Annotated in this window: 42 protein-coding genes (1 of these 42 cut by a window edge); 24 read left to right on the top strand and 18 right to left on the bottom strand. The window is 53.8% G+C overall.

The window, feature by feature from the left end; genetic code table 11:
* A protein-coding gene (fumA, locus tag IV04_RS16850) for a class I fumarate hydratase FumA (protein WP_037401809.1) crosses the window boundary here: on the top strand, positions 1 to 1,157 show its 3' portion. 490 nt of this gene lie to the left of the window's left edge; only the last 1,157 of its 1,647 coding nucleotides appear in the window; its start codon lies off the left edge, out of view; the stop codon is at positions 1,155 to 1,157.
* 74 nt (positions 1,158 to 1,231) lie between these two features.
* Here the strand turns inward: fumA and IV04_RS16855 are convergent, their stop codons facing one another.
* Entirely contained in the window at positions 1,232 to 2,197 is a 966-nt protein-coding gene (locus tag IV04_RS16855; RefSeq protein WP_037401811.1) for an XdhC family protein, read from the bottom strand.
* 376 nt (positions 2,198 to 2,573) lie between these two features.
* Between IV04_RS16855 and IV04_RS16860 the strand changes: the two genes are divergently transcribed.
* The 3 genes from IV04_RS16860 to IV04_RS16870 are packed head-to-tail and all read left to right on the top strand — an operon-like array spanning position 2,574 to position 7,152.
* Complete coding sequence (locus IV04_RS16860; RefSeq protein WP_037401813.1) at positions 2,574 to 5,363, top strand: xanthine dehydrogenase family protein molybdopterin-binding subunit; 2,790 nt, start codon at positions 2,574 to 2,576, stop codon at positions 5,361 to 5,363.
* Positions 5,360 to 5,911 carry a (2Fe-2S)-binding protein gene (locus IV04_RS16865; protein ID WP_037401815.1) on the top strand — a complete coding sequence of 184 codons (552 nt, stop codon included), beginning with the start codon at positions 5,360 to 5,362 and terminating at the stop codon, positions 5,909 to 5,911. Before IV04_RS16860 ends, IV04_RS16865 begins: the two co-directional genes overlap by 4 nt.
* Positions 5,911 to 7,152: a cytochrome c gene (locus IV04_RS16870; RefSeq protein ID WP_037401817.1), complete on the top strand. Its 1,242-nt coding sequence runs from the start codon at positions 5,911 to 5,913 to the stop codon at positions 7,150 to 7,152. The genes IV04_RS16865 and IV04_RS16870 overlap by 1 nt, the downstream gene beginning before the upstream one ends.
* Positions 7,153 to 7,226: 74 nt before the next feature.
* On the opposite strand, the gene IV04_RS16875 is transcribed toward IV04_RS16870, so the two are convergent.
* Positions 7,227 to 8,603, bottom strand: coding sequence for an amino acid permease (locus tag IV04_RS16875; RefSeq protein WP_037401819.1), 1,377 nt, complete (start codon positions 8,601 to 8,603; stop codon positions 7,227 to 7,229).
* 577 nt (positions 8,604 to 9,180) lie between these two features.
* Here IV04_RS16875 and pdhR point away from each other — a divergent pair.
* The 4 genes from pdhR (at position 9,181) to lpdA (ending at position 16,496) form a co-directional block, all read left to right on the top strand.
* The gene (gene pdhR, locus IV04_RS16880) at positions 9,181 to 9,945 is read left to right on the top strand and encodes a pyruvate dehydrogenase complex transcriptional repressor PdhR (protein ID WP_037401821.1); all 765 of its coding nucleotides are present in this window, start codon (positions 9,181 to 9,183) and stop codon (positions 9,943 to 9,945) included.
* 226 nt (positions 9,946 to 10,171) lie between these two features.
* Complete coding sequence (gene aceE, locus IV04_RS16885) at positions 10,172 to 12,835, top strand: pyruvate dehydrogenase (acetyl-transferring), homodimeric type (protein WP_037401823.1); 2,664 nt, start codon at positions 10,172 to 10,174, stop codon at positions 12,833 to 12,835.
* 12 nt (positions 12,836 to 12,847) lie between these two features.
* Positions 12,848 to 14,713, top strand: coding sequence for a pyruvate dehydrogenase complex dihydrolipoyllysine-residue acetyltransferase (gene aceF / locus IV04_RS16890; protein ID WP_037401825.1), 1,866 nt, complete (start codon positions 12,848 to 12,850; stop codon positions 14,711 to 14,713).
* A 358-nt stretch (positions 14,714 to 15,071) separates the two neighbouring features.
* Positions 15,072 to 16,496: a dihydrolipoyl dehydrogenase gene (lpdA, locus tag IV04_RS16895; RefSeq protein WP_037401827.1), complete on the top strand. Its 1,425-nt coding sequence runs from the start codon at positions 15,072 to 15,074 to the stop codon at positions 16,494 to 16,496.
* 100 nt (positions 16,497 to 16,596) lie between these two features.
* On the opposite strand, the gene hofC is transcribed toward lpdA, so the two are convergent.
* From hofC to nadC, 4 genes are all read right to left on the bottom strand, one after another.
* A complete protein-coding gene (gene hofC, locus IV04_RS16900) occupies positions 16,597 to 17,796 on the bottom strand; it encodes a protein transport protein HofC (RefSeq protein ID WP_037401829.1) in 1,200 nt (399 codons plus the stop codon).
* Positions 17,793 to 19,229: a type II secretion system protein GspE gene (gene gspE / locus IV04_RS16905; RefSeq protein ID WP_037401945.1), complete on the bottom strand. Its 1,437-nt coding sequence runs from the start codon at positions 19,227 to 19,229 to the stop codon at positions 17,793 to 17,795. Before gspE ends, hofC begins: the two co-directional genes overlap by 4 nt.
* Positions 19,230 to 19,240: 11 nt before the next feature.
* Entirely contained in the window at positions 19,241 to 19,678 is a 438-nt protein-coding gene (gene ppdD / locus IV04_RS16910; protein WP_037401831.1) for a prepilin peptidase-dependent pilin, read from the bottom strand.
* A 202-nt stretch (positions 19,679 to 19,880) separates the two neighbouring features.
* Positions 19,881 to 20,771 (bottom strand): carboxylating nicotinate-nucleotide diphosphorylase, encoded by an 891-nt coding sequence (nadC, locus tag IV04_RS16915; protein WP_037401834.1) that lies wholly within the window; start codon positions 20,769 to 20,771, stop codon positions 19,881 to 19,883.
* Positions 20,772 to 20,963: 192 nt separating this feature from the next.
* On the opposite strand from nadC, the gene ampE reads away from it, so the two are divergent.
* Positions 20,964 to 21,818: a beta-lactamase regulator AmpE gene (gene ampE / locus IV04_RS16920; RefSeq protein ID WP_037401837.1), complete on the top strand. Its 855-nt coding sequence runs from the start codon at positions 20,964 to 20,966 to the stop codon at positions 21,816 to 21,818.
* A 30-nt stretch (positions 21,819 to 21,848) separates the two neighbouring features.
* Here the strand turns inward: ampE and hemL are convergent, their stop codons facing one another.
* Positions 21,849 to 23,138: a glutamate-1-semialdehyde 2,1-aminomutase gene (hemL, locus tag IV04_RS16925; RefSeq protein WP_037401841.1), complete on the bottom strand. Its 1,290-nt coding sequence runs from the start codon at positions 23,136 to 23,138 to the stop codon at positions 21,849 to 21,851.
* A 276-nt stretch (positions 23,139 to 23,414) separates the two neighbouring features.
* Between hemL and erpA the strand changes: the two genes are divergently transcribed.
* Positions 23,415 to 23,759, top strand: coding sequence for an iron-sulfur cluster insertion protein ErpA (gene erpA, locus IV04_RS16930; RefSeq protein WP_037401844.1), 345 nt, complete (start codon positions 23,415 to 23,417; stop codon positions 23,757 to 23,759).
* Between the two features lie 55 nt (positions 23,760 to 23,814).
* Here erpA and IV04_RS16935 read toward each other — a convergent pair whose 3' ends face one another.
* The 3 genes from IV04_RS16935 to mtnN are packed head-to-tail and all read right to left on the bottom strand — an operon-like array spanning position 23,815 to position 25,926.
* Complete coding sequence (locus IV04_RS16935; protein ID WP_037401848.1) at positions 23,815 to 24,429, bottom strand: TRIC cation channel family protein; 615 nt, start codon at positions 24,427 to 24,429, stop codon at positions 23,815 to 23,817.
* The gene (gene btuF, locus IV04_RS16940; RefSeq protein ID WP_037401948.1) at positions 24,429 to 25,214 is read right to left on the bottom strand and encodes a vitamin B12 ABC transporter substrate-binding protein BtuF; all 786 of its coding nucleotides are present in this window, start codon (positions 25,212 to 25,214) and stop codon (positions 24,429 to 24,431) included. Before btuF ends, IV04_RS16935 begins: the two co-directional genes overlap by 1 nt.
* 10 nt (positions 25,215 to 25,224) lie before the next feature.
* Positions 25,225 to 25,926, bottom strand: coding sequence for a 5'-methylthioadenosine/S-adenosylhomocysteine nucleosidase (gene mtnN, locus IV04_RS16945; protein WP_037401952.1), 702 nt, complete (start codon positions 25,924 to 25,926; stop codon positions 25,225 to 25,227).
* 125 nt (positions 25,927 to 26,051) lie between these two features.
* Between mtnN and dgt the strand changes: the two genes are divergently transcribed.
* The 3 genes from dgt (at position 26,052) to IV04_RS16960 (ending at position 30,533) form a co-directional block, all read left to right on the top strand.
* Positions 26,052 to 27,569 carry a dGTPase gene (dgt, locus tag IV04_RS16950; RefSeq protein WP_037401851.1) on the top strand — a complete coding sequence of 506 codons (1,518 nt, stop codon included), beginning with the start codon at positions 26,052 to 26,054 and terminating at the stop codon, positions 27,567 to 27,569.
* A 192-nt stretch (positions 27,570 to 27,761) separates the two neighbouring features.
* The gene (gene degP / locus IV04_RS16955; protein ID WP_037401854.1) at positions 27,762 to 29,201 is read left to right on the top strand and encodes a serine endoprotease DegP; all 1,440 of its coding nucleotides are present in this window, start codon (positions 27,762 to 27,764) and stop codon (positions 29,199 to 29,201) included.
* Positions 29,202 to 29,378: 177 nt separating this feature from the next.
* The gene (locus IV04_RS16960) at positions 29,379 to 30,533 is read left to right on the top strand and encodes a CdaR family transcriptional regulator (protein ID WP_037401857.1); all 1,155 of its coding nucleotides are present in this window, start codon (positions 29,379 to 29,381) and stop codon (positions 30,531 to 30,533) included.
* Positions 30,534 to 30,575: 42 nt separating this feature from the next.
* Here IV04_RS16960 and garD read toward each other — a convergent pair whose 3' ends face one another.
* A complete protein-coding gene (garD, locus tag IV04_RS16965) occupies positions 30,576 to 32,141 on the bottom strand; it encodes a galactarate dehydratase (protein ID WP_037401860.1) in 1,566 nt (521 codons plus the stop codon).
* A gap of 473 nt (positions 32,142 to 32,614) precedes the next feature.
* On the opposite strand from garD, the gene IV04_RS16970 reads away from it, so the two are divergent.
* The 5 genes from IV04_RS16970 to IV04_RS16990 all read left to right on the top strand — a co-directional run bounded on the left by IV04_RS16970 (position 32,615) and on the right by IV04_RS16990 (position 38,214).
* Positions 32,615 to 33,970: an MFS transporter gene (locus IV04_RS16970; protein ID WP_037401861.1), complete on the top strand. Its 1,356-nt coding sequence runs from the start codon at positions 32,615 to 32,617 to the stop codon at positions 33,968 to 33,970.
* Positions 33,967 to 35,298 (top strand): glucarate dehydratase, encoded by a 1,332-nt coding sequence (gene gudD, locus IV04_RS16975; RefSeq protein WP_037401863.1) that lies wholly within the window; start codon positions 33,967 to 33,969, stop codon positions 35,296 to 35,298. The genes IV04_RS16970 and gudD overlap by 4 nt, the downstream gene beginning before the upstream one ends.
* 25 nt (positions 35,299 to 35,323) lie before the next feature.
* On the top strand, positions 35,324 to 36,097 hold the full coding sequence (gene garL, locus IV04_RS16980; RefSeq protein WP_037401865.1) for a 2-dehydro-3-deoxyglucarate aldolase: 774 nt from the start codon (positions 35,324 to 35,326) through the stop codon (positions 36,095 to 36,097).
* 5 nt (positions 36,098 to 36,102) lie between these two features.
* Positions 36,103 to 36,993 carry a 2-hydroxy-3-oxopropionate reductase gene (gene garR / locus IV04_RS16985; protein ID WP_152562905.1) on the top strand — a complete coding sequence of 297 codons (891 nt, stop codon included), beginning with the start codon at positions 36,103 to 36,105 and terminating at the stop codon, positions 36,991 to 36,993.
* Positions 36,994 to 37,077: 84 nt separating this feature from the next.
* Positions 37,078 to 38,214 carry a glycerate kinase gene (locus IV04_RS16990; protein ID WP_037401871.1) on the top strand — a complete coding sequence of 379 codons (1,137 nt, stop codon included), beginning with the start codon at positions 37,078 to 37,080 and terminating at the stop codon, positions 38,212 to 38,214.
* 37 nt (positions 38,215 to 38,251) lie between these two features.
* Here IV04_RS16990 and barA read toward each other — a convergent pair whose 3' ends face one another.
* The gene (gene barA / locus IV04_RS16995; RefSeq protein WP_037401874.1) at positions 38,252 to 40,984 is read right to left on the bottom strand and encodes a two-component sensor histidine kinase BarA; all 2,733 of its coding nucleotides are present in this window, start codon (positions 40,982 to 40,984) and stop codon (positions 38,252 to 38,254) included.
* Positions 40,985 to 41,048: 64 nt separating this feature from the next.
* On the opposite strand from barA, the gene rlmD reads away from it, so the two are divergent.
* The 5 genes from rlmD to eno all read left to right on the top strand — a co-directional run bounded on the left by rlmD (position 41,049) and on the right by eno (position 48,868).
* Positions 41,049 to 42,392: a 23S rRNA (uracil(1939)-C(5))-methyltransferase RlmD gene (gene rlmD / locus IV04_RS17000; RefSeq protein WP_037401877.1), complete on the top strand. Its 1,344-nt coding sequence runs from the start codon at positions 41,049 to 41,051 to the stop codon at positions 42,390 to 42,392.
* 9 nt (positions 42,393 to 42,401) lie between these two features.
* Positions 42,402 to 44,636 (top strand): GTP diphosphokinase, encoded by a 2,235-nt coding sequence (gene relA, locus IV04_RS17005; protein WP_037401880.1) that lies wholly within the window; start codon positions 42,402 to 42,404, stop codon positions 44,634 to 44,636.
* A gap of 55 nt (positions 44,637 to 44,691) precedes the next feature.
* Complete coding sequence (gene mazG, locus IV04_RS17010; protein WP_037401883.1) at positions 44,692 to 45,486, top strand: nucleoside triphosphate pyrophosphohydrolase; 795 nt, start codon at positions 44,692 to 44,694, stop codon at positions 45,484 to 45,486.
* Between the two features lie 363 nt (positions 45,487 to 45,849).
* Positions 45,850 to 47,487: a glutamine hydrolyzing CTP synthase gene (pyrG, locus tag IV04_RS17015; RefSeq protein WP_037401886.1), complete on the top strand. Its 1,638-nt coding sequence runs from the start codon at positions 45,850 to 45,852 to the stop codon at positions 47,485 to 47,487.
* An 85-nt stretch (positions 47,488 to 47,572) separates the two neighbouring features.
* A complete protein-coding gene (gene eno, locus IV04_RS17020; protein ID WP_037401888.1) occupies positions 47,573 to 48,868 on the top strand; it encodes a phosphopyruvate hydratase in 1,296 nt (431 codons plus the stop codon).
* Positions 48,869 to 48,973: 105 nt separating this feature from the next.
* On the opposite strand, the gene IV04_RS17025 is transcribed toward eno, so the two are convergent.
* The 5 genes from IV04_RS17025 to IV04_RS17045 all read right to left on the bottom strand — a co-directional run bounded on the left by IV04_RS17025 (position 48,974) and on the right by IV04_RS17045 (position 56,246).
* On the bottom strand, positions 48,974 to 49,555 hold the full coding sequence (locus tag IV04_RS17025; RefSeq protein WP_037401891.1) for a response regulator transcription factor: 582 nt from the start codon (positions 49,553 to 49,555) through the stop codon (positions 48,974 to 48,976).
* 390 nt (positions 49,556 to 49,945) lie between these two features.
* Positions 49,946 to 51,334, bottom strand: a complete 1,389-nt coding sequence (locus tag IV04_RS17030; protein ID WP_037401894.1) for an amino acid permease — start codon at positions 51,332 to 51,334, stop codon at positions 49,946 to 49,948.
* Positions 51,335 to 51,501: 167 nt separating this feature from the next.
* Positions 51,502 to 53,037, bottom strand: coding sequence for a histidine ammonia-lyase (gene hutH, locus IV04_RS17035; protein ID WP_037401895.1), 1,536 nt, complete (start codon positions 53,035 to 53,037; stop codon positions 51,502 to 51,504).
* Positions 53,034 to 54,725, bottom strand: a complete 1,692-nt coding sequence (hutU, locus tag IV04_RS17040; RefSeq protein WP_037401898.1) for a urocanate hydratase — start codon at positions 54,723 to 54,725, stop codon at positions 53,034 to 53,036. Before hutU ends, hutH begins: the two co-directional genes overlap by 4 nt.
* A gap of 432 nt (positions 54,726 to 55,157) precedes the next feature.
* A complete protein-coding gene (locus IV04_RS17045; protein WP_152562906.1) occupies positions 55,158 to 56,246 on the bottom strand; it encodes an acyltransferase in 1,089 nt (362 codons plus the stop codon).
* 183 nt (positions 56,247 to 56,429) lie between these two features.
* Here IV04_RS17045 and queE point away from each other — a divergent pair, with 183 nt between their 5' ends.
* Positions 56,430 to 57,101 carry a 7-carboxy-7-deazaguanine synthase QueE gene (gene queE, locus IV04_RS17050; RefSeq protein WP_037401900.1) on the top strand — a complete coding sequence of 224 codons (672 nt, stop codon included), beginning with the start codon at positions 56,430 to 56,432 and terminating at the stop codon, positions 57,099 to 57,101.
* A 31-nt stretch (positions 57,102 to 57,132) separates the two neighbouring features.
* Here queE and queD read toward each other — a convergent pair whose 3' ends face one another.
* Complete coding sequence (gene queD / locus IV04_RS17055) at positions 57,133 to 57,492, bottom strand: 6-carboxytetrahydropterin synthase QueD (protein ID WP_037401903.1); 360 nt, start codon at positions 57,490 to 57,492, stop codon at positions 57,133 to 57,135.
* Between the last annotated feature and the right edge of the window lie 179 nt (positions 57,493 to 57,671).

Here is a 57,671-nt window from a genome sequence, read left to right on the forward strand (position 1 = left end):
TGCCTGCGCAAATCGATCTCTATAGCGTGGATGGCGAAGAGTATAAATTCCTGTGCATCGCCAAAGGCGGTGGTTCGGCGAACAAAACCTACCTGTATCAGGAAACTAAGGCGCTGCTGTCACCGGGTAAGCTGAAAGATTATCTGGTAGATAAAATGCGCACGCTCGGCACTGCCGCGTGCCCGCCATATCATGTGGCTTTTGTGATCGGCGGTACTTCGGCAGAAGCGACGCTGAAAACCGTGAAACTGGCCTCGACCAAGTACTACGATGGCCTGCCAACCGAAGGCAACGAACACGGTCAAGCGTTCCGCGATGTAGCGTTGGAACAGGAATTGCTGAAAGAAGCGCAAAACCTCGGTTTGGGCGCTCAGTTTGGCGGTAAATACTTCGCGCACGACGTGCGTGTGGTACGTTTGCCGCGCCACGGGGCGTCCTGCCCGGTGGGTATGGGGGTATCCTGTTCGGCTGACCGCAATATCAAAGGCAAAATCAACCGTAAAGGCATTTGGCTGGAGAAGCTGGAGCATAACCCAGGCAAATTTATTCCGCAGGAACTGCGTCAGGCTGGTGAAGGTGAAGCGATCAAGGTCGATCTTAACCGCCCGATGGCTGAAATCCTCAAGCAACTGTCGCAGTATCCGGTTTCTACTCGCCTTTCCCTGAGCGGCACCATTATTGTTGGGCGCGATATTGCGCACGCCAAGCTGAAAGAGCGTCTGGATCGTGGTGAAGGTTTGCCACAATACGTGAAAGATCACCCGATCTACTACGCAGGCCCGGCAAAAACCCCAGAAGGCTATGCTTCCGGTTCATTGGGGCCAACGACCGCCGGGCGTATGGATTCGTACGTTGATCTGCTGCAGTCGCACGGTGGCAGCATGATCATGCTGGCGAAAGGCAACCGCAGCCAGCAGGTGACCGATGCCTGCCATAAACACGGTGGGTTCTATCTTGGCAGTATCGGTGGCCCAGCGGCTGTGTTGGCGCAGCAGAGCATCAAGAGCCTGGAATGCGTGGAATATCCTGAACTGGGGATGGAAGCGATCTGGAAAATTGAAGTGGAAGACTTCCCGGCATTCATCCTGGTGGATGATAAGGGCAATGATTTCTTCCAGAAAATTCAGGAATCACAGTGCGCGCGCTGCGTGAAGTAACCCGATAGATAGCCGCCCGGTAGCGGGCGGCTAATGGCTAGCCACTGATCAGCTCCCACCTAAACCTCATTCCATCAGCGCATCTGATTCTTCTGTTGCACAATATCGGCCATCACGGCCAGCGCGATCTCTGCCGGAGTTTTGCTGCCGAGTGGCAGGCCGATGGGGGCGTGGATGCGCTCTAGCTCTTGAGGGCTGAATTCTGCGATCTGCTGTAGCCGCTGGCGGCGGCGTTCGCTGTTACGCATGGATCCCATGGCACCAATGTAAAACGCCGGGGTATAGATCGCCTCCATCAACGTTAAATCATCCATGCGTGGATCGTGCGTCAGCGCCACAATCGCAGTGTTGGCATGGCAGCCCCCTTCTTCAATAAATTTTGCCGGAAATTGCCGCAGCAAAGTGATGTGGGGTTTGAGTTGGCTGGCGAAGTTATCCAGCGCTTCCGGGCGGTTTTCACAAACCAGTACTTCAAAGCCTAACGCACTGGCGAAATCGGCACAAAACAGCGCCACGCTGGAAAGCCCGGCAATCAGCAACCTTGGTGCTGCGGCGATATGTAATGTGATCGTCTGCTGATCGCGTACCACTTGAGTTGTGCTGGCAAAGTGGGTGGTTTCCAGGCTGTGACAGGCATTGGGTAGGGTCAGGCGCTTGACCAGGGCATGGTGGCCAGCTAACGCCTGGGCGATAGTGCGCATGTAAGCAATGCTGGTGTCACCAGCGGGCAGGTGCTCGATCAACACATCCAGAACGCCGCCACAAGGGAGGGCAACGCTGGGGGTTAATCCTCCCGCACCGTAGCGTACCACTTGGCTGGCAGCTTGATACTCGCCAGCTGCCAAGCGGCGTAGAAAGTCTTCCTCCACACAACCACCGGACAGTGAACCACAATAATACCCGTCGGCGCTCGCCACCATCAGCGCTCCAGGTGAGCGTGGGGAGGAACCGTAGGTATTGAGCACGGTACACAACCACACCGGTTGCTGTTCTAGCCAGTTGATTGCCTGGCTGACTACAGTGATATCAAGGTGTTGCATTAGTGAGTTTACTCGTTGCCTGCCAAGGATGATGGCAGAAGTTTATCTTGCCGCGCCATACGGCACTGGGTCAGTTCCCCGCTTGGCTCAGGCACTCAAACCGTCATGATACCGGTTGCCATCCCACTGGCGCTTGTTTGCGCAAATGATGAACCTTGCGGAGAATTCAAGTGTTTTTTATCTGTAATTTTTTTGAAGCCGGAATGTTAATTCTTACATAATTTCGCTGATAGGCATATGCTTATAGCTCCTCCGGCAAGGTTACTGACGTTTGCGCAACAAATCCGCTAAAAACGAATTATCCCTATTTGCTCTGCGATGGCGCTCTTGGTCATTGAGGCAAATGGTGGATACATAAAGATGCAAAGGACATTTTATGAGCACTTTTAACCCATCACGACGCCGCTTTATCAAAGGCACCGTGATTGCGGGGGTATCGGTTTACCTCGCTCCCCTCTACAGCCGCGCTTATGCCGCGCTGTTTGAGCAGAAGATCCTGCAATCACCAAACTGGGACGCGCAGGCCAGGCGTATCCGTTACCGTATTGATGGCCGTTCCAAAGTGATGGGGCAGAAAGTATTTGCCCGCGATATCCGTGCTGTCGACATGCCGCACTGGCCGCAAAAACAGGCGCACGCCTTTATTATCCGGGTAACCAAGGCCGATCGCCTGTTTACCGGCATTGATCTTTCTCTGCTAGGCGACGATCTGCAGCCGGATCGCTTAGTGACTGCGGAAGCTCTGGCACGTGATGGCCTGGCGTTTCCCGCGTTTTATGGTGACGACATGCTGTTGCCTACGGGGAAAACGCCTGCTTATCTCGGCCAGGCGGTGGCGATCCTGATTTATCATGATTTTGCCCGTTTCCGCTTTGCCAAAGATAAGCTGAAATTCCGCGCTGAAGTGGTTCAGTATGGCAGCGAAACCGGCCCTCTACAGCGCGATCCTTGGGGCAGTTTCCGCTTTGTACGCGTGGGGGGCGAGCAATCTTCCGACGACGATCGTTTCTCCAGTATGAAGGACAGCCCGATTTTCCCGCTGGCGATGAGGAGACACTTGCCGGTCTGGCCAGAAGGGCGCGAAGGCGGCAAGCTGGATCAGGAAGGTATGTATTACGCCGGTATGATTGAGGAACAATTACAGACTCCACCGGCTAACTGGTTGGTTATGTCGCGCCACTATACCACGCAATCTGCCGATACTTCTGCATTGGAGCCTGATAACGCCAACGGCTGGTTTGATAGCACCACTCAAACGTTGCATCTGGTGATCCCAACCCAGTCGCCGCAAGAGGTGGCTGAACAGATGCCACAGATGTTGGCTAAACACCATTTACCCGTCAAACAGTTGATCCTGCACCCTTGTTATACCGTCGGTTATGGTTCAAAAGACCACTATAACTTCCCGTATTACGGTGCCGTTGCCGCGTTATATGGCAATGGGTTACCGGTACGGTTAGCCAATGATCGCTATGAACAGTTCCAGACGTCGATCAAACGTCATGCTTTCGATATGAACTACCGGATTGCGGTAGACAAGCAGACAGGCGTGTTGCAAGCGTTCCAAGGGGCGATGACGGCGGATGGCGGTGGGCGCAGCAACTTTACCCCTTCGGTGGTGATGGTGGCGGCCACGGCGGCACAGTCGATTTACTATTTCCCGAAAAGCGATCTTTCTGCGGTGGGATTGGCCTCGCGCGCTATTGATGCCGGTTCCGCCCGTGGTTATGGCACCCTGCAAAGTATGGCTGCCACCGAAATGATGATTGACGAACTGGCTGAAGAACTGAAGCTTGATCCGATCGAGTTCCGTTTGCGCAACGTACTCAAGTCCGGCATGAAAAATACGCAAGGTGCGATCCCTGCAGGGGCGATTTGCGCCGACGAAGTGTTGGAGAAGGCCGCGCAGCATGAAATGTGGCGCAATCGTGCCGAGCGCAAGGCGGAATTTGAGCGGCAAAACCCAGGTAAACGCTATGGGGTAGGCTTCGGTTGCGTACAAAAAGACTTTGGCACCGGGGCTGAAACCTCGTTTGCGCGGGTAGAGCTGAGTGAAGATGGGCGAATTACTCTTTACCACAGTGGAGCGGAAATGGGCACGGGGATGTCGACCTCTCAGTCCGTGCTGTGCGCACAATGGCTGGGTAAACCAGCGGATGAGGCTCATTTCTCGGTGACCGATTGGTCGCTGTTACCGATGGTGACCAGCGGTGACCCTTACCTGATGTCGCAGGAAGAGCAGGACAAACTGCAAACCAACCCGAATTGGACTCCAAGCTACTGTTCACCTTCCAGCGCCAGTAACTCTGCCTACTATTTCTCTCACAGCACGCGTGAAGCTGCGCGAGTGCTGTTTGAGCAAGGCTTGTGGCCTGCCGCGTTGGCGATCTGGCAATCCGGTATTGGTGGCGGCCAGGCGGCTCCGTTGGTGGTGCGCAAAGAAGAGGCTCGCTGGGTGGAAGGGGGCTTAACGGCGGCAGGGATGCAGATTTTGCCGCTGGAGTTGTTAGCGAAGAAAGCCTACCAGATGGGCACTCTGACTGGGGCGATTGTGCATGTGTTCAACCGCTGGCAGTGGGCTGAAGCTGAATTCATGCTGAATAATCAAAGCGAGCGTTTGCCGATCGACGGGCTAGCGGTGCGCAATGGCAGCGGCGAGTTTAAAAATCTGGCGCGTGATCAGGTGTTTTATCCGCCCACCCAGCGTAATAACGCTGCTGTGACCTATTACAGTGCCGTTGGTACTTTGGCAGAGATCGCGGTGGATCTCGCTACCGGCAAGGTCGAATTGTTGAATCACCATTCGATTATGGAGTGCGGCAATCTGATTGTGCCTGAGCTGGTTTCGGGTCAGTTGCAGGGCGGGTTGGCGATGGGGATCGGCCATGCGTTGCATGAGTATCACCCATTATATGAAGACGGGCCGGGTAACGGCACCTGGAACTTTAACCGTTACCATTTACCGCGCGCCAGCGATGTGGCGGTCTGGAAGCAGACCGGTGACATCCTGCCAGCGTTGTCGGAAACCGATCCCCCGAAAGGGATGGCGGAAGTGGTGATGATTCCGGTGGTGGCAGCATTGGTGAACGCCATTGCCCATGCGACTGGGCATCGTTTCCGTGATTTGCCTGTCCGCGCTGAGAATATTCTTGAGGTATTAGCATGAGCATTAAAACCCAACCCATTACTCTAACCGTCAACGGTAAACAGGTCGGCCCCATCGAAGTGCCGGAAGGGCTGATGATGATCGACTTTTTACATGAATATCTCGATCTCACCGGTTGCCGTCTCGGTTGCGGGCAGGGGATCTGCCATGCCTGCGTGGCAATTCTCGATCATCCGAGCGGCACCAGCGAAGAAGTTCGCACCTGTATTACCGGTGCGCACTTTTTCAACGGCAAACAGGTACGAACCATCGAAGGCCATGCAGCTGTGGACACTCAGGGGGAAGTGGTAGAACTTTCACCGATTCAACAGGCGTTTCTTGAGCATTACAGCTTTCAGTGTGGTTATTGCACGCCGGGGTTTGTCAATGCAGCGACCATTTTTGTTGAGCGACTGAAACGTGAGCCGATCCGGCATGAGCAATTGGAAGAGGCGATTGCGCAAGCTCTGGAGAATCATATTTGCCGCTGTACCGGCTATGTGCGTTATTACGAAGCGGTGCGTGATGTGGTGTTGAAAACGCCTGGTTTGCTTAAGGAGACGGCGTGATGAAAAAACGTCTTGCACTGTGGATGGTGCTGATTGTGGTGATTGTGATCGCCGTTTTGTGGTGGCGGGAAAACCGTCGCTATGACGGCCCAATCCAGCAAGTGACTGCCAGCAGCGAGCAGATTGCTCACGGGCGTTACCTGACGCAGGCCGCTGATTGTGCGGCTTGCCACACCGCCTCCGGTGGTGCTCCGCTGGCAGGCGGCTATCCGATGGAAACGCCATTTGGCACCATTTATGGCAGTAACCTGACGCCTTCGGCAGACCACGGTATTGGCCGCTGGACTAAAGATGATTTCTTCCTGGCACTGACCCAAGGGGTGGCTCCTGGGGGGCGTCATTTGTACCCGGCGATGCCTTATACCTCCTACAAAGGGATGTCGCGCGAAGATGCGGATGCGATTTATGCCTACCTGATGTCGCGCCCTGCGGTCGATGTTGCGATACCGAAAAACGACATGCCATTCCCGTTCAACCAGCGTATGGCCATGATTGGCTGGAATTTACTGTTCCGTGACAGCGATCCATTACCTGCCAGTTCACAGGGATCTTCTGCCGAGTGGCTGCGTGGCCGTTATCTGGCCGATGTGCTTGGCCACTGTGGCGAATGCCATACGCCGCGCGGCAGGTTCGGGCAGATGGAGTTGAGTAAGCCGATGCAGGGGGGCGAACTGGGGCGGTTTATGGCACCGGATCTTACGCCCGAAGTGCTGGCACAACGTGGTTGGACGCCAGACGATCTGAGCCGTTTCCTCAGCACCGGCATAGCACCACAAGGCTCTGCCTTTAGCGAAATGCACACGGTCGTTGCGCTCAGTACCCGCCATTTGACGCCAGAAGATCATCGGGCATTGGCAACTTATCTGATGGGCGATAAACCCCCGCAGGCGGTTACGGCTAAAATAGGGCAGGGTAACGAAGCCGGGCGTATCACTTATCTTGACCAGTGTTCGGGGTGCCATGAGCGTGATGGTGCGGGTATACCGCACGTGGCAGTGGCAATGCGGGATAACGCTACGCTGCGCCAACCGGATGGCAAAAATCTGATCGTTTCGGTGCTGGATGGCCTACCCGCGCAGCAGTTCCCTGGCAACGAAAGCATGCAGAGCATGCCGGGTTTTGCCGATCGACTGAATGACGCGCAAATTGCGGAGCTGGTCAACTATCTGCGGGTGACCTGGGGAGGATTACCGGGGGACATCACCGCTGAGCAGGTGAAGGCACTGCGTAAAGCTGAGTAGTGGCGCTGCCATTGAGGTTGATGTTTTAACTCGAGAGAGGCCCGCAGATGCGGGCCTGTTAAATAATATTGATATCAGCGGGTTGTTGAGCCAGCAGGCCCTTGGCTGCGCTGCTTGATAAAGTAGCCGATACCAAGAATGACCAGCCAGACCGGGATCAGTAAAACGGAGATCTTGATGCCCGGTGTCAGATACATGATCACCAGAATCCCCGCCAGAAACGCCAGGCACAGATAGTTACTGAACGGATACCAGAAGGCTTTGAACTTCGGCTGAACTCCTTCACGGTTTTTGGCCGCGCGGAATTTCAGGTGGGCCAGGCTGATCATCGCCCAGTTGATCACCAGAGCAGACACCACCAGCGCCATCAGCAGTTCAAAGGCACGGCCAGGGATCAGGTAGTTAATCAACACGCACAGCGCGGTGGCCAGCGAGGAAAGGCCAATGGCGATAATAGGCACGCCACGGCGATCCACTTTCAGCAAGGCTTTCGGGCCATTGCCCTGCTTTGCCAGGCCGTACAGCATGCGGCTGTTGCAGTAGACGCAACTGTTGTATACCGACAGTGCCGCTGTCAGCACCACAATGTTCAACACGGTAGCGACCAGATTGCTGTTCAGCGCGTGGAAGATCATCACAAACGGGCTGCCGCCTTCAACCACTTTACCCCATGGATACAGTGACAGCAGAATCGTCAGGGAACCGATATAGAACAGCAGGATACGGTAGATCACCTGATTGGTGGCTTTGGGGATGCTTTTCTCTGGGTTATCGGCTTCGGCAGCAGTGATGCCCACCAGTTCTAACCCACCGAAGGAGAACATGATCACCGCCATTGCCATCAGCAGCCCCATGGTGCCGTTCGGGAAGAACCCACCTTGTGCCCACAGGTTGGTGATGGTCGCTTCCGGGCCGCCCATGCCGCTGAACAACAGATAGGCACCAAACACAATCATGCCGATAATCGCCACCACTTTGATAATGGCGAACCAGAACTCCAGTTCACCGTACACTTTTACGTTGGACAGATTAATGGCATTAATGGCGAGGAAGAACACGGCGGCGGAGACCCAGGTTGGGATTTCTGGCCACCAGTATTGCACGTAAATACCAACGGCAGTCAGTTCAGCCATGGCCACCAGCACATACAGCACCCAGTAGTTCCAGCCTGACGCGAAGCCCGCAAAATGCCCCCAGTACTTATAGGCAAAGTGGCTGAAGGAACCCGCAACCGGTTCTTCTACCACCATTTCCCCTAGCTGACGCATGATCAGGAAAGCAATAAAACCGCCAATAGCATAGCCAAGTATGACCGATGGACCGGCCATCTGTATTGTTTGAGCGATACCGAGGAATAATCCGGTACCGATAGCGCCACCTAAGGCAATCAACTGAATATGGCGGTTTTTCAAACCGCGTTTCAGCTGATCGCCATGTTGTTGACCATCCATCAATAAACCCTCTGTGGTTGCATAACCCTCACCGCTGTAAAGCAACGATTACGGTTTTTGTTAATTTTTGTTTACGGTGATATAGATGTTAATTCTATGCGGCCGCTACACTTTGGCAAAGAATAGTGATAAGTGCGGCGATTTGCACCTCTTTGTTGCGTGAGTGCTTAATATTGCAGCAGTTTAGGCAACAAAATGCGGACTGTGTGATAAGTGAAGGGTTTATGTGCACGAAATAAGCAATAAATCACATAACGCGCAAGAATAGGCTGTATCCCCTGTTTCTTTCGACGAAATAACGCGCAGCACGTCACAAAACCTGATGATCCCCCCGTCTAGAGAGCTAACCAAAGGTTTCGTAAACGTTAAATCCACCATCTACCTCGTAAATGGTATTACCAAGATTGAGTTATCAGCTTGCAACAGCCTGGCGTTTGAGTTGTTAAAATGTGCGAGAACCGTGATTTCAATCAATGCCTATATGGACAGCTGGTGAATACTTTGTTACTTTACCGTCACGTTTTTGCAATTGGTATTACCAATTGACTCCGCGCCATTCGCAGAGAAGAAATCACTCATGGCCTACAGCAAAATCCGCCAACCCAAGTTATCAGACGTCATCGAGCAGCAGCTTGAATATCTGATTCTCGAGGGCACGCTGCGTCCAGGCGAAAAACTGCCCCCGGAGCGCGAACTGGCGAAACAATTTGATGTTTCCCGCCCTTCTCTGAGAGAGGCAATTCAGCGCCTTGAAGCCAAAGGCTTGCTTCTGCGTCGCCAGGGCGGTGGCACTTTTGTACAAACTAACCTCTGGCAAAGCTTCAGCGATCCGCTGGCTGAACTGTTGGCTGACCATCCCGAATCACAATTCGATCTGCTCGAAACCCGTCATGCTCTTGAAGGTATCGCGGCTTATTATGCAGCGTTGCGTGGCACCGACGAAGATCTGGCGCGCATCCGCGACTGCCACCATGTGATTCAGCAGGCGCAAGACAGTGGCGATCTCGATGCCGAAGCCGATGCGGTCATGCAGTATCAAATCGCCGTGACCGAAGCGGCACATAATGTTGTGTTACTGCACCTGTTGCGCTGCATGGGGCCTATGCTGGAACAGAACGTCCGTCAGAACTTTGAATTGCTCTACTCGCGCCGAGAAATGTTGGCAAAAGTGAGTAGCCACCGCGCCGGGATTTTTGAGGCGATTGTGGCACGCGAGCCGGAAAAGGCCCGTGAAGCCTCGCATCGCCATTTGGCGTTTATCGAGGAAATTTTGCTGGATCTCAGCAGAGAACATACCCGGCGCGACAGATCGCTTCGGCGACTCCAGCAACGCAAGGATTAAGAGCGGTTCTCCTCAGGGCAACACCAGCCTGTGGGGATAAAGCTCGGGGTGCTTATTTGGGCACTTGAAGCGGCAACTATACCCGATGGATGGCAAGTTACGGCCAGCAACGCTGTAGCTTGAAAGACGGAGGGAATAAACTGATGAGCCTGTCTTCGTGTGTTCTGTTGCAGAACGCAGGAAGACAGGCTCCAAACAAACCATTAGACAGATAAGGAATACCACCATGTCAGAACGTTTAAACAATGACGTGGATCCGATCGAAACCCGCGACTGGCTGCAGGCGATCGAATCGGTCATCCGTGAAGAGGGTGTTGAGCGAGCTCAGTTTCTGATAGATCAGGTATTGGGTGAAGCCCGCAAAGGCGGTGTTAAGGTTGCAGCAGGCTCGGCAGCCAACCACTATATCAACACCATCGCGGTAGAAGACGAACCTGAATATCCGGGTAACCTGGATCTGGAACGCCGCATTCGCTCAGCGATCCGCTGGAATGCCGTGATGACCGTTCTGCGTGCATCCAAAAAAGATCTGGAACTGGGTGGCCATATGGCTTCGTTCCAGTCTTCCGCGACCTTCTATGAAGTCTGCTTTAACCACTTTTTCCGTGCGCGCAACGAGAAAGACGGCGGCGATCTGGTGTACTTCCAGGGCCACATCTCTCCGGGCGTTTATGCACGTGCCTTCCTTGAAGGCCGCCTGACCGAAGAACAAATGAATAACTTCCGCCAGGAGATTCACGGCAAAGGCCTGTCTTCTTATCCGCATCCAAAATTGATGCCGGAATTCTGGCAGTTCCCGACCGTTTCTATGGGTCTGGGCCCAATCAGCGCCATTTATCAGGCTAAGTTCCTGAAATACCTGGAGCATCGTGGCCTGAAAGACACCTCTGGCCAGACCGTTTATGCCTTCCTGGGTGACGGCGAGATGGACGAGCCGGAATCCAAAGGGGCGATCACCATCGCGACCCGCGAGAAGTTGGATAACCTGGTATTCGTCATCAACTGTAACCTGCAACGCCTGGACGGCCCGGTTACCGGTAATGGCAAGATCATCAACGAGCTGGAAGGCATCTTCGCCGGTGCTGGCTGGCAGGTACTGAAAGTGATCTGGGGTGGCCGTTGGGACGAACTGCTGCGTAAAGACACCAGCGGTAAACTGGTGCAGTTGATGGGCGAAACGCTGGACGGCGATTATCAGACCTTCAAATCCAAAGATGGCGCTTACGTGCGTGAGCACTTCTTTGGCCGCTACCCGGAAACCGCCGCGTTGGTGAAAGATATGACCGACGACGAGATCTGGGCACTGAACCGTGGTGGTCACGATCCGAAGAAAGTCTATGCTGCACTGAAAAAAGCACAGGAAACCAAAGGTAAAGCGACCGTTATCCTGGCCCATACCATCAAAGGTTACGGCATGGGTGACACTGCGGAAGGTAAAAACATCGCTCACCAGGTGAAGAAAATGAACATGGAAGGGGTTCACCACTTCCGCGATCGTTTCAATGTGCCGGTGGCTGATGCAGATATCGAAAAACTGCCGTTTATCACCTTCGACAAAGATTCTGCAGAGTACAAATATCTGCACGAACGCCGTCAGGCGCTGCATGGTTACGTGCCAACCCGCTTGCCTGCGTTTACCCAGAAACTGGAAATGCCTGCGCTGTCAGACTTCAACTCATTGTTGGAAGAGCAGAATAAAGAAATTTCTACCACCATCGCCTTTGTGCGTGCCCTGAACGTGATGCTGAAGAACCCGTCGATCAAAGATCGTCTGGTGCCAATCATTGCTGACGAAGCGCGTACCTTCGGGATGGAAGGTCTGTTCCGCCAGATTGGTATCTACAGCCCGAACGGCCAGCAGTACACCCCGCAAGACCGTGAGCAGGTGGCGTACTATAAAGAAGACGAAAAAGGCCAGATCCTGCAGGAAGGTATCAACGAGCTGGGTGCAGCCTCTTCATGGCTGGCCGCAGCAACCTCCTACAGCACCAACGATCTGCCAATGATCCCGTTCTACATCTACTACTCAATGTTCGGGTTCCAGCGCATCGGCGACCTGTGCTGGTTAGCGGGCGATCAACAGGCGCGCGGCTTCCTGATCGGCGGTACTTCAGGCCGTACGACCCTGAACGGCGAAGGTTTGCAGCACGAAGATGGCCACAGCCACATTCAATCGCTGACCATTCCTAACTGCATCTCCTACGATCCGGCTTACGCGTATGAAGTGGCAGTGATCATGCATGACGGCCTGGTGCGCATGTACGGTGACGCGCAGGAAAACGTCTACTACTACCTGACCACGCTGAACGAAAACTACCATATGCCAGCGATGCCACAGGGCGCAGAAGAAGGTATCCGTAAGGGTATCTACAAGCTGGAAACGCTGGCAGGCAGCAAAGGCAAGGTTCAGTTGCTGGGTTCTGGCTCGATCCTGCGTCACGTGCGTGAAGCGGCACAAATCCTGGCGAAAGACTACGGCGTGGGTTCTGACACCTACAGCGTGACCTCCTTCACTGAGCTGGCGCGTGATGGCCAGGATTGTGAGCGTTGGAACATGCTGCACCCAACCGAAACTCCGCGTGTGCCTTATATCGCTCAGGTGATGAACGACGCGCCAGCCGTGGCGTCTACCGACTACATGAAGCTGTTCGCAGAACAGGTTCGTACTTACGTTCCAGCAAGTGATTATCGCGTACTGGGTACAGACGGTTTCGGTCGTTCTGACAGCCGCGAAAACCTGCGTCACCACTTCGAAGTTGATGCTTCTTACGTGGTGGTTGCTGCACTGGGTGAGCTGGCTAAACGCGGCGAGATTGAAGCTTCTGTGGTCGCTGATGCGATTAAGAAATTCGATATCAACCCAGAAAAAGTCAACCCACGTCTGGCATAAGAGGTAAATAGAATGTCTATCGAAATCAAAGTGCCGGACATCGGTGCAGACGAAGTTGAAATCACCGAAATTCTGGTGAAGGTCGGCGATAAAGTGGCCGTTGAGCAGTCGCTGATTACCGTTGAAGGCGACAAAGCCTCGATGGAAGTGCCCTCGCCGCAGGCCGGCGTGGTGAAAGAGATCAAGGTTGCCGTGGGCGATAAAACTGAGACTGGCAAACTGCTGATGATTTTTGAGGCAGAAGGTGCAGCTGCATCTGTGGCCAAGGCTGAAGAAAAACCAGCAGCGGCTCCGGTAGCCGCTGCCGCCAGCGCAGCTAAAGATGTTGAAGTCCCGGACATCGGCGCAGACGAAGTGGAAGTCACCGAGATCCTGGTGAAAGTCGGCGATACCGTAGCGGCTGAACAGTCGCTGATCACCGTTGAAGGCGATAAAGCCTCGATGGAAGTACCGGCACCGTTCGCTGGCACCGTGAAAGAGATCAAAATCAACACTGGCGCTAAAGTGAAAACTGGTTCGTTGATCATGGTGTTTGAAGTAGCAGGTTCAGCTCCGGTGGCTGCGGCAGCACCAGCAGCGCCTGTAGCCGCTCCGGCCACCAGCGCAGTGAAAAACGTTGAAGTGCCCGATATCGGTGGCGACGAAGTCGAAGTGACCGAAGTGATGGTGAAAGTGGGCGATAAAGTGGCCGCTGAGCAGTCACTGATCACCGTTGAAGGCGATAAGGCTTCGATGGAAGTGCCAGCTCCGTTTGCCGGCACTGTCAAAGAAATCAAAATCAGCACCGGCGCTAAAGTGAAAACCGGCTCGCTGATTATGGTGTTCGAAGTGGAAGGGGCTGTACCAGCCGCTGCTCCTGCACAAAAAGCAGAAGTGGCACCGGCTCCGGTCAAGCAGGAAGCACCAGCCGCTGCTCCGGTTGCCGCTGCAGGCAAAGGCGAGTTTGCCGAAAACGATGCTTACGTGCATGCAACACCGGTCATTCGCCGTCTGGCGCGTGAGTTCGGCGTAAACCTGGCGAAAGTGAAAGGCACCGGGCGTAAAGGCCGTATTCTGCGCGAAGACGTTCAGGCTTATGTGAAAGACGCGGTGAAACGTGCTGAAGCCGCTCCAGCGGCAAGCGGTGGCGGCCTGCCAGGTATGCTGCCGTGGCCGAAGGTGGACTTCAGCAAATTTGGTGAGATCGAAGAGGTTGAAATGGGCCGCATCCAGAAAATCTCTGGTGCCAACCTGAGCCGTAACTGGGTGATGATCCCGCACGTGACTCACTTCGACAAAACGGATATCACCGATCTGGAAGCGTTCCGTAAGCAGCAGAACGAAGAAGCCGCCAAGCGTAAGCTGGATGTGAAATTCACCCCGGTGGTGTTTATCATGAAAGCCGTTGCAGCCGCTCTGGAACAGATGCCGCGTTTCAACAGCTCGCTGTCTGAAGATGGCCAGAAGCTGACGCTGAAAAAATACATCAACATCGGCGTGGCGGTTGATACGCCAAATGGCCTGGTGGTTCCGGTGTTCAAAGATGTGAACAAGAAAAGCATCACGGAACTGTCCCGCGAACTGATGACGATCTCCAAAAAAGCGCGTGATGGTAAGCTGACCGCAGGCGAAATGCAGGGCGGTTGCTTCACCATCTCCAGCCTGGGCGGTATCGGAACGACTCACTTTGCGCCGATCGTTAACGCACCGGAAGTGGCTATCTTGGGTGTTTCCAAGTCTGCTATCGAGCCGGTCTGGAATGGTAAAGAGTTCACGCCGCGTCTGATGATGCCGATGTCGCTCTCCTTCGACCACCGTGTGATTGATGGTGCTGATGGTGCGCGCTTCATCACCATTATCAACAATATGCTGGCCGACATTCGCCGTCTGGTAATGTAATGAAAAAGGGGCACAGCATACTGTGCCCTTATTATTTAGCAGCAGTTTTGTCGGGTTGTTGCATGACTCGACAGAATTGTTGAGACATGCGGCACCTGAACACGCTTTGCAGACTATTAACAATTCTGTAAACTGCACGCGGTGTAAGCGTCCCGGTGGATGAAGGGCGTTATGAGATCGATTAATAGTATACCCAATGGATTTCAAGTTGCAGCTAGGCGGCAAATTCGTGAATCCCCAGGAGCTTACATAAGTAAGTGACTGGGGTAGCGAATGAAGCCAACAACGCTGTAGCTTGAAAGACGCAGGGTATAAAAAATGACGTCTGACCCGCCGGACAAACAATTAAGAGGTCATGATGAGTACTGAAATTAAAACTCAGGTCGTGGTACTTGGGGCGGGCCCGGCAGGTTATTCTGCTGCCTTTCGTTGCGCTGACTTAGGTCTTGAAACTGTTCTGGTAGAGCGTTATTCCACGTTGGGTGGGGTTTGCCTGAATGTGGGTTGTATCCCTTCCAAAGCACTGCTGCACGTTGCCAAAGTGATCGAAGAAGCCAAAGCGCTGGCTGAACACGGCATCGTTTTCGGTGCGCCGAAAACTGACATCGACAAAGTGCGGGTCTGGAAAGAGAAAGTCATCAATCAGTTGACCGGTGGTCTGGCTGGGATGGCTAAAGGCCGTAAAGTGAAGGTGGTCAATGGCCAAGGTAAATTCACTGGCGCTAATACTCTGGTTGTTGAAGGCGAAAATGGTACCACCACCATTAACTTCGACAACGCCATCATTGCTGCGGGTTCTCGCCCGATCCAATTGCCATTTATTCCTCATGAAGATCCACGTGTGTGGGATTCTACTGATGCACTGGCGCTGAAAACCGTTCCAGAGCGTATGCTGGTGATGGGCGGCGGTATCATCGGCCTGGAAATGGGCACCGTATACCATGCGCTGGGTTCGAAGATCGACGTAGTTGAAATGTTCGATCAGGTGATCCCAGCCGCTGACAAAGACGTGGTCAAAGTCTTTACCAAGCGCATCAGCAAGCAGTTTAACCTGATGCTGGAAACCAAAGTGACGGCGGTAGAGGCCAAAGCAGACGGTATCTATGTCACGATGGAAGGCAAAAAAGCGCCTGCAGAACCACAGCGTTACGACGCGGTGCTGGTAGCGATTGGCCGTGTGCCAAACGGTAAGCTGCTGGATGCGGGCAAAGCCGGTGTGGAAGTGGACGAGCGTGGTTTTATCCATGTCGACAAACAACTGCGCACCAACGTGCCGCATATCTTCGCTATCGGTGACATCGTCGGTCAGCCAATGCTGGCGCACAAAGGCGTGCATGAAGGCCACGTTGCCGCTGAAGTTATCGCTGGCATGAAGCACTACTTCGACCCGAAAGTGATCCCATCGATCGCTTATACCGAACCAGAAGTAGCATGGGTTGGCCTGACCGAGAAAGAAGCGAAAGAGAAAGGCATCAGCTACGAAACTTCCACCTTCCCGTGGGCGGCTTCTGGCCGTGCGATCGCTTCTGATTGTGCAGACGGTATGACCAAACTGATCTTCGACAAAGAAACTCACCGTATCATCGGTGGTGCGATTGTCGGCACCAACGGTGGTGAACTGCTGGGTGAAATCGGTCTGGCTATTGAGATGGGTTGCGATGCAGAAGATATCGCGTTGACTATCCACGCTCACCCAACCTTGCACGAATCTGTCGGCTTGGCCGCAGAGATTTACGAAGGTAGCATCACCGATCTGCCAAACCCGAAAGCCAAGAAGAAGTAATTCTTCCGACTTGCAAGAATAGATAAGCGGCTCCTGTTGAGGGGCCGTTTTTTATTATCCGCTCTTACCCCTCTCCAAGAGAAGGATTTCTCCTTCGGTATTACCCCAGTACGTTTCCCAGTTGAAAGATAGGCAAGTACATGGCGATGACCAAGGCACCGACAATGCCTCCAACCACCATCATCAACATAGGCTCCAGCGTTTGCGCTAATGTATCGGCGAGTTCATGCGTCTGTTGTTCATGCCAATGTGCCAGTTTCCCTAACAGGATATCGAGGGTGCCGGATTCCTCTCCAACCCGGACTAGCTGTTGGCACAAAGAGGGAAATAACCTTTGCTGGGCTAAGGCCGTGTGGAAAGGATGCCCTTGCGTCAGTTGTTGCTGAATCGCCTCCAGCGCTTGGCGATAAAACAAATTGCCCACCGACAGCGTGGCGGCATGCAACCCCTCAACCAGCGTTAGCCCTGCCTGCTGGGTCATGGTCAGAATGTGGAATATCTGGCTGAGAGAGTTACCTTTAATCAATGAAGAAATCAGTGGGATGCGTAATAGAGCCGCCTGTTCACGCTGTTGCCAATCTGCCAGCGGATGCAACCAGCGCAGATAAAACCCTATCAGCCCCGCCATAGTCACCAGCAGATAAGGCCCGGCCCCGATCAGGAGCGTAGAGAGATCCAGTAACCCTTGAGTAAACCAGGGAAGTGGTGCATTGAATGATTGATACACTTTGGCAAATTCCGGCAGCACCATCACTAACATCAGGATACTGACCAGTATGGCGACGGCGCAGATAAACAACGGGTAGCGCAGGGCTTTTGCCACTTTTTTCTGCAATTTCTGCTGGGCTTCCTGCTGTTGTGCCAACTGTAGACAGCAACGGTCAAGATTACCGGTCAGTTCACCGATGGCGATCAACTGGCGATAGATCAAGGGGAACACGGCCTGCTGCTCGCTGATGACTTCGGAAAAAGGTTGCCCCAGCGCCACTTTGTTGCTGATTTCCTGCAGCAGACAGCGCCAGGCTGCCGACTGATGCTCTTTGGCTAACAGCTGTAGGCTGTTTACCAGCGGTAGCCCGGCTTGCAATAAGGTAGCTAGCTGGCGGGTAAATTGAACCATCGGTTCGCCGCGCCAGAGGCGTTGGGCGATGCGTTGCCCACCGCTGATGTGATAAGGCTGTAGCCCCAGCTCAAGTAATTGCTGATAGACCTGGTTTTTATCATCAACCATTAACTCCCCCTGGCGGATCCCGCCATGGGAGTCGATAGCCTGCCATAAATACAGGCGGCGCGTTTTCATGTTGTCACCTCGCTAGCGGCTGCGACGCCAACGACACGGTATACCTCTTCCAAAGAGGTGATGCCCTGGGTTGCCAACGTTAAGCCAGCTTGCAGCAGCGTCACTTGCCCCTGCTGTTGCGCGATGTCTGCCAGTTGCGTTGCTGAGGCGTTCTGCAATAGCGCGTTTTGCACTTCAGGCGTGATGCTCATCAGTTCGTAAAGGCCAATGCGCCCGTAATAGCCACCGAAGCAATGTTCGCACCCGCTTGCACTCCACGGGATCAATGGTTCAGGCCATAGGCTTGCCGGGAAACGCACGGATTCATCCTGCGGGTAACGGCAGTGTGAGCATAAACGCCGTACCAAACGTTGGGCGATGATTAGCTTCAGGCAGGCGGCGAGCAGATAACCAGGAATACCCATTTGTGTCAGGCGCGTCAGGGTTTCGCTGGTTGAGTTGGTATGCAAAGTAGAAAGCACTAAATGCCCGGTTTGCGCGGCTTTGACCGCGATCTCGGCAGTTTCTCTATCGCGGATCTCGCCGATCATGATGACATCGGGATCCTGGCGCAACAGTGCCCGCAGCACGCGGGCAAAATCGAGATCGGTTTTGCTGTTGATCTGGGTCTGATTAATGCCAAATACCGGGATCTCGATGGGATCTTCCACGCTGCACAGGTTGCTTTGTACATCGTTCAACTGACGCAGGCCGCTGTAAAGCGTGACGGTTTTGCCGCTGCCTGTGGGGCCGGTGACCAGAATCATGCCTTGCGGACTGGCAAGAGCGTTAGCATATAGCCCGAGCGCTGCGGTGGCCATGCCGAGCTGTTCGAGAAGCAGTTCCTGACGATCGGTTTGCAGGATCCTCAGTACCACTTTTTCTCCGTGCAGCGTCGGGAGAGTCGAAATGCGCATAGAGAAACTGGCATGATCCAATTGTACGCTCAGTTGGCCATCCTGCGGCAGGCGGCGCTCTGCAATATCTAGCTGACCCATGATTTTCAGCCTGGCGATAATACGCGCGGCTAATGGGAAAGGGGGCGAGGTGATGGCTTGCAAGACACCATCAATTCTTACCCGCACGCGAAACTTTTGCTGGTAAGGTTCAAAATGCACGTCAGAAGCTCGCCGTTGGATAGCATGGCGCAAGGTTTGATTAATAAATTGCACCACTGGCGTATCACTGTCGTCGTTAAGCGAAGGGGCACTCTCTTCTAAAGCCGTTGGTGCAGGGGGGATATCGGGCGATTGCCACTGATTCTGCGCCTGTTCCAGGCGGGCGAGCGGCCACTGTTCAACCACAATACTTTTGCCTGCGGCAAAACGCAGTGCCTGCACCAGAGCGGGTGGGATCTCGCCGTGCAGGGCAATCGTCAGTTGCAGTGGGGTTTCGTTGAGCGCGACTGCCTGATAGCGTCGGCACAGGGTGTGGATTTCATCGCTGATGCTCATGGTGGCCACCCTCACTCAGCCGCATCGTCAAAACGGAAAACTTCCTGGCAGGTTTCCTGTAGGTTACTGTCGTTGCTGCTGCATTGACGCGTCCAACGGATGAGGCCTGAGGGATCTTGTACCGGAGTCAGCGTGGTTGTCAGCCCTTGCAGGCTCTGTGCCCCAGTCAGGCTGATCGCCCCTTGAGTGACCTCAATTTTACTGACGTAGCGTGAAGCCATTCCGGCAGGGATGCCTTTGCTACCGGCGTTACAACCGGTTGGGCTGCCGTTTTCCAATGAGCAGAGTTCGACCGCCATTTTGTAAGGCGTCATGGCCTGCAACATGTCGGTCATCGCCGCTTTCTGGATATAGCGTTGATAAGCGGGGATGCCGATTGCGCTCAATATGGCGATAATCGCAATAACAATCATTAATTCGACCAAGGTAAAACCGCGTTGTGTTGCCATCTGTTGTTCCCTCCCAATAAGTGTGGGGGCAACGTTAAAGCGCCCTGTGTCTGGTGGCGAGCGGCGAATGCAAATTGTGCGCGGGCTTTTCAGGGCAAAGTGTCAGCGTTGCGGGCGGTTGAAAAATAATGCGTGGTATTTCGCAAATCGTGGAGGAAAAGTGCCTCTCTGCAACGGCAAAGAGGCGCTTCTTAGGCAAGGATTATTTAAAACGCATTGATAAGTCGAGTGCGGTGACGTGCTTGGTCAGCGCTCCCACCGAGATATAGTCCACGCCGGTTGCGGCGAATTCACGCAGCGTTTGGTGGGTGACATTACCAGAAACCTCGAGCTGAGTTTTCCCCTGTGCCAAGGCAACGGCACTGCGCATCATCTCTACGCTGAAATTATCCAGCATCACGATGTCGGCACCGGCATCCAGCGCTTGCTGCAGTTCATCCAGTGATTCCACTTCCACTTCTACCGGCACGTCGGCGTGCAGTTGGAAAGCTTTCTCCACCGCATTTTTAATCGAGCCCGAGGCAATGATATGGTTTTCTTTAATCAGGAAGGCGTCAGAAAGGCCCAGACGATGATTGCTGCCACCGCCGCACAGCACGGCATATTTTAGCGCGGTACGCAGGCCTGGCAGCGTTTTACGTGTATCCAGCAGGCGGGTTTGCGTATCTTTAAGCAGTTCAACGTAATGGCTGACAGCGGTAGCGACACCAGAAAGCGTCTGCACGAAATTGAGCGCGGTACGCTCACCGGTTAGTAAGATCCGTGCCGGGCCGTTCAGGTGGCACAGGGGTTGGTTGGGTGCCAGACGATCGCCATCTTCCACCAGCCATTCAATGTTTACCTGAGCACCCAGTTGCGTAAACACTTCATTCAGCCAGCGACGGCCACAGAAAATGCCTGCTTCGCGGGTGATTATGGTAGCTTCGGCCAGTTTGTCTGCAGGCAGTAACTGCGCCGTAATATCGCGTGCGGCATCCACTTCGCCACCCAGGTCTTCTTTCAGCGCCTGGGCGACGGTGTAAGGAATATCACTTTCAATACGTTCAAGAAGCGCGGTACGGCGGCTGTCGGCACTATAGCGGCGTGTCGGCATAGAAAACTCCGGAATGGACGGTAGGTTTGTAAGCGAGCATGCTACTCTGTTGCGAAAGTAAGTACCACCACAGAGAGCGGGCAGATACCGTTGGTGTCTGGTGAGGACACTGATCTACAAGGTTATCTGATATCTTTGAAGCAGCCAGCGGCGCCAAGCTGGGGAAAGATCAATAAAGGGGAGGAGTAGCTGATGACGCTGTTTACGCTGTTACTGGTTTTAGCGTGGGAACGTCTATTTAAATTGGGTGAACACTGGCAATTGGATCACCGTCTTGAGGTGGTGTTTCAACGCCTGCAGCGGGTTTCGCTGGTGCAGACGCTGGCGATGGTCTTAATCTGGATGGCGGCGATAGCGGGTATTCTATGGCAGCTTAAAGGACTGTTTTTTGGCGTGGTAGTGTTACTGCTGTGGATCCTGATTGGCTTGTTGTGCGTGGGGGCCGGGATCATGCGTAAGCATTACCGGGCCTATTTGGAAGCGGCACGTCAGGGGGATGAACATGCCAGCACCCAGATGGCGGAAGAACTGGCCTTGATCCATGGTCTCCCGGCGGAGGGCACGAAAGAAGAACGCTTGCGTGCGCTGCAGAATGCGTTGCTGTGGATTAACTATCGCTATTATCTGGCCCCGTTGTTCTGGTTTGTGGTGTGCGGGCCTTATGGGCCGATTGCCTTGGCCGGTTATGCTTTTCTGCGTGCTTATCAAACCTGGTTGGCGCGGCACCGTACTCCGTTGGAGCGTGCTCAGGCAGGGATCGATTTCCTGCTGCACTGGTTAGACTGGATCCCGGTGCGGCTGGCTGGCGTGGCTTATGCACTTCTCGGCCATGGTGAACGTGCATTGCCAGCATGGTTTGCTTCGTTAGGCGATCGCCATACGTCGCAATATCTGGTGCTGACGCGTTTGGCACAATTCTCTTTGGCACGCGATCCGCATCAGGATCCGGTGCAGACACCACGGGCAGCGGTAACGCTGGCACGTAAGGTGACGATGATTATTCTGGTGGTGGTAGCGTTGCTGACCATCTACGGGGCGTTGGTTTAGAGCGGGCGCGGAATGCGCCCGCCAAAGTATTTACAGCTTGGCGAAGCAGCGACGAGCTGCGTCAACGGTGCGCTGGATGTCTTCATTGCTGTGGGCAACCGACATAAACCCAGCTTCAAAGGCTGACGGAGCCAGGTAAACGCCTTCCTCCAGCATCAGGTGGAAGAAGTGCTTGAAGCGTTCAACATCACATTGCATCACATCCTGATAGCTGGTGACGGACTCGGCATCGGTAAAGAACAGGCCGAACATGCCACCGACATGGTTGACGACGAACGGAATGTTTTCGGCTTTTGCTGCTTCCAGCAGGCCTCTGGCCAGCCTGTCAGTCAATTCGGTCAGCGTCTGGTGGATACCGACTTGTGAAACCTCGGTCAGGCAGGCGAAACCTGCCGCCATGGCAATCGGGTTGCCAGACAGCGTTCCCGCCTGATAAACCGGCCCGGTAGGAGCCAAGGCATCCATGACTTCGCGACGACCACCGAAAGCACCGACCGGCATGCCGCCGCCGATGATTTTGCCCAGGCAGGTCAGATCCGGCACCACATCGTAATAACTCTGTGCACCTGCTAGCGCGACGCGGAACCCGGTCATGACTTCGTCAATAATCAGCAGGGCGCCATATTGATCGCACAGGGCACGCAGGCCGGGCAGGAATTCTGGCAGTGGCGGGATGCAGTTCATGTTGCCAGCCACCGGTTCTACGATAATACAGGCGATTTCTGACGGATATTGTTCAAATGCACGACGGACCGAATCAAGATCGTTATAGGTACAGGTCAGGGTATGTTTGGCGAAATCCGCTGGTACGCCGGGTGAGTTTGGTTGGCCCAGGGTCAGTGCGCCAGAACCGGCTTTGACCAGCAGGCAGTCGGCATGGCCGTGGTAACAGCCTTCGAACTTGATGATCTTATCACGGTGGGTATAACCGCGCGCCAGACGAATGGCGCTCATGGTGGCTTCGGTGCCGGAGTTCACCATGCGCACCATATCCATGGTGGGCACCAGTTCGGTCACCAACTGTGCCATTTTGACTTCCATCTCGGTCGGCGCACCAAAGCTCAAGCCGCGCTGCGCCGCTTCAATCACCGCATTACGGATCGCCGGGTGATTGTGGCCCAGCACCATTGGGCCCCAGGAACCGACGTAATCGATATAGGCTTTGCCGTCGGCATCAAAAAGGTAAGCACCATCAGCGCGTTCGATAAACAGCGGTGTGCCGCCAACACCGGTGAATGCACGCACCGGAGAGTTAACCCCGCCGGGGATCAACTGCTGTGCCTGGGCATACAGACTTTCGGACTTGCTGTGTAAGCTCATAAATCGGCTCCTGGATTTTCATTTGAAGGATTTGACCGCGCTATTCTAGAGGAGAGCGCCACGTTATGAAACGATCGCAATCAGATACCTATTGATGGGAGCTAATCTGTTGTATTTCTAAGTACTGGCCCGCGATCGCGATAGATGAAAAGGTAGATAAGATGCAACAAATGCGGTGAATACTTGAACGTAACACTCAGGTATTAGATAATCAAAGGCATTAATCGGGCTGCCGCTGTAGTAACCTGATGCGAAACAATGTTGGGAGTAAAGAGTATGAGTGATGAAACAGCCCTGCCCCTGCAATTTACCGAGGCAGCAGCAAACAAGGTTAAGTTCCTGATTGCTGATGAAGAAAATCCAAATCTGAAGCTGCGGGTTTACATTACCGGTGGCGGTTGCAGCGGATTCCAGTACGGCTTCACTTTTGACGACAAGATCAACGACGGTGACATGACCATTGAGAAGCAGGGCGTTGCGCTGGTGGTTGACCCAATGAGCCTGCAATATCTGGTGGGTGGCTCGGTGGATTACACCGAAGGGCTGGAAGGTTCACGCTTTATTGTGACTAACCCGAACGCTAAGACCACGTGCGGTTGCGGTTCTTCATTCAGTATTTGATCCCCTCTCTTGGTTAAAAAACCCCGCCAATCTGCACGGTTGGCGGGGTTTTTTATTACTTCTCAAGAATGAACGCGGGCAGTTTCAGGTGCCAGCGAATGGCGGCCAGCCGGATACCCAGCGTAATCACCATTCCCAGCATCATGGCCTGTTGCAGCGGCATACCGAAAGTATAGAACGCGGTAGTATGCACGATCCCACCGACAATACAGGCGGTGGCATAGACTTCGGTGCGCAGGATCATCGGGATCTCGCGGGCCAGCACATCGCGGATAATCCCACCACCTACGCCGGTAATCACCCCCATACACACGGCCACCAGCGGGCTGGTACCTGCAGCCAGTGTTTTATTGACGCCAATGCCGACAAATACCGCCAACCCAACCGCATCCAGCACCGGCAGGATCCATTTCGGCAGACGGCGTGGCTGGCGTACCAGCAGCAGCGTCAGCACGCAGGTAACCATCGCGACCACCAGATCGGTCGGATCCTGCACCCAGAAGACCGGCCCGTTGGCTAGCGCCATATCACGGATCGTCCCGCCACCAACGGCGGTAACGACCCCCAGCACCAGCACACCGAACGGATCCATCCGCAGTTTGCCCGCCAGCAAGACGCCAGAAATGGCAAACACTGCTGTTCCGAGAATATCCAGCCAAAAAACCAGCATTACTTTATCTCCGCCAGTTGGTTACAGAGTTGTTGCGCCGCCAGCATAATGCGTGGCCCAGCGCGGTTGAACCAGTCTTCATTCAGCGCAATGACCGGAACCACCAACTGCGGGGCCCAAAAAGCCTTTACGCTGGCGATCTGCTGCTCGCCACCGGTAATGACGATCGCCTGTGGCTGACGCGTCAGCACCTGTTCGCGGCCAATCTGCGGCCACGGCATGCGGCTGTCGGCGAAAATATTTTCTGCACCACACAACTTCAACACCTGGCTTTGCAGCGTGGCCGCAGAAGCGGTGAACAAGGGTTGGGTGCCGAACTGCAACAACACGCGGCGCGGTTGATTGTGGGCGTATTGGGCCGTCAGCGCTGCCATTTGCTGGCGCATGTGCTCAGCAGCATGATGCGCCTGCTCCGGATGAGGGCTGTACTGTGCCAGCGCATCCAGCGAGTTTGCGATATCGTCGATGCTTTTGGCATCAGCGTAGAAAATCGGGATGCCGAATGAAGCGAGCTGATCCAACAACCGCTGTGGATTACCGCCACGCCACGCCAGGATCAGATCCGGTTTCAGCGCCAGTATCCGTTCCAGGTTGATGCCTTGCCAGGAAGCAACCTGCTCCAGTTGCTTTGCTTCTGCCGGGTAATCTGAATAGGCGCTTGCTGCCACCAGCGTTTCGCCCATGCCAGCGGCATAGGCGAGTTCGGTGGTGTCGGGTGCCAGGCTGATAACGCGTTGAGCTGCGCAGGTTGGCAGTGCGCAGCATAATGCAAACAGCCATAACAGAACCTTCACATTAACCGCGCTTAGCCAGGGTTTGCAGCATGGCGTTGACCATCAGCGACGATTGCTTGGCGGCGACGCTCAGGAATTCGTCAAAGCTCATATGCGATTGCTGGTCGGCCACGTCGGAAATGGCACGCACGACCACAAAAGGCGTGCCAAACTGGTGACAGACATGGCCCACGGCGGCGGCTTCCATCTCAACGGCCGCAACGGTTGGGAAGGTGGTACGGATGCGTGCCAACGGTTCAGCGCCGTTGATGAACGCATCACCACTGCAAATCAGGCCGCGTACGGCGTGCAGATCAAGCTGTGTAATGCACTCTTCTGCCAGGGCGATCAAATCCCCGTTGGCGGTAAAAGCGGGCGGACAACCGGCCATCTGCCCCGGTTGATAACCGAAAGCGGTGACATCGGCGTCGTGATAACGCACTTCTTCTGAAATCACGATATCACCGACTTTCAGCGTTGATGCCAAGCCACCAGCAGAACCGGTGTTGATCACCACATCGGGCTGGCAATGCTCCAGCAGCAGCGTAGTGCCCAGAGCCGCCGCGACTTTACCGATCCCTGATTTCAGCAGTGCGACATCAACCCCATTGATCTGGCCGGTATAGATCTCACAGCCAGCACGCTGAATGGTCTGACAGTTTTCAATTTGTGCGCGCAGCAGGGTAACTTCTTCTTCCATTGCACCGATGATGCCTACTTTCATAAATAACACTCGCGGATTGGGGGGGAAATTGCGGCATAGTCTATCATGGCTCCTAGAGAATACCGTTGCATCTGCTGCCGGGAATTGTTATCACGGAGGGAATGCGCAATGGTGGGAGAAACGAGATGTCCGGGATCGACTTTAAGCAGAAGATCAGTTTCCAACGGCCATTCAGCAAGCCGATTGAAGCCGAAGAAGAGTACGATATCGTCCGGCAGTTTGAGAGCGATCGTGGGCGTATCGTCAATTCGGCGGCGATCCGCCGTTTGCAGCAAAAAACGCAGGTGTTTCCGCTGGAGCGCAATGCGGCGGTGCGTAGCCGCCTGACCCATTCGATGGAAGTGCAGCAGGTGGGGCGGCATATTGCCAAAGAGATCCTCAACCGTTTCAAGCAGGAACAGCGTATTGATACGCTCGGCCTGAGTAAACTGCTCGATCCGTTTGAAAGCATTGTGGAAATGGCCTGCCTGATGCATGACATCGGCAATCCACCCTTTGGCCATTTTGGCGAATCGGCGATTAATGACTGGTTCCGCCAACGCCTCGATCCGGCCAACTGTGGCAGCGAACCGAGCAGCCATGAAAGCTGCCAGGTGGGGGTGCTGCGTCTGCGCGAAGGGCAGAACGATCTGAATCGGCTGCGCAGCCGCATCCGCCAGGATCTCAGCCACTTCGAAGGCAATGCTCAGGCGATCCGGCTGGTATACACCTTGCTGAAGTTGAACCTGACCTATGCCCAGGTTGGCTGCATCCTGAAATATACCCGCCCAGCCTATTGGGCGAGCGACATCCCGGCCAGCCACAGTTACCTGATGAAAAAGCCGGGTTTTTATCTGGCGGAAGAGGCTTTTGTCGATCGTCTACGGCGCGAATTGAATATGGGGGAGTTCGATCGCTTTCCTCTCACTTATATTATGGAAGCCGCTGATGATATTTCTTATTGCGTTGCTGACCTGGAAGATGCGGTTGAAAAAAACATATTCACCGTCGAGCAATTGTATCAACATTTAACGCAGGAGTGGGGCGAGGTGGTTCCTGGCGATATGTTTGATAAAACGGTTGCCAGCGCATTCCGTAAAATTGATCGCGGCGGTGCACGCCGAAGTTCGGAAGATCAATTCTTCATGTACCTGCGGGTATTCACCGTGGCGCGTTTGGTGCCACATGCCGCCCAGCGATTTATTGATAATCTGGACGCGGTTTTTCACGGCCATTTTAATGGTGCGCTGTTAGAAGATTCCGGCCCGGTTTATAAGTTATTGGAAATATTTAAAAACGTCGCTTTCAAGCATGTGTTCAATCACCCAGAGGTGGAACAGCTTGAACTGCAGGGCTATCGGGTGATCAGCGGCCTGCTGGATATTTACAGCCCATTATTGGCAATGCCGCTGGCGGATTTCAGCCAGTTGGTGCGTGATGACAGCCACCGCGCATTCCCGATCGAAACGCGGCTGTTCCACAAACTTTCCACCAAACACCGGTTGGCCTACATGGAAGCCGTTGAAGGGCTGCAGCATCTTTCTGCTGAGCAACAGGCGATCAGAGAATATTATTTCCGCGCCCGGTTATTGCAGGATTATATCAGTGGTATGACCGATCTTTATGCTTATGATGAATACCGTCGTTTAATGGCGGCAGAATAATTAGCTGGCCGACAAATATCTATTTTACCGTTGTCATGGCCAGTTCGAGAGGTTACTTCGAGTTTTGTAAAGACAGACAATATTTGTTTACTATTAGCCAACGGCCAGGTTCGGAACTTCAATGTTTTAATACGCTCTTAATAAGCACAAATTCGCAGTACTTGTTGAACGACTTTTATAAGAGACACACAGATGAAAAAAACCGCACTCGTTTTAAGCGCCTTGGCATTCAGTATTGGTTTGACTTTAGGGCCGGTAACGACCGCCACTGCTGCAGAAAGTGTATCTGCATCAACCAGCATGCAACAATTGCCGAGTTTGGCCCCGATGCTGGAAAAAGTCATGCCTTCCGTAGTGAGTATCAATGTTGAAGGTAGTGCGCCGGTCAGTGCACAACAGGGAATGCCTCAGCAGTTCCAGCAGTTCTTTGGTGACGACTCACCGTTCTGCCAGGACGGCTCACCGTTCCAGGGGTCACCGATGTGCCAGGGTGGCCAAGCAGGCCCAGGGGGGAAAGGGGCTCAAGAAACCTTTAAAGCGCTGGGTTCTGGTGTGATTATCGATGCTGCTAAAGGCTATGTGGTTACCAATAACCACGTGGTGGACAATGCCAGCAAGATCCAGGTGCAGCTGAGCGATGGCCGCCGTTTTGAAGCCAAAATGATCGGTAAAGATCCGCGTTCGGATATTGCGTTGATCCAGTTGAAAGAAGCTAAAAACCTGACGGCTATCAAAATGGCGGATTCCGAACAACTGCGTGTGGGTGATTACACCGTGGCGATCGGCAACCCGTATGGCCTGGGTGAAACCGTCACTTCGGGGATCGTTTCGGCTCTGGGACGTAGCGGTTTGAATATCGAAAACTACGAAAACTTTATCCAGACTGATGCAGCGATTAACCGGGGTAACTCCGGCGGTGCGCTGGTGAACCTGAACGGTGAACTGATCGGTATCAACACCGCGATTCTGGCTCCGGACGGCGGTAACATCGGTATCGGTTTTGCCATCCCAAGTAACATGGTGAAAAACCTGACGGCGCAAATGGTGGAGTTCGGCCAGGTGAAGCGCGGCGAACTGGGGATCATGGGGACTGAACTGAACTCCGAACTGGCGCAGGCGATGAAGGTTGATGCCCAGCGCGGGGCGTTCATCAGCCAGGTTATGCCGAAGTCTTCGGCTGAAAAAGCCGGTATCAAGGCCGGTGACGTGATCGTCACCCTGAACGGTAAAGCGATTTCCAGCTTTGCTTCGTTCCGTGCAGAAATCGGCACACTGCCAATTGGCACCAAAATGTCGCTGGGCCTGATCCGTGATGGCAAACCGTTGATCGTTGACGTGACGCTGGAACAAAGCAGCCAGGCTCAGGTGGAATCCGGCAATATTTATACTGGCATCGAAGGTGCTGAGCTGAGTAACGCCACCGGCACTCATAAAGGGGTGAAAGTGGACAACGTGAAGGCTGGCAGTGCAGCCGCGCGCGTTGGCTTGAAGAAAGGTGACCTGATCCTGGGCGTGAACCAGCAACCGGTCGAGAACCTGGGCGAATTGCGTAAGATTCTCGACAGCAAACCGACGGTGCTGGCGCTGAACATCCAACGTGGTGACTCAACGCTGTATCTGCTGATGCAGTAAGGCTTTCTCATTACCACACAGGGCACGCTACGGCGTGCCTTTTTTTATGTGGCTAAATTGTGAACGTCAACACAATTAACCACCGGCTGAAAACGTATTTGTGCATATGCACAATGTACGGGGGGGAGGGCGTCGGTATGCTAGTGGTTATATAGCATCCAGCAGGAGCAAGGAGCCATGGCGGAATATCATCTTAATGCCAAGCTAGCCAAGGAAATTGTTACTCGCACCATGAAAATTATCGACAGCAACGTCAACGTGATGGATGCCCGTGGCCGGATCATTGGCAGCGGCGATCATGAGCGTTTGGGGGAACTGCATGAAGGGGCATTGCTGGCGTTATCGCAAGCCCGAGTGGTGGATATTGATGATGCCGTGGCGCGCTATCTGCACGGTGTTCGCCCTGGGATCAATTTGCCATTGCGTATCAACGGTAAAATTGTCGGGGTTATCGGCCTGACCGGTAATCCGGCACAGTTGCGTCAGTATGGTGAACTGGTCTGCATGGCCGCAGAGATGATGCTGGAACAGGCCCGCTTGACGGGGATGCTGGCGCAGGACAGCCGCTTTCGCGAAGAGCTGGTGCTCAATCTGATTCGCACAGAGGAGCTGTCCCCCGCCCTGATGGAGTGGGCTAACCGGTTGGGTATTGATCCCAACCAGCCGCGTGTTGCTGCGGTAGTCGAGGTTGACAGTGGTCAACTGGGGGTCGACAGCGCCATGGATGAATTGCAGCAGTTGCAGGCTTTGCTGACGCTGCCGGAGCGGGACAATCTGATCGCCATTGTTTCTCTCAACGAAATGGTGGTGCTGAAACCGGCGCTGAATAGCCATGGGCAATGGGATGAAGAGCACCATCGGCGGCGGGTGGAAAGCTTGCTGTCACGCATGAATGAAAGCAGCCGCTTGCGCGTGCGGATTGCGCTGGGTAACTATTTCAGCGGCCCGGGTGGCCTGATGCGCTCTTACCACACGGCACATACCACCATGACGGTTGGCAAGCGGCGCATGCCGGGGCAACGCGCCTATTACTATCAGGATCTGATGTTACCGGTGCTGTTAGGTAGCCTGCGCAGCGGTTGGCTGGCTGATGAATTAGCGCGGCCACTGGAGCGCCTGAAGGCCATGGACAGTAATGGTCTGCTGTTGCGCACGCTCAATGCCTGGTTCCTGAACAATGTGCAACCTATCGCGACGGCCAAAGCGCTCTATATTCACCGGAATACGTTGGAATATCGTCTGAACCGCATTTCAGAACTGACCGGGCTGAACCTGGCCAATTTTGATGCACGCTTGCTGTTGTACGTGGGTTTGCAGCTTAATGAGAACTAGCTGTGCCCCGCAGTTGAGCAATGCCCAACTACGGGGTAGATTTCAGGTCACTGGAGCGGGATTAAATACCGCTAAGGCGTTGTACAGCCCCCATTGATCCGACCAGGTTTTCTTCCGGCCGCTGGCGATAGCCAGAATCAGTTCAAACAGTTCCCAACCTACCTGCTCAATGGTCGCTTCGCCGGTAGCAATGGTGCCTGCGTTGATATCGATCAGATCGTGCCAGCGTTCGGCCAGTGCGCTACGAGTAGCCATCTTGATGACCGGCACGGCAGTTAAACCGTAGGGGGTTCCCCGGCCAGTTGTGAACACTTGCACCGTGATGCCAGAGGCTAACTGTTGGGTGCCGCAAACAAAGTCGCTGGCGGGGGTTGCGGCATAAATCAGGCCACGTTTGCTGGGGCGCTGGCCGGGAGACAGCACTTCGACAATCGCACTGCTGCCGGACTTGGCAATAGAACCTAGCGCTTTTTCCACTACGTTGGCCAAGCCGCCTTTTTTGTTGCCCGGCGAAGGGTTGGCGCTGCGATCGGTTTGGCCATTGCTGAGGTAATCATCGTACCAGGCCATCTCCTCCAGTAAGCGCTTGCCAACCTGCTCATCGGCTACCCGTGGCGTTAACAGATGAACCGCATCGCGTACCTCGGTCACTTCTGAGAACATCACGGTGGCACCACAGCGAACCAGCAGATCGGAGGCAAAGCCTACCGCTGGGTTGGCCGTCACCCCGGAAAACGCATCGCTGCCTCCGCATTGCATACCCACCACCAGTTCTGAGGCGGGTACGGTTTCCCGTTGACGGCGGTTCAGTCGTTGCAAGTGCTGTTCGGCAACGCGCAGGATATCGGCCACCATCGCCTGAAAACCAACATGCTTCTCATCCTGCAGACGAACGATATGGTTTTCATCCAGTGAGATCGGCTGTACGTCTTCAGTGCCCAGCAGCAGGCGTTCCGGCTGCAGTTTTTCGCAACCCAGGCCCACCACCATCACTTCGCCACCAAAATTAGGGTTGAGTGCCAAGTTGTGGATGGTGCGGATTGGCACCACCGCTGCAGGTGCATTGATGGCGACGCCACAGCCATACAGATGATTCAGACCTACCACACCATCAACGTTGGGGTATTTTGCCAGCAGATCACGCTCAATGATTTTCACCACATAGTCAACCACACCGGCCACGCAATGCACGCTCGTGGTAATACCCAGCAGATTTTTACTGCCAACGCTGCCATCTGGGTTGCGATAACCCTCGAAGGTGTAGCCTTCCAAAGGGGGTAATGCCGGTGGCACATGGTTGGCGAGTGGCAGGCTGGCCAAATCGGGGGCCGATGGCAGCAATACCAGCGATTCATCAATCCAACTGCCACAGGCAATATCTCGCAGAGCAAAGCCGATCACCTCGCCGTAGCGCAGGATCTCGCCACCCTCGGGGATATTCTGCAGTGCCACTTTGTGCCCTTGCGGAATATGTTCCAATAATGTCAGCCCACAGGGGAATATTTCCCCTTTAGCCAAGCCATTATTATTGACCACAATAGCGACGTTATCTTGCGGATGAACTTTTATATATAATGGTGGTTCTTTAATACGATTAACTTCGGACATTGCAACCTCACATATCCTGACGTGTTATCCCCAATATCGTCAAAACGGTAACCTGAAAAGTATCGGGTCTATATTTTGTGCCGTAAGTCATAATCGAAAGCTTTGCTCGTGAAAAATTATAACGTTCACCGACATGCCAGACACTATGCAGATGACCTATATTCCGTCGTTTCTGAGCACGATTCTTTGGCATTGGTCCAGTCGGCTGTGAAGTGGTTCACGCGACGGTGGCGCTTGTATGATTCCGTGAGCCAGTCAACGTCATTTTGGGCAGATGCCACAAATTAGCCCGGATATTATCTAAATTATTAGGGCATTGCCTGATGAGCCCGCATGGTGCGATCTCTATACTTTTATACCAGCAGAATTTATTGCGCTTAAAATTGCCGCTGCCGTAATGATATTAATCGAAGTGCTCAAACAGGCCGCAATTAATTAAACCATTTCATTCTGAGAGTATTCAGGAGAGCACCATGTCTACAATCAGCACTGCGAGCAGTGCAATAAAAAGAACGAATAAGCGTTATTGGATTGTGGTGATGTTGTTTATTGTCACTTCATTCAACTATGGCGATCGCGCCACGCTGTCGATTGCTGGTACTTCGATGGCTCAGGATATTGGCCTCGATCCGGTTGGGATGGGCTATATCTTCTCGGCGTTTTCCTGGGCCTATGTTATCGGGCAGATCCCCGGTGGCTGGTTGCTGGATCGCTTCGGTTCAAAGCGGGTGTATTTCTGGAGCATCTTTATCTGGTCGCTGTTTACCTTGCTGCAAGGCTTCGTCGATATTTTCAGCGGCTTTGGCATTGTCATAGCACTGTTCGCGTTGCGCTTCCTGGTTGGCCTGGCAGAAGCCCCTTCCTTTCCGGGCAACAGCCGGATCGTGGCTGCCTGGTTTCCTGCCCATGAACGTGGAACCGCGGTAGCGATCTTCAACTCTGCACAATACTTTGCCACGGTGATTTTCGCCCCGATCATGGGCTGGTTAACGCACGCGGTTGGCTGGTCACACGTTTTCTTCTTCATGGGGGGGTTGGGCATCATCCTGAGCTTTATCTGGCTCAAAGTGCTGCACGATCCTAAAGATCACCCCAGCATCAATCAGGCCGAACTGGATTACATCGAAGCCGGTGGGGCCTTGATCAACATGGATCAGAAGCAGAAAAAGCAGCAGCAGATCAAAGGCGAGAAGTGGTTCCAGATCAAGCAGCTCTTGCAGTCGCGCATGATGGTTGGTGTGTATATCGGCCAATACTGCATCAATGCCATGACCTACTTTTTTATCACCTGGTTCCCGGTGTATCTGGTGCAGGCGCGGGGGATGTCGATCCTCAAGGCCGGTTTTGTCGCTTCGGTCCCGGCAATCTGTGGCTTTATCGGGGGGGTACTTGGCGGCGTGATTTCCGATTACCTGATGCGTCGTACCCAGTCGCTGACCTTTGCCCGTAAGACCCCGATTGTGCTGGGCATGCTGTTATCGATGTCGATGATTTTCTGCAACTACGTCGATACCGAGTGGATGGTGGTGGGGATTATGGCCGCCGCGTTCTTCGGTAAAGGGTTGGGGGCTTTAGGTTGGGCAGTCATGGCTGATACCGCACCAAAAGAAATCAGCGGCTTGAGCGGTGGCCTGTTCAATATGTTCGGCAATATTTCCGGCATCGTTACGCCAATTGCGATCGGCTACATCATCGGCACCACCGGATCATTCAACGGTGCGCTGATTTATGTCGGTATTCATGCGTTCCTGGCGGTGGCCAGCTACCTGTTTATCGTCGGCGAGATCAAACGTATTGAATTGAAACCCATGATGAGGAATGGACGATGAATATGGCACCCAAAATTACCTCGATGCGGATCGTGCCGGTTGCCGGTCATGACAGCATGCTGCTTAACCTCAGCGGTGCCCATGCGCCGTTCTTCACCCGCAATATTGTGATCTTGCAGGATAACGCCGGTAACACCGGGTTAGGCGAAATTCCTGGCGGTGAGAAAATCCGCCAGACGCTCGAAGAGGCGCAGCCGCTGGTGGTGGGTAAAACCCTCGGCGAATACAAAAACGTGATGAATGCAGTGCGCCAGCGTTTTGCCGATCGTGATGCAACCGGGCGCGGCCTACAGACTTTCGATCTGCGTACCACCATTCACGTGGTGACTGGGATTGAGGCGGCGATGCTGGATCTGCTGGGCCAGTTCCTCAATGTGCCGGTAGCCGCCCTGTTGGGTGACGGGCAGCAGCGCGATTCGGTTGAAATGCTCGGCTATCTGTTTTACATCGGCGATCGTAACAAAACCCCGTTGCCTTACCAGAGCCAACCCGATGAAGCCTGTGACTGGTATCGCCTGCGCCATGAAGAAGCGCTGACGCCATCAGGCATTGTGCGTTTGGCTGAAGCGGCTTACGAGAAATATGGTTTCAACGATTTCAAACTGAAAGGCGGCGTGCTGGCGGGCAGTGAAGAAGCGGAAGCGGTCACCGCGCTGGCACAGCGTTTCCCGCAGGCGCGTATTACCCTCGACCCTAACGGGGCCTGGTCGCTGCAGGAAGCGATCGCTCTTGGCAAACAGCTGCGTCATGTGCTGGCCTATGCCGAAGATCCTTGCGGCGCTGAACAAGGGTTCTCTGGCCGGGAAGTGATGGCGGAGTTCCGCCGTGCTACCGGGTTGCCCACCGCCACCAATATGATCGCCACCGACTGGCGGCAGATGAGCCACACGCTGCAATTGCAATCGGTAGACATCCCATTGGCCGATCCCCACTTCTGGACTATGCAAGGTTCGGTGCGGGTGGCACAAATGTGCCACGAGTTCGGCTTGACCTGGGGTTCACATTCCAATAACCACTTCGATATTTCTTTGGCGATGTTCACTCAGGTGGCCGCAGCGGCGCCGGGCAACATCGCGGCGATCGACACGCACTGGATCTGGCAGGAAGGCAACCAGCGCCTGACGCGCGAACCGTTGCAGATCGTGGGGGGACGGGTGGCGGTTCCGCAACGGCCAGGGTTGGGGATCGAACTGGATCACGATCGGCTGATGCAAGGCCATGAGCTGTATAAAAAACACGGGCTGGGGGCACGCGATGATGCGCAGGGCATGCAGTACCTGATCCCTGGCTGGACCTTTGATAACAAACGCCCGTGTCTGGTTCGTTAATGATTTTTTGAACAGAGGAAACACCATGAATAGCTGCCACAACCGTTTTCGCCAGTCGCTGCTTGCGGGGGAAACCCTGATCGGCTGTTGGTCGGCACTGGCTAACCCAATTTCCACTGAAGTGTTGGGGTTGGCCGGTTTCGACTGGCTGGTGCTGGATGGCGAACATGCGCCGAATGATATTGGTACTTTTGTGCCGCAACTGATGGCGCTGAAAGGCAGCCACAGTGCTGCAGTGGTGCGCCCACCGTGCAACGAACCCATTATTATCAAGCGCTTGCTGGATATCGGTTTTTACAACTTCCTGATCCCGTTTGTGGAAAGTGCCGAACAGGCACGGCAGGCGGTAGCCTCGACCCGCTATCCACCAGCCGGTATCCGTGGCGTATCGGTTTCACACCGTAGCAACGGTTACGGCACCGTAGCCGATTATTTTGCCCAGATTAACGATCAGATTACCGTGCTGGTACAGATCGAAAGCCAACTGGGGGTGGATAACCTGGATGCCATTGCTGCAGTGCCAGGGGTTGACGGCATTTTTGTCGGGCCGGGGGATCTGTCTGCTGCGATGGGGTATCTCGGCCAGCCGAATCACCCGGAAGTGCAGGCGGTGATCCGCCATATTTTCCAGCGTGCCAGCGCACAGGGTAAAGCTAGCGGCATTCTGGCACCGGCTGAGGCCGATGCTCGCCGTTATCTGGAGTGGGGAGCACGCTTTGTGGCGGTTGGCAGCGATCTCGGTGTTTTTCGCAGTGCCACGCAGGCCTTGTGCGATCGTTTTAAACACAGCGGTAAATAAGGGGAATGAGGATGAAAATCGGATTTATTGGCTTGGGCATTATGGGCAAGCCCATGAGCAAAAACCTGCTGAAAGCGGGTTATTCACTGGTGGTGATGGATCGTAATACCGACGTGGTGGCCGAACTGGTCGAGCTGGGGGCCGATGTGGTCGCTACTCCGAAAGCCGTGGCAGCACAAAGCGATATCGTGATCACCATGCTGCCGAATTCCCCACAGGTACGGGAGGTCGCGCTGGGGGAAAATGGCATTATTGAGGGGGCCAAAGCGGGCACGGTGCTGATCGACATGAGCTCCATCGCTCCGCTGGCAAGTCGTGAAATCAGCGCTGCGCTGGCCGCTAAACAGATTGCCATGCTCGATGCCCCGGTGAGCGGTGGCGAACCCAAGGCGATAGATGCCACGTTGTCGGTGATGGTTGGTGGCGATAAAGAGGTGTTCGATCGCTGTTTTGAAGTGATGAAAACCATGGCTGGCTCGGTGGTGCATACCGGTGATATTGGTGCCGGTAACGTGACCAAGCTGGCGAACCAGGTGATTGTGGCGCTGAATATTGCAGCGATGTCCGAAGCGCTGGTGCTGGCAACCAAAGCCGGAGTGGATCCGGATCTGGTGTATCAGGCGATCCGTGGCGGGTTGGCGGGCAGTACGGTATTAGAGGCCAAAGCGCCGATGGTGATGGATCGCAATTTCAAACCGGGTTTCCGCATTGATCTGCACATTAAAGATCTGGCCAATGCGCTGGATACTTCACATAGCGTGGGTGCCCAGTTGCCGCTGACTGCTGCAGTGATGGAAATGATGCAGGCGCTGCGTGCCGATGGCCTTGGCAATGCCGATCACAGTGCGCTGGCGTGTTATTACGAGAAATTAGCCAAAACAGAAGTCACCCGCTAGGGCACCAGAGGTTGCGTCCGTGAAGCCAGATGGGCCGCATGTCTCGGCCCTTACTGGCTTGGGGCGCCAGGGAACTTACAGCTTATGAAAATAGTGATTGCGCCGGACTCATACAAAGAAAGCCTTTCAGCACTTGAAGTGGCCTCGTGTATTGAAGCCGGATTTCGGGAGATTTTCCCACAGGCTGACTACCTGAAGCTGCCAATGGCAGACGGAGGCGAGGGAACGGTGGAGGTGATGGTTGCCGCCACTTCGGGCCGCAAAATTGACGTGGAAGTCACCGGGCCACTGGGTGAAAAAGTAATGGCCTTTTTTGGTCTGTCCGGTGATGGGCAGTGCGCTTTTATCGAAATGGCGGCGGCCAGTGGGCTGGAGTTAGTGCCGGGGCAACGGCGTAACCCGCTGAAAACCACCTCTTACGGTACCGGTGAACTGATTCGCTGTGCGCTGGATCAGGGCGTTCAGCATTGCATTATCGGCATCGGCGGCAGTGCCACTAACGATGGCGGTGCGGGCATGGTTCAGGCATTGGGGGCCCGATTGCTGGATAACCAGGGGGAAGAGCTTGGCTTTGGTGGCGCAGCCTTGGCCCGCCTGGCGAGTATTGATATCAGCGAGCTGGATCCACGTATCCAGCAGTGCAAATTTGAGATTGCCTGTGATGTTACCAATCCACTGACCGGTAACAACGGGGCGTCGGCGATTTTTGGCCCGCAGAAAGGCGCTACGCCGCAGATGGTTGAACAGCTCGATCTCGCTCTGCAACATTATGCTCAAATGATCAAATACTGGTTAGATATCGATGTTGAGCAGGTCGCGGGAGCGGGGGCTGCCGGGGGAATGGGGGCGGCGTTATTGGCCTTCTGCCGGGCGGAGCTGCGGCAGGGGATTGAGATCGTCACGGATGCGTTGGGGCTGGATGCTCTGGTGCGTGATGCGACGTTAGTGATCACTGGTGAAGGGCGGCTCGATAGCCAAAGCATCAATGGCAAAGTGCCGATCGGTGTGGCCAGGGTGGCCAAGCGCTATCACAAGCCAGTGATTGGCATTGCCGGTAGCCTGAGTTCAGACGTCAGCGTGGTGCATCAGCACGGTGTTGATGCGGTGTTCAGCGTGCTGTATCGCATCTGTACGCTGGAAGAAGCATTGGCTGATGCCGGGGAAAACGTGCGTATGACGGCGCGCAATATTGCTGCGGTTCTCAAACTCGGCCAACAGTAAATTGCTTCGCCCCTTTCCGCTAGAAAGGGGCGCAACGTTATTCCAGATAGAACCGTACTTCGGTATTCACCAGTTCTATCTCATCCAGTAATTCCAGCCATTCGGGTTCTAAATCGAGGCTGTTGACCCCCTGTCGCAACTGCTGCTCAATGTAGTAACACAACTGCTTGAGGCGCGGTACGCCGCTGTAACTGCAACTGCCGTGCAGTTTGTGGATCAGATCGAGAATATTATCGTCGGGCTTGCCTTCCAGCAGCGCTTTTATCCGTTCACTGACTTCGGGCAGAAACTCCACCAGCATCTGCAACAGATCGCGGGCCAAATCTTCTTTATTGGCCGCCTGACGTAGGGCCAATTGCCAGTCTAACGACAAGGGATGTTCTGTTACATTGCGCGGAACCACCGCCTCTTGTATGACTTCGTGGGTGTGATAACGGGCCAATACCTGCGTCAGCATGGCCTCATCGATCGGTTTAGCCAGATAGTCGTCCATGCCTGCCTGCAACAGATACTCGCGTTCGCCGCTGATCGCATGAGCCGTGACCGCGACGATCGGCGTGGAGTTGTGATGTGGCATCTGGCGGATCAGCTCACCGGCACGAATACCATCGACATTCGGCATCTGGATGTCCATCAGGATCATATCCAGCACGTTGTCGCGCGCCAGCGCGATCGCTTCTTCACCGCTGCCGCACAGCAGCGTTTTTTCTACCTGCTCCGCCAGCAAGGTGCCAATCAGTTTCAGGTTGGCGGGATTATCGTCCACGGCCATCACTGTCAACGGCAGACGTTTGCGCACTGGTGGTGTTACCGCTGTGTATTGGCTTTCCATGCGCAACAGCGGATACAGACGATGGCTGGTGATAGGTTTAATCAGGCAACCCATGGCACCGAGTTTTTTCATCTCTTCGGCATCAACCTGCGCTTGGCTTGGCAAGGCAAGGATCACCCGGCTGGTCACTTTCAGCGCCTCAAGCAGTTTGTCCCGATGCTGAGGAACGCTGTCGTGATAGGGGATCGGGACGCCGAGCAGCAAGAAGTCGTAATCGTTTGTGGGCAATTTCCCCAGCGTTGGCGAATGGGTGACGATCAGTTGGGTGACGCTCAGCATCGCGATTGTCGCCTGAGCGGCAGCCGGGTTGGCTTCGATATAAGCCAGGGTTTTGCCACGCAGATCCGGCAGGCTTGGCGGCAGCGACAGCATGCCCTCATTCAGATCGAGCGTAATGTTGAACCAGAAGGTTGAACCCCGATTGACCTGGCTGTAGAAGCTGATATCCCCCCCCATTTCTTTCACCAGTTTCTGGGTGATCACCAGGCCCAGGCCGGTGCCGCCGTGGCGGCGAGAAATGCTGGCATCCGCCTGGCGGAATGCCTGGAACAGTTGCGATTGCTGTTTTTCAGAAATGCCGATGCCGGTATCGTGGATCTGTACTTCCAATTCCACCTGCCGTTCCAACTGATTACGCAGTTCGACGCGGATATCGATATTGCCGGTCTCGGTGAATTTGACGGCATTACCCAGCAAGTTGGTGATCACCTGTTGCAGGCGCAGCGAATCGCCAATCACCTGTTCCGGCACATCGTTCTGCACATCCAGCGTCAGCTCCAGCCCTTTTTCGTGGGCGCTGGGGGCGAGCAGCACGATCACTTCATCCAGGGTTTCACGCAGCGAGAACGGGATGTGCTCCAGTATCAGTTTACCCGCTTCCAGTTTCGAGAAGTCCAGCACGTCGTTGATGATGGTCAGCAGATTATTTGCCGAACGTTCAATGGTTTGCAGATAATCTTTCTGCGTACCGCTCAGTGTGGTTTTCAGCATCTGGCGGGTAAAGCCGATGACACCGTTCAACGGTGTACGCAATTCATGGGACATATTGGCCAGGAATTCAGACTTGATACGCGCGGCTTCCTGAGCACGCTTTTTGGCCAGATCCAGTTCAACGTTCTGGATCTCCATCTGCTCCAGCGTTTCGCGCAGATCGGAGGTGGCCTGATCGATATTCTGCTGCATTTCCTCGTGATAGGCGGTCAGCGACATTGCCATGGAGTTAATGCCGTTTTTCAGCATATGCAGTTCGCCGAGCATAAAGCCTTCTACCCGGCTGTCGAGCTGGCCCCGGCGGATCCGGTCGACGGTATTGACCATATTGCGGATCGGGCCGGTTACGTCACGCATCAGGCGGTAGGCGAACAGGACCGCGATACACATACACAGCAGCAACAGCATGGTGGAGACGAACACTTCTTTGTATTGCTGCAAGCGTACCGATTTTAGATCCAGCTCGATCGCCACATAGCCAAGCCGGTTATCGGCATGGGTTTCGTTGCCGCTACTGTCGTCTGGATAGGGGTTTTCTGACAGGATTGGGGTACGCAGGATCAGCGAATCGCCACGCCGGGTCAACATCAGTTCTGTCGGCAATGGCACATCTTGTGGCAACTGCAGTTTGTTGTAATTGTGATGATAATTGGAAGTGACGAAGAGATTGTTTTGCGCATCAAACACGGTTATCGCACGCACAATGTCCGAGTGGCGGCGATGCAGCAGGCTAACCAACTGCCTGACCGATTCACGGCTACGGAAAGTCATACCGTATTCGCTGGCAACCGCCAGGGGTTCGATGATACTGGCACCAGAATCAACTAACTGTTCCTGCAACTCGTTGTAGCGGTGAACCACAAAGAAGGTACTGAGCAACAAACCGATCAGTAACGTCGGTGCCAAAATCAGTATCATCATGCGTGCACGCAGGCTGTATTTGGTCATGGGCATCCAATGTGGGAGAATTGAGTTAATCCTAGCTTAGTGAACCAACACTCAATCGACAATTATGGCTCAATTCTACTCCCCCAAGCGCCGCATGACGACCCGCCCAGCACGACAAATATTGACTATAACGGTAACGGACCTCGATCCGTTCGGCCAGGGAGTGGCACATCATGAGGGTAAAGCGGTTTTTATCCCGGGTGTATTACCAGGGGAACAGGCGGAAATTCAACTGGTGGAAGAGAAACGCCAGTATGCCAAAGGCACATTGAAACGCCTGCTGAGCCACAGCCCACAACGGGTTGAGCCGCGTTGCCCGCATTTTAGTCGCTGTGGTGGGTGTCAGCAGCAGCATGCATCTGTGGCGTTGCAACAGCAGAGCAAGGCGGCTGCGCTGACAAGAATAATTAGCCGGGAAACCGGTGTGACGCCGCAGTCGGAGCCGGTGATCGCCGGGCCTGAGTACGGTTATCGGCGGCGGGCCCGTTTGGGGTTGTTGTGGCAACCGCAGCAGCAAAAACTGTTGATGGGGTTTCATCAGTCAGCTTCGGCTGATTTGATCGAGGTGAAACAGTGCCCGGTATTGGCCCCTGAGCTGGAGCAACTGCTGGAACCGTTGCGGGTATGCCTTAATGGTTTGCAGGTTGCCAAACATCTGGGCCACGCTGAACTGGTGCTGGCTGATAACGGCCCGCTGCTGGTGTTGCGCCATTTGGCCGCCTTGAAAGCCACCGATCGGCAAGCGCTAGAGAGGTTTGCACAACAGAGGCAAGTGACGGTTTATTTGGCTCCAGACAGCGATAAGCTTGAAAAGCTGTGCGGTGAAGTGCCGTATTATCAGGTTGACGGGCTAAGCTTAACGTTCAGCCCACGCGATTTTATTCAGGTTAACGACGCGGTAAATCAGCAAATGGTGGCCCAGGCTCTTGAATGGCTGGAGATTGGGCCCAATGATCGCATACTGGATCTATTCTGCGGGATGGGTAACTTCACCTTACCGCTGGCCCGGCGTGCCAAAGCGGTAGTCGGCATCGAAGGTGTTGCCACGCTGGTAGCGAATGGGCAATATAATGCGCATAAGAATTTGCTGAGTAATCTGTCTTTTTTCCATGAGAATCTGGAGGATGACGTTGCGCGGCAGCCTTGGGCAGCACAAGGGTTTGATAAAGTGATGTTGGATCCTGCCCGTGCTGGTGCGGCTGGAGTCATGTCGCACATTGTAAAGCTGGCACCAGAGCGGGTGGTTTATGTTTCCTGTAACCCCACGACGCTGGCACGTGACAGTAAAGTGTTACTGGACGCCGGTTACCGTCTTGCCCGTGTGCGGATGTTAGATATGTTTCCGCATACGGGGCATCTTGAATCCATGGCGCTGTTTATCCAAACGCCTGGAGTCGCTGCAAAGTAGGGAGAAAGTATGGTTGCGGTAAGAAGTGCACATCTGAATACGGCGGGGGAATTCGCTCTTGATGATTGGATTGCCAGCCTGGGGCTACTTAACCCGCAGTCATGTGAGCGATTAGCCGCAACCTGGCGCTACTGCGAGCAGCAGACCAAGAGCCATGCTGACGCCCCGCTGTTGCTGTGGCGCGGCGTGGAAATGGTAGAAATCCTCTCGACCCTCAGCATGGACAACGACAGCATGCGCGCTGCGTTGCTGTTCCCGCTGGTGGATGCTGGTATTGTGCCGGAAGATGCCCTGACCGAAGCCTTTGGCCCCGGTATTACCTCGCTGGTGCATGGTGTGCGTGATATGGACGCCATTCGCCAACTGAAAGCCACGCATAACGACTCGAACAGTTCCGAACAGGTTGATAACGTGCGCCGCATGTTGCTGGCGATGGTGGAAGATTTCCGCTGCGTGGTGATCAAACTGGCGGAGCGGATAGCCCATCTGCGTGAGGTCAAAGACGCGCCGGAAGATGAACGCGTGTTGGCCGCCAAAGAGTGCTTCAACATCTATGCCCCGTTGGCTAACCGCCTGGGCATCGGCCAACTGAAGTGGGAGCTGGAGGATTTCTGCTTCCGCTACCTGCACCCGGACGAATACAAACGTATTGCCAAATTGCTGCACGAGCGCCGTATCGACCGTGAGCATTTTATTGATGACTTTGTTGCTGCGTTGCGTAAGGCGATGGAGGATGAAAGCGTCAAGGCGGACATTTATGGCCGCCCGAAACATATCTACAGCATCTGGCGCAAGATGCAGAAAAAATCGCTGGCGTTTGATGAGCTGTTTGATGTACGTGCGGTGCGCGTGGTGGTGGAGCGTTTGCAGGATTGCTACGCAGCGTTGGGTATTGTGCATACCCATTTCCGCCATCTGCCGGATGAGTTTGACGATTACGTCGCCAACCCGAAACCCAACGGCTATCAATCAATTCATACCGTGGTGCTTGGGCCACACGGTAAAACGCTGGAAATCCAGATCCGTACCCGCCAGATGCATGAAGACGCTGAACTGGGTGTGGCTGCGCACTGGAAGTACAAAGAAGGTGCTGTGGTCACCGCCCGTTCTGGCTATGAAGAGCGGATTGCCTGGCTGCGTAAGCTGATCGCCTGGCAGGAAGAGATGGCGGATTCGGGCGAAATGCTCGATGAAGTGCGCAGCCAGGTGTTTGACGATCGCGTCTATGTGTTTACCCCGAAAGGTGACGTGATCGACCTGCCTGCGGGCTCAACGCCATTGGATTTTGCCTACCATATTCACAGCGATGTCGGCCACCGTTGCATTGGTGCCAAAATTGGTGGCCGCATCGTGCCATTTACTTACCAGTTGCAGATGGGCGATCAGATTGAAGTGATCACCCAGAAAAAACCCAACCCCAGCCGCGATTGGCTGAATCCAAACCTTGGCTATATCACCACTAGCCGTGGGCGTTCGAAGATCCACAACTGGTTCCGCAAGCAGGATCGTGACAAAAACATCCTGGCCGGGCGGCAGATGCTGGACAACGAACTGGAGCACCTGGGCATCAGCCTGAAAGAGGCCGAAAAGCTGCTGATCCCGCGTTATAACGTCAATTCGCTGGATGAAGTGCTGGCCGGGATTGGCGGTGGGGATATTCGCCTAAATCAGATGGTGAATTTCCTGCAAGGCAAGCTCAACAAGCCAAGTGCCGAAGAGCAGGATCGCCAGGCACTGCGCCAGCTGACGCAGCAGAAAGCCTCACCTGCCTTAGCCCGTAGCAAAGACAATGGCCGCGTGGTGGTAGAGGGCGTCGGCAATCTGATGCACCATATTGCACGCTGCTGCCAGCCGATCCCGGGTGACGATATCATTGGCTTTATCACGCAAGGGCGGGGGATTTCGATCCACCGGGCGGATTGCGATCAACTGGCCGATCTGCAATCCCACGCGCCGGAACGCATTGTTGATGCCGTTTGGGGTGAGAGCTATTCCAGCGGTTACTCGCTGGTGGTGCGCGTAATGGCGAACGATCGCAGTGGTTTGCTGCGTGATATCACCACTATTCTGGCGAACGAAAAGGTCAACGTGTTGGGTGTCGCCAGCCGGAGTGATACCAAAAAGCAGTTGGCCACTATCGATATGGACATCGAGATCTACAACCAGCAGGTGCTGGGGCGCGTGTTGGCCAAACTTAACCAGTTGCCGGATGTGATTGACGCCAAGCGTTTGCACGGTAAGTGATTTTCCCCCCTCAGGGCTCAGCGTGCTGAGCCTTTGATTATTCAGAGAGTTGTTCATGACCCAATCTACCCCGTTGCAACGCCTGCTGACCATCATGAAAACCTTGCGCGATCCGCAGTCCGGTTGCCCTTGGGATCGTCAACAGACTTTTGCGACGATTGCGCCTTATACGCTGGAAGAAACTTACGAAGTGCTGGATGCCATTGAGCGCCAGGATTACGCCGAGCTGCGTGATGAGCTGGGGGATCTGCTGTTCCAGGTGGTGTTTTATGCCCAGATGGGGCAAGAGCAGGGGCTGTTTGATTTTGACCAGATCTGCAATGCCATCAGCGACAAGCTGGAACGCCGCCATCCACACATTTTTGGTGAAGCCGATGCTGCTGATAGTGAAGCGGTTTCAGCCCGTTGGGAGCAATTGAAGGCCGGGGAGCGTGCCGAGAAAGCGCTGCATTCGGCGCTGGATGATATCCCGAATGCTTTGCCTGCGCTGATGAAAGCCCATAAAATCCAGAAACGCTGTGCGGCGGTTGGTTTTGACTGGAACACGCTAGGGCCGGTGCTGGACAAGGTCTATGAAGAGATCGACGAAGTGATGCACGAAGCGCAGCAGGCGGTGGTTGACGAGCAGAAGCTGGAAGAGGAGATTGGCGACCTGCTGTTTGCCACGGTTAATCTTTCCCGCCATCTTGGCCATAAGGCTGAAAATGCCCTGCAAGCCGCCAACCGCAAGTTTGAACGCCGTTTCCGCCAGGTGGAAGAGATCGTGCAGCAGCGTGGCCTGAAGATGGAACAGGCGACGTTGGAACAGATGGAAGAAGCCTGGCAGCAAGTGAAACAGCAGGAAAATTAATCAGAATCTCGGCGTTGAGCTGCATCACTTGTTTGATCGACAACAAGGTTTGCGCTCGCTGAAACGGTTAAGCTCGCAGCCCTATCTTGTTGAGCTGCGCATTCTGTGGCAGAAAAGTCAACAAACTGAATTGTAAGGTGTTTTATTACGGCGAAGGCAGTTTACCGACAGGGTTGCAAGCTAACCTGTTGTTTTAAAAAGATAGAGAGAGTGACGCTAGCTGACTAAACCTGAATGAACTCACGGCGGTGATAGAGATGATGGATGGCAAAACGATCGTTTGTAGGTCTAGAGAGGTTCGGGTATACTACTTTCCCGTCCTGGTTCTTCCATCGTCTTTAAACCTAAACTCTCAGGTTCAGCATGACAACTAATTATATTTTTGTGACCGGCGGGGTCGTTTCCTCTCTGGGTAAAGGCATTGCCGCAGCCTCCTTGGCGGCTATTCTCGAAGCCCGTGGCCTCAACGTTACCATCATGAAACTGGACCCGTACATCAACGTGGATCCGGGCACCATGAGCCCGATTCAGCATGGGGAAGTTTTCGTCACCGAAGACGGCGCAGAAACCGATCTGGATCTGGGTCACTACGAGCGCTTCATCCGCACCAAAATGACGCGTCGTAACAACTTCACCACTGGCCGAATCTATTCCGATGTGCTGCGTAAAGAGCGCCGTGGTGACTATCTGGGCGCTACCGTACAGGTTATCCCGCACATTACCAATGCCATTAAAGAACGCATCATCGAAGGCGCAGAAGGCCACGATGTGGTGCTGGTTGAGGTTGGCGGTACCGTCGGCGATATCGAATCCCTGCCGTTCCTGGAAGCCATTCGTCAGATGGCGGTTGAAGTGGGCCGCGAGCACACGCTGTACATGCATCTGACGCTGGTGCCGTATCTGGCGGCAGCCGGTGAAGTGAAAACCAAACCGACCCAGCATTCTGTCAAAGAGCTGCTTTCCATCGGTATTCAGCCGGATGTGCTGATCTGCCGTTCCGATCGCACCGTGCCAGCCAACGAACGCGCAAAAATTGCCTTGTTCTGTAACGTGCCGGAAAAAGCGGTTATCTCGCTAAAAGACATTGATTCTATTTATAAAATCCCAAGCCTATTGAAATCTCAGGGGCTGGACGACTATATTTGTAAACGATTCAGCCTGAATGCGCCGGAAGCTAACCTGGCCGAATGGGAGCAGGTGGTTTACGAAGAAGCCAATCCGGGCGGCGAAGTGACCATCGGTATGGTCGGCAAATATGTCGAACTGCCTGATGCTTATAAGTCGGTGATTGAAGCGCTGAAGCACGGTGGCCTGAAAAACCGTCTGACCGTCAACATCAAGCTGATCGATTCGCAGGATGTTGAAACTCGCGGTGTTGATGTCCTGAAAGGGCTGGATGCGATTTTGATCCCAGGTGGCTTTGGCTATCGTGGCGTGGAAGGTAAGGTCATGACCGCGCAATACGCGCGTGAAAACAACATTCCTTATCTGGGCATCTGCCTGGGTATGCAGGTGGCACTGATTGAATTCGCCCGTAACGTGGTGGGTATGAAAGATGCCAACTCAACCGAGTTTGTGCCAGATTGTAAGTACCCGGTGGTGGCGCTAATCACCGAATGGCGCGATGAAGACGGTAACGTTGAAGTGCGCAGTGAAGAAAGTGATTTGGGCGGCACGATGCGCGTTGGCGGGCAGCAATGCCACCTGACGGAAAACAGCCTGGTGCGCCAGATGTACGGTGAACCAACGATTATCGAGCGCCATCGTCACCGTTATGAAGTTAACAACATGCTGTTGAAGCAGATCGAGGCGGCAGGTTTACGCGTTGCTGGCCGTTCTGCGGATAACAAGCTGGTTGAGATTATCGAGCTGCCTAACCATCCTTGGTTTGTCGCTTGTCAGTTCCACCCGGAGTTTACTTCGACGCCGCGTGATGGGCATCCGCTGTTCGCTGGTTTTGTTAAAGCGGCGGGTGATTATCAGAAGCGTCAGGTGAAATAAGAGTTTTTAGTCAGCAACGCGCGGCCAAAACCGCGCGTTGTTTGTCTGTAGTTTTAGTTTAACTTGTGACTTGAGGAAAACCCATATGTCCAAAATTGTGAAAGTCATTGGCCGTGAAATCATCGACTCACGCGGCAACCCAACTGTTGAAGCCGAAGTGCATCTGGAAGGCGGTTTCGTTGGTCTGGCTGCTGCGCCGTCAGGGGCTTCTACCGGTTCTCGCGAAGCGCTGGAACTGCGTGACGGTGACAAATCTCGTTTCCTGGGTAAAGGCGTACTGAAAGCGGTTGCTGCAGTAAATGGCCCAATCGCTCAGGCAGTAATGGGTAAAGATGCCAAAGACCAGGCTAACATCGACAAGATCATGATCGAACTGGACGGCACCGAGAACAAATCCCAGTTTGGTGCTAACGCCATCCTGGCGGTTTCTCTGGCTGCTGCCAAGGCTGCTGCTGCTTCCAAAGGCATGCCGCTGTACGAGCACATTGCTGAACTGAACGGCACCCCAGGTAAATTCTCTATGCCTCTGCCGATGATGAACATCATCAACGGCGGCGAGCACGCTGACAACAACGTTGATATTCAAGAGTTTATGATTCAACCGGTTGGCGCGAAGAGCCTGAAAGAAGCCGTGCGTATGGGTTCTGAAGTGTTCCATCACCTGGCAAAAGTGCTGAAAGCCAAAGGCATGAACACCGCAGTGGGCGACGAAGGTGGCTATGCGCCAAACCTGGGTTCTAACGCCGAAGCATTGGCAGTTATCGCTGAAGCAGTGAAAGCGGCAGGCTATGAGCTGGGTAAAGATATTACTCTGGCAATGGACTGTGCAGCTTCTGAATTCTACAAAGATGGCAAATACGTGCTGGCTGGTGAAGGCAACAAAGCGTTCACCTCCGAAGAGTTCACCCACTTCCTGGAAGATCTGACCAAGCAGTATCCAATCGTGTCTATCGAAGACGGTCTGGATGAATCTGACTGGGCTGGTTTTGCTTACCAGACCAAAGTGCTGGGCGACAAGATCCAACTGGTTGGTGACGATCTGTTCGTAACCAACACCAAGATCCTGAAAGAAGGCATCGATAAAGGCATCGCTAACTCTATCCTGATCAAATTCAACCAGATCGGTTCTCTGACCGAGACTCTGGCTGCGATCAAGATGGCGAAAGACGCGGGTTACACTGCGGTGATCTCTCACCGTTCAGGTGAAACCGAAGACGCTACCATCGCTGACCTGGCGGTAGGTACTGCGGCTGGCCAGATCAAAACCGGTTCTATGAGCCGTTCCGATCGCGTTGCCAAGTACAACCAACTGATCCGTATTGAAGAAGCGCTGGGTAACCGTGCGCCGTTCAATGGCCTGAAAGAAGTTAAAGGTCAGTAATGTAATATTTATGACGGGGAGTGCTGATGGCATTCCCCGTTTTTTATTGCCAATAGTTGCCTTGCACGTTTTATATCCACCGTGCTTGATGTTGCACCGGGTTGGTTACAGCATCGCGATCATTTTCAGGAGTTCAACGCGGTTGCGAATACCGAATTTTTTGCTCGCATTATTCAGGTGTGAGTAGATTGTCTTCGGATGTAACTGCAATTGCCGGGCAATTGTCTCAATGCTGGTGCTACGTGCTATCTCACAAAGCACCGTGATTTCCCCTGGCGTAATTATCTTCGGTTGTTGTGTTCCCCACAGGTGACCGTTTGTTGTGGGCCTTTCTTGATTAATTAATAGCATGCACATTTCAAGTACGACATTGGTCTTCTCTTTTTTGTTCAATATTGCATCTGGGCGTGCGCGGGCGATCAGCGCCAAGATTAAAGGCGAGGCCTTCTCGATGAAAAAAAAAGTTTTAATTTTAGGGTTACATCTCCTAAGCCGCTCAAGAAACAGCAGATACTCTTCAAAAAGGTAAATTTGCTCTGGAAAGCTCATTATAACCAGATTTGGAGATATTCCCTCTGTGAATAATAAACTCATAGAAGGCCGCGATAAACAAATCATATCTTGCGCGAGTAAGGCCTTCATTCCGAGCTGACATAACGGTGAGTGGTCAATATAAATAATGTCCACGCTGATTCTCCTTTTCAGAAAATGCGCGCACTGTTCCACAGTATCAATATAATGTCATGGTTTATTTTATCCCTTTTATACCCGTCATACTTCAAGTCGCTTGAAGGCAGGTTCATCCAGGGCCAACACCAGAGCTGTTCAAAAAAATGCTATGCGTTTTTTGTCAAGTCACTCGCATTATTTGGGGAGTTGGGATGTTAATTACTGTAGGTAAAAGGAAGGTTATTGATAATATATTACTTATTTTTGTTGATATTGATGCTTAATGATTAAGGTATTTTAAGTAAATTGATTTTATTTATAAGAAAACGCTTGGCCTTTAAATAATTCGATGCGTAGATTCAGGGCAACCCACCGGAGTGAACTGCCCTGAATCAGTAAAATCTATTCTTACAGATTTTGCGCTGTGGCCACGGCGGATGGCGCTTTTTTGCGTACCCACAGCCAGTAGGCCGTAGTGAGGAGCGCTACCCAGATCAAACCGACATACAGCGCAATGCGGCTTTCCTCGAAGTACCCCAGCAGCCCGATCACAAACAGCATAAATGCCGTTGCGACTGCAGGCGCCACCGGCCACCAGGGCACCGGGAAGCTCAGTTGGCTCACCTGCTCTTTAGTCAACGTACGGCGCATGGCGATTTGCGAAAGCAGGATCATCAGCCACACCCAAACGGTGGCAAAGGTCGCGATTGAGGCAATGATCATGAAAATCTGTTTTGGAATGAAATAGTTGAGCACCACTGCCAGCAGCAGCGCGATAGACATTACCAACACCGTCATCCATGGGACTCCGCTGCTGGTCAGCTTAGAGAAACTTTTTGGTGCCTGGCCGTCATGGGCCATACCGTACATCATGCGCCCTGCGCCAAAGATATCGCTGTTGATGGCGGAGATAGCGGCGGTGATCACGACAACGTTCAACACGTTAGCGGCGGAACTGATGCCCAGGTTGCTGAAGATCTCCACGAACGGGCTGCCTTTTTGACCGATACTGTTCCACGGATAAATCGCCATCAGCACCAGCAAGGTCAGCACGTAGAATAACAGTATGCGTATCGGCACCGAGTTAATGGCTTTTGGTAGCACGGTGGCCGGATCCTTGGCTTCGCTGGCGGTAATCCCGATAATTTCAATACCGCCGAAGGCAAACATCACGACGGCTAGCGAAGCCACCACGCCACCAATGCCATTTGGCATAAAGCCGCCGTGTTGCCACAGGTTACTGAAGCCGGTGGCATCCTGTGCTTGACCGAAACCGAACATCATCACTGCCGCACCGCCGACGATCATCGCCACAATCGCCGCGACTTTCACCAGCGACAGCCAGAATTCCATTTCACCAAATACTTTGACGCTGCACAGGTTAAGCGCACCGATAAACATAATGATGCTCAAGACCCAGACCCACTGCGCAACATCCGGGAACCACAGCCCCATATAGATGCCGAAGGCTGTGACATCGGCCAGAGCCACGATCACCATCTCAAACGTGTAGGTCCAACCGGTAAGAAACCCGGCCAACGGGCCTAAGTAATGGCTTGCGTAGTGGCCGAAAGAACCGGAAACCGGCTGATGGACGGCCATTTCCCCCAGCGCTCGCATCACCATAAACACGGCTGCACCGCCAACCAAATAGGCTAGCAGCACGGCGGGGCCAGCCAGTTGAATCGCCCCGGCAGAACCGTAAAACAACCCGGTGCCGATGGCGGAACCCAAGGCCATAAAGCGAATGTGCCGTGCGTTCAAACCGCGCCGGAGTTGAGTTTTTTCGTTACGCATCTTGCTTCCCCGTTTTAGAGTTGTTGTCGGACAGGCAGCACTGTCCACACCGGAGGAACGAGCCCGGTGGGACAGAGTACGAACTTGCAGGATATATCCCTTTGGTTTTGCAAACCGCGAGCTGGTCAGCGGCGATTGGCAATCCATCGGGCAGGTTAGAGAAAACGCTAGGCCTGGCTAGGCAATAAGGCCGCTGGCATCAGCGATGTCAGATGACCGGCAGCCAACAGATGGCTTGCAGCTTCGATATCGGGAGCGAAGAAACGATCCTTATCGTAGTAGCTGACGTATTCGCGTAGCAGGCGGCGCGCCTGTTCCAGACCTTCGGTGGTTTGCAGACCTTGGCGCAGATCCAGCCCCTGGCAGGCTGCCAACCACTCCACCGCCAGGATACCGCGTACGTTATCGGCCATTTCCCACAGGCGGCGGCCCGCGGCGGGTGCCATCGAAACGTGATCTTCCTGGTTGGCAGAGGTCGGGATACTATCGACACTGGCGGGGTGCGCCAGCGCTTTGTTCTCGCTGGTCAGGGCTGCTGCCGTCACCTGAGCGATCATAAAGCCGGAGTTTACGCCACCGTTATCCACCAGGAATGGCGGTAACTGCGACATGTGTTTATCCATCATCAGAGAAATACGGCGTTCGGCGAGCGAACCCATTTCAGCGAACGCCAGCGCCAGATTGTCGGCAGCCATCGCCACCGGCTCGGCGTGGAAGTTACCGCCAGACAGCACATCGCCCTGCTCGGCAAATACCAGCGGGTTATCAGAAACCGCGTTGGCCTCGATCTCCAGCACTTCTGCCGCGTTGCGGATCTGCGTCAGGCAGGCACCCATCACCTGTGGTTGGCAGCGTAAAGAGTAAGGATCCTGTACCTTCTCACAATTGTGGTGCGAGTCAGAGACGGCACTGCGATCGCCTAACAGATGGCGGTAGGCGGCAGCGGCATCAATCTGGCCGCGTTGGCCGCGCACTGCGTGGATCCGGGCATCGAACGGGCTGCGGGAACCTAGCGCGGCTTCTACCGTCAGGCTGCCGGTGACGGTCGCGGCAGCATACAGATCTTCGGCATCAAACAGGCCACGCAGAGCAAAAGCGGCAGAAACCTGAGTGCCGTTCAACAGGGCCAGCCCTTCTTTGGCTGCCAACTGAAGCGGCTGCAGGCCTGCTTTAGCCAGCGCTTCAACCGCCGGTAACCATTCGCCCTGATAACGGGCTTGGCCTTCACCCAGCAATACCAGGCTCATGTGCGCCAGCGGGGCCAGATCGCCAGAAGCGCCGACGGAGCCTTTCAGCGGAATGTGCGGATAGACTTCTGCATTGACCAGCGCCATCAGAGCCTGAATCACTTCCAGACGGATGCCGGAAAAACCGCGCGACAGGCTGTTGATCTTCAGCACCATGATCAGGCGCACCAGGTTATCATCGGTCGCTGCACCCACTCCGGCTGCATGTGAAAGCACGATGGAACGTTGCAGATTTTCCAGATCCTCACGCGCAATACGGGTTGAGGCCAGCAGGCCAAAACCGGTGTTGATGCCATAGGTGGTGCGGTTTTCTGCCACAATGCGTTCTACGCAGGCGACGCTTTGTTGGATGGCACTATAAGCGCCGTCGTCAAGGGTCAGTTTGACCGGTTGCTGATACACTTGGCGCAGTTCGGCAAGCGTCAGTTTTCCTGGGCGGATAGTCAGCGCTTTCATGCTTTTTCTCCCTGAGTTGCCGCGATCATGGGCAGGTTCAGGCCTTGCTCGCACGCACAATCGATAGCAATATCATAGCCTGCATCGGCGTGGCGCATCACGCCAGTCGCCGGATCGTTATGCAGCACGCGGGCGATACGCTCAGCGGCCTCATCGGTGCCGTCACAGACGATCACCATCCCGGAATGTTGCGAGAAGCCCATACCGACGCCACCGCCGTGGTGCAGAGAAACCCAGGTCGCACCGCTGGCGGTATTCAGCAAGGCATTGAGTAGCGGCCAGTCTGATACTGCATCGGAACCGTCTTTCATGGATTCGGTTTCACGGTTCGGGCTGGAAACGGAACCGGAATCCAGATGATCGCGGCCAATCACGATGGGTGCGGACAGTTCACCACGGCGTACCATCTCGTTGAACGCCAGCCCCAACTTGGCCCGTTGGCCCAGGCCCACCCAGCAGATACGTGCTGGCAAACCCTGGAAGCTGATGCGTTCACGCGCCATATCCAACCAGCGATGCAGATGTTCATCATCCGGGATCAGCTCTTTCACCATGGCATCGGTTTTGTAGATATCTTGTGGATCGCCAGACAGCGCTGCCCAGCGGAACGGGCCAATACCACGGCAGAACAGTGGGCGGATATAGGCCGGAACAAAGCCAGGGAAATCGAAGGCATTATTGACCCCCATCTCTTTGGCCATCTGACGGATGTTGTTGCCGTAGTCAAAGGTTGGCACGCCCATTTTCTGGAACGCCAGCATGGCTTCAACATGTTCGGCCATGGATTGCTTGGCCGCGTTGACCACCAGCGCCGGTTCGGTCTGCGCACGGCGACGATACTCTTCCCAGCTCCAGCCTTTCGGCAGATAACCATTCAGCGGATCGTGAGCACTGGTCTGATCGGTAACCATATCTGGGCGCACGCCGCGTTTGACCAGTTCTGGCAGGATTTCTGCCGCGTTGCCACACAGCGCGATGGAAATGGCTTTGCCTTCGGCGGTGTAGCGCTTAATACGTGCCAGCGCGTCATCCAGATCGGTGGCCTGCTCATCAACGTAACGGGTTTTCAGGCGGAAATCGATACGGCTTTGTTGGCATTCGATATTCAGCGAACAAGCACCAGCCAGCGTAGCAGCCAGTGGCTGTGCACCGCCCATGCCACCGAGGCCAGCGGTTAACACCCAGCGCCCCTGCAGGCTGCCGTTATAATGCTGGCGGCCCGCTTCGACGAAGGTTTCATAGGTGCCTTGCACGATGCCTTGGCTACCGATATAGATCCAACTGCCGGCTGTCATCTGGCCGTACATTGCCAGGCCCTTGGCATCCAGTTCGTTGAAGTGTTCCCAGGTGGCCCAGTGCGGAACCAGGTTGGAGTTGGCGATCAGCACGCGTGGAGCATTGCTGTGGGTTTTGAATACACCGACCGGCTTGCCGGACTGCACCAGCAGGGTTTCGTCATCTTCCAGCTTTTTGAGGGTTTCGACAATTTTGTCGTAACAATCCCAATCACGGGCGGCGCGGCCTATACCACCGTATACCACTAATTCGTGTGGGTTTTCTGCCACTTCGGGATCGAGGTTGTTCATCAGCATACGCAGAGGGGCTTCGGTCAGCCAGCTCTTGGCATTTAATTGAGTGCCGCGTGGGGCGCGTATATCGACATTGCGAACTTTGTTATTTGCAGTCACAGCTATTTCCTCAAACAGTATCGGTACAAATCCTGTGGTGTCGCAGAGCACTCACCATGTGATAACAATGCGTCGGGATGATTAACATATACTTGTATGTACAAGCATATGCAACACTGACCAGTTAACGCTAAAAAAGCGGTGATGGAAATAAAATTATTATTTAAATCAATTTAATAGACGGTTTTTGAGCGGAGTGGACACGAATTTAACCCGGAAAAATAGTGAGCTAATGAACAAAAATGAATTAAAGTTGCGTCATTTTTGAGCGTTAAATCACAATAAATTTACATGGTTATTACATGTTGATCGCAAGCAGAGAGGTGCTGAATGACTGAAAGAACTACGATCCTCAGTCGCAAGTAATACACTAACCCCACAAAAATGTAGGGTTAGTCAGCAGTCTGAAAAGTCCAAAAAAACTTTTGCTGTTTAGGCGGGTTTAGCGTGGGAGGTGGTGGTTTTACCTGAGCTGAGTTTTCGTGAAAACCATTGCTCAATATATTTATAAGAAAAATGCGCCAACAGGATGGCAAAAACGGAATACAGTATAAAACGTGGCCAACCGTAAGAGATCCCCAATTTATCTATACGGCCATCTAATGCTGTATTGAGCATGGTATGGAGCAGATAAAGCGAGTAAGAAATCTTACCCAGATAAACTAAAAAACGCGGAGTGTATCTGGCGAGATAGCGATCGCATATCACCACCGCCAGAAAAAGTAAGGTGAGAAAAGCACCAGCAGAATCAATCCCATGATTATTGTAGCCATTAAAATACATCCCCCATACAGCGGCAGCGATGGCGAGGAATAACAGAGGGAATGACCATTTTGCAGGCGTATTCTTCAGGTAAGGATACAATAAACCAATGGTCACGCCAGCCAGGAACTGCCAGATAATCGGGTTTGTCATCAGGTTTACATGGGCAGAGCCGAAATTATAACCTGATACATTCAGCGTCGGCGTGAACCCTGCAAACAGGGGCAAAGCGACCAACGAACAGGCAAAAAAGCCATACAGTACAAGCCAGTTCTTTCTAAAGAACAGGCTCACGGCGGTAATCAAGTAGAAGTAAATTTCGTAGTTCAGCGTCCAACGAATGCCATACATGCCACTAGCGTCTACATAGAAAGGCGCGTGAGCTGCATCATAGGGGGTAAACGTGAGTGCGCTGAGCAGATTACGCACCTTTTCAGGGTAATGGAAGGTACTCATTGCCCCTGAAAATAGGAAAGTGATCAGCAGTAAGACGTAATAAGCAGGTAGCAGACGTATTGCCCGTTTTTTAATAAAAATGACGGTGCTAATCTGTTTAGGCTGCGTTCTTTTTATCGATAAGGTAATAACAAACCCACTGATAATAAAGAACAGATCAACGCCTACTGCACCAAGGCCAAATAGTTGATCGCCTAAGCCTGGGGTATCTAAGTTCAGAATCCAGCGGTAATGAAAAAACATAACGGCAAGAGCAGCTAAGCCTCGCAAAGCTTGCACGCTTTCGATTTGATTCTCTTTCAATGTTGTGGCTCGAGGGAAGAAAAAGGTGCTTTATAGCCTAATGGTATTACTATGAAATCGAAAGTAAATTGTTAGGTTTGCTTCTTGATCGTGATACCAATATTGACAAGCCATTTGTAACACTTGGGGTTCAGAAGTCGGATCTGCGATAATGCCTCTTTACCCAGCCAGATTGAGAAACCGATGCAGTATCCGATTAACGAAATGTTCCAAACCTTGCAAGGGGAAGGCTACTTTACCGGCGTTCCGGCCATTTTTATTCGCCTGCAGGGGTGCCCGGTAGGATGTAGCTGGTGTGATACCAAACATACCTGGGAAAAGGATGCCGATCGGGAAGTGGATATGCCGCGCATTCTGGTGAAAACCGCTGAGAGCGATGCCTGGGGCAGCGCCAGTGCCGAGCAACTGCTTGAGGTGATTCGGCAGCAGGGTTATACCGCGCGGCATATTGTGATTACCGGCGGTGAACCTTGTATCTATGATCTGATCCCACTGACGACGCTGTTCGAAAGCCATGGTTATGGTTGCCAGATAGAAACCAGCGGCACTCATGAGGTTCTCTGTTCGCCCAATACCTGGGTGACGGTTTCACCGAAGGTGAATATGCGTGGGGGGCTGAAAGTTTTGGCGCAGGCGCTGACGCGTGCCGATGAGATTAAACACCCGGTCGGGCGCGAGCGTGATATTGCTGCACTGGATGAATTGCTGGCAACGCTGCAGGATGATAAGCACCGGGTTATCGCGTTGCAGCCGATCAGCCAGAAAGAAGAAGCGACGCGTTTGTGTATTGAAACCTGTATCGCCCGCAACTGGCGGCTTTCCATGCAGACGCATAAGTATCTGAATATCGCATAAAATCAGGGCGCCAATCGGTGCCCTGATTTTTTTAGCCTTTGTACACGCAGCCAGCGGTACAGGTCTCTTTCACCATCACTGCTGTCAATTCCGGCAGTTGCGGTTTGAGTTGTTGCCAGATCCAGGCGGCAAGCACTTCACTGGTGGGGTTCTCTAAGCCAGGAATATCATTCAGATAATGGTGGTCCAGGCGTTGCCAAATCGGATCAAATGCCGCTTTCAGTTCGGCAAAATCCATAACCCAACCGGTGTGAGCGTCCACTTCACCCGTAACTTCGAGGCGCACCATAAACGAATGCCCGTGCAGGCGACCACATTTATGACCTTCGGGAACATGCGGCAGGCGGTGGGCGGCTTCAAACAGAAAATCTTTAAACAGCGTGGTTGCCATTATTTTGGCCTCATTGATTCAAAAAACGCCGCACAGTGTAGCGAAAAGGGGTATTGCTTACCATTTATACCCGTCATGCCTCAAGTTGCTTGGGGGTTGTGCGCTCAAACCACCGCTTGGGTTTAACACTTTTTTTGCTGGGTCGGTCTAGAGCTTATCGGATGAGCCCGTCAACTATA

The sequence above is a fragment of the Serratia sp. Ag1 genome (genome assembly GCF_000743355.1).
Classification (GTDB): Bacteria; Pseudomonadota; Gammaproteobacteria; order Enterobacterales; family Enterobacteriaceae; genus Chania.

Bases quoted from the DNA above. Each gene is read 5' to 3' on its own strand.
- IV04_RS16855 (WP_037401811.1), bottom strand. From the start codon at position 2,197: ATGCAACACCTTGATATCACTGTAGTCAGCCAGGCAATCAACTGGCTA.
- IV04_RS16860 (WP_037401813.1), top strand. From the start codon at position 2,574: ATGAGCACTTTTAACCCATCACGACGCCGCTTTATCAAAGGCACCGTG.
- IV04_RS16865 (WP_037401815.1), top strand. From the start codon at position 5,360: ATGAGCATTAAAACCCAACCCATTACTCTAACCGTCAACGGTAAACAG.
- IV04_RS16870 (WP_037401817.1), top strand. From the start codon at position 5,911: ATGAAAAAACGTCTTGCACTGTGGATGGTGCTGATTGTGGTGATTGTG.
- IV04_RS16875 (WP_037401819.1), bottom strand. From the start codon at position 8,603: ATGGATGGTCAACAACATGGCGATCAGCTGAAACGCGGTTTGAAAAAC.
- pdhR (WP_037401821.1), top strand. From the start codon at position 9,181: ATGGCCTACAGCAAAATCCGCCAACCCAAGTTATCAGACGTCATCGAG.
- aceE (WP_037401823.1), top strand. From the start codon at position 10,172: ATGTCAGAACGTTTAAACAATGACGTGGATCCGATCGAAACCCGCGAC.
- aceF (WP_037401825.1), top strand. From the start codon at position 12,848: ATGTCTATCGAAATCAAAGTGCCGGACATCGGTGCAGACGAAGTTGAA.
- lpdA (WP_037401827.1), top strand. From the start codon at position 15,072: ATGAGTACTGAAATTAAAACTCAGGTCGTGGTACTTGGGGCGGGCCCG.
- hofC (WP_037401829.1), bottom strand. From the start codon at position 17,796: ATGAAAACGCGCCGCCTGTATTTATGGCAGGCTATCGACTCCCATGGC.
- gspE (WP_037401945.1), bottom strand. From the start codon at position 19,229: ATGAGCATCAGCGATGAAATCCACACCCTGTGCCGACGCTATCAGGCA.
- ppdD (WP_037401831.1), bottom strand. From the start codon at position 19,678: ATGGCAACACAACGCGGTTTTACCTTGGTCGAATTAATGATTGTTATT.
- nadC (WP_037401834.1), bottom strand. From the start codon at position 20,771: ATGCCGACACGCCGCTATAGTGCCGACAGCCGCCGTACCGCGCTTCTT.
- ampE (WP_037401837.1), top strand. From the start codon at position 20,964: ATGACGCTGTTTACGCTGTTACTGGTTTTAGCGTGGGAACGTCTATTT.
- hemL (WP_037401841.1), bottom strand. From the start codon at position 23,138: ATGAGCTTACACAGCAAGTCCGAAAGTCTGTATGCCCAGGCACAGCAG.
- erpA (WP_037401844.1), top strand. From the start codon at position 23,415: ATGAGTGATGAAACAGCCCTGCCCCTGCAATTTACCGAGGCAGCAGCA.
- IV04_RS16935 (WP_037401848.1), bottom strand. From the start codon at position 24,429: ATGCTGGTTTTTTGGCTGGATATTCTCGGAACAGCAGTGTTTGCCATT.
- mtnN (WP_037401952.1), bottom strand. From the start codon at position 25,926: ATGAAAGTAGGCATCATCGGTGCAATGGAAGAAGAAGTTACCCTGCTG.
- dgt (WP_037401851.1), top strand. From the start codon at position 26,052: ATGTCCGGGATCGACTTTAAGCAGAAGATCAGTTTCCAACGGCCATTC.
- degP (WP_037401854.1), top strand. From the start codon at position 27,762: ATGAAAAAAACCGCACTCGTTTTAAGCGCCTTGGCATTCAGTATTGGT.
- IV04_RS16960 (WP_037401857.1), top strand. From the start codon at position 29,379: ATGGCGGAATATCATCTTAATGCCAAGCTAGCCAAGGAAATTGTTACT.
- garD (WP_037401860.1), bottom strand. From the start codon at position 32,141: ATGTCCGAAGTTAATCGTATTAAAGAACCACCATTATATATAAAAGTT.
- IV04_RS16970 (WP_037401861.1), top strand. From the start codon at position 32,615: ATGTCTACAATCAGCACTGCGAGCAGTGCAATAAAAAGAACGAATAAG.
- gudD (WP_037401863.1), top strand. From the start codon at position 33,967: ATGAATATGGCACCCAAAATTACCTCGATGCGGATCGTGCCGGTTGCC.
- garL (WP_037401865.1), top strand. From the start codon at position 35,324: ATGAATAGCTGCCACAACCGTTTTCGCCAGTCGCTGCTTGCGGGGGAA.
- garR (WP_152562905.1), top strand. From the start codon at position 36,103: ATGAGGATGAAAATCGGATTTATTGGCTTGGGCATTATGGGCAAGCCC.
- IV04_RS16990 (WP_037401871.1), top strand. From the start codon at position 37,078: ATGAAAATAGTGATTGCGCCGGACTCATACAAAGAAAGCCTTTCAGCA.
- barA (WP_037401874.1), bottom strand. From the start codon at position 40,984: ATGACCAAATACAGCCTGCGTGCACGCATGATGATACTGATTTTGGCA.
- rlmD (WP_037401877.1), top strand. From the start codon at position 41,049: ATGGCTCAATTCTACTCCCCCAAGCGCCGCATGACGACCCGCCCAGCA.
- relA (WP_037401880.1), top strand. From the start codon at position 42,402: ATGGTTGCGGTAAGAAGTGCACATCTGAATACGGCGGGGGAATTCGCT.
- mazG (WP_037401883.1), top strand. From the start codon at position 44,692: ATGACCCAATCTACCCCGTTGCAACGCCTGCTGACCATCATGAAAACC.
- pyrG (WP_037401886.1), top strand. From the start codon at position 45,850: ATGACAACTAATTATATTTTTGTGACCGGCGGGGTCGTTTCCTCTCTG.
- eno (WP_037401888.1), top strand. From the start codon at position 47,573: ATGTCCAAAATTGTGAAAGTCATTGGCCGTGAAATCATCGACTCACGC.
- IV04_RS17030 (WP_037401894.1), bottom strand. From the start codon at position 51,334: ATGCGTAACGAAAAAACTCAACTCCGGCGCGGTTTGAACGCACGGCAC.
- hutH (WP_037401895.1), bottom strand. From the start codon at position 53,037: ATGAAAGCGCTGACTATCCGCCCAGGAAAACTGACGCTTGCCGAACTG.
- queE (WP_037401900.1), top strand. From the start codon at position 56,430: ATGCAGTATCCGATTAACGAAATGTTCCAAACCTTGCAAGGGGAAGGC.
- queD (WP_037401903.1), bottom strand. From the start codon at position 57,492: ATGGCAACCACGCTGTTTAAAGATTTTCTGTTTGAAGCCGCCCACCGC.